Below are 55,518 nucleotides of genomic sequence, written 5' to 3'. Positions count from 1 at the left end.
CGTGCGTGCCATGGCTGAAGTTCATCCTAAAGGCGTTGCAGCCCGCCTTTACCATTGCGCTCATCATCTCTTCGCTGTCGCTTGCGGGTCCGATGGTCGCTAGGATTTTGGTTTTTTTAAGCATCTTTTCTCCTTTAAATTTAAAATTTTATCGCCGCATTGGGCGAAATTTTACGCAAAATTTTGAAATTTCTAAATTTTTAAAATTCGCTAGGCGAAGGAATTTTAAAATTTTATGGCGCGGGAGAATTTTAGAATTCTACGGCATGGTGAAATTTTAAAATTTCATAGCTTGCGGTGCAGGTTAAATTCTAAAAATTCGCGTTTGAATGGAATTTTTTAAAATCTCCTATATACGTAAAGCACGAGCAAAATTCTAAAATCCTCGCCGAAGTAAAATTTTAAAATTCTTGCCCGAGCGAAATCGAAAATTCCTCTTTATCGCATCATTTCCGCGTCAAATTTTGCATCATCAAAGCTCGCTCCTAAATATTCGCAAGCACTTTTTGCGTCGCGAAGTGCGTTGCCTAGGCAGCTCGTAGCACCTGGGCTTGGGGTCATATTAAAGATAATCCCTGGATTTTCGCCTATTCTAGCTTCGCCTAAAATCAGCTTTTTTTGCGAGTGTGAGATTACTTGTGGGCGCACGCCGCCAAAGCCCTTGGCGTAGTAAATATCCTCCTCGCGGATGCTAGGTATGATCTTGCGCGCATTTTTGACGAAAAGCTTTTTGCCTAAAATCGGTATCTCAAAGCCTATATTGCGGATTAAGAAATCCCTTACCTCGCTATCGCCAAAATTTTGCCAAATGACCTTGGCTACGTCCATGTCAAAATTTAATGATTGAAAAAATTCCGGCACCGAACGACAGCCCTTGTAGCGCTCGAGCTTTGGCATCGTAAGCGCGGTAGGGCCAAATCTCGTGCAGCCGCCTGCGAGCAAATCCGGATCGCCGTGAAGCGCGGCAAATGGAAGCTTTGGGTTTTGCATCATGTAAACCTTGCCATTTAGAAGCTTTTGCTTGGTTAGATAGAAGCTGCCCGCAATGCAGATTGTGCTAAGATCCTGCCCAAGCCCCATTTTGTGCGCGAGCCACAGCGAGTGAGCGCCCGCATCTACGACTACAAAATCAGCGCTTAGCGAGAGTCTATTTGCGGTGCGGATATAAAACTTATCGCCTACTTTAGTGATGTTTTGCACCTCGGTGTTGAGGTACAGATCGCAGGTTTTGCCATCCACGTTTTTAGCGTTTTGCACGAAGGAATTCGCCATCGCGCCATAATCGATCGTCGTGTAAACTCCCGATTGTACGCCCATCGCGATGATATCCTCCGCTCGCTCCTCGCCGCGTCCGTCAAAAACTAGCTTGGGCTCGATTTTTTTGAGCTCTTCCTTGTCGAAAAGCTGCAAATACGGATAAAGCTCTTTAAATTTCTCAAAGCGGTCTTTAATTAGCTCTACCTCACTTTCGCCCACGCCAAGAGCCATTTTCTGCCCCTGAAATAAAAATTTATTCTCATATCCGTGCTTTTGGCAATACTTCACGATCATATCCGCCTTGCGCTTGACTTCGGTCGCTTTTTGCAGGTCGTAGTTGGTCTCGATGTCGCCGCAATGAATCGTCTGGGAATTTGCACTGGCTTTAGAATTTAGCGTCGCAAGCCCTTCGTATTTTTCAAGTAGAGCGATATTTTTGATTCCGCTAAATTCTGCCAGCACGTACGCTAGCGCGCTGCCCGTGATACCGCCGCCTATGATGATTACTTCGTAATGTTTTTCTTGCATGCCCTTTCCTTATCGAATTTGGCTACAATTGTGCGAAAATTTCGCTTAAAAGCTAGTTATAAAAGCGTGAATTTAGATGATTTTATATAAAATTCGCACCATTTCATTTTGGGAGTAGTATATGAAAAAATCGATTCTTGTCGGATTAAGTTTGATTATAGCCACGTCGCTGTGGGGCGCGGATAAGAAAGTTTATCGCCTTAAGCTAGCTCAGACTTACGAGCTTAGTATGCCTATCGTAGGCGATGTCGCCAAGCGTATGGCAGATCTTGCAGATAGTATGTCTGATGGCAGGCTGAAAATCAGCATCGACGCGCCTAGCAAACATAAAGCACCTTTTGCGATCTATGATATGGTCAAAAACGGACAATACGATTTAGGCTATACTGCGAGCTACTATTATAAAGGCAAAAATAGCGCGAATATGCTGTTTACGACCGTGCCTTTTGGTATGACGAAAGATGAGCAACACGCTTGGTATTACTTCGGTGGAGGCAAGGAGCTAGCGGATAAATTCTATGCTAAAAGCAATCTAAAGGTCTTTAATATCCTAAATAGCGGTATGCAGATGGGTGGTTGGTTTAAAAAAGAGATTAATACGCTAGACGATTTAAAAGGGCTTAAATTTAGAATTCCAAGCTTTGGCGGGGAGGTTATGAGCCGCCTTGGCGTCGCAGTCGCTACGATACCGGTAGGTGAGCTATATATGGCGCTAGAGATGGGCACCATCGATGCGGTAGAGTGGGCAAGTCCTAGCTTTGATATACCTCTAGGCTTTCACAAGGTCGCAAATTACTATTATACGGGATGGCAAGAACCCGCTAGCGAGCAGCAGATAGTGATAAATCTACAAACTTGGCAGAAGCTTCCTAAGGATTTACAAAATATCCTAGAGGCTTCGATCGCAAAGGCGCGCGAATACGCAGAAAACGAGACGTTTTATAAAAACGTAATAATTTGGGACGAGATCAAAAAGAAATATCCGAACGTTCAGATTCGCTCTTTTTCGCCTGAAATTATGCGTGCGCTTCGCAAGGCGACGGATGAAATTTTAGCCGAAGAAAGCGAGAAAAATCCCGATTTCAAAGAGATTTGGGAGAGCCAAAAGGCGTTTTTAGCTAAAGCTAGAACGTGGACGAAGATGGGCGATTTTACATATATCGAAAAAACGGGCGACGTTGAAGCCGAGCAGAATTTTACCGCTTCGGTGAAAAAAATCTCTGTTCCTGAGCCCGTAAATAGCGCAGCCAGCGAGATAAATGCAAGCACTGCCGCACCAAAAAAAGAGGATAATCAGACGAAATAGTGCTTCATTTTTTAGCTGTATTTTTATGCCGCGCTAAACTAAGCGCCAGATAAAGGTGTATGCGGCTTAAATTTGATCGGCAATTTAGACAATTTAGGCGAGGCGCGGGTGATTAAAATGAGGCGATTTACTTATTTGCAGCTGCATAGTTTGGCAGTATCTTTAAAATTTTAATTTATGAAAGCGGTGATGAAATTTTATCGCCGCTTTAGCATTTAAGTTAAGGTGCGCAATTCGCATCACTGCGTTTAAGCCCAATTTAAAAGCCGCTCGGTCGCCGCCGCACAAAGCTAGAATTTTATCAAGCTCCAAGCCTCTTCTATTTTTGCTTTATTCTTTTATCTTTTGCGTTATTTAAGCTTGATATTTTGCCGTGCTCGCTTGCGGGCGACATCGCGCGGGGGAGAATTTAATCTTACTTTTTCATTTCGCGTAGTTAGCGGAGGAGCTTTGGCGAAGCGTGCCAATCTGAGATTTTAAATTAGTAGCGTTCATAAATTCCACATTTTAAAATTTTAATGTTTTTGTCTTGCCGATACCGCTTTTAAATGAAATTTGCTTCGGGTTTTCTTTCTATATAAAAGCGACAAACTTCAAATAAAATGCAAAATTTTAAAATTTATACGCTTAAACATCACAAGTGAGGAGAATTTAAAATTTTGTCTTTCGGAGATTAAGCACGAAGCATATTAGAAAAAATTTTGTAGGTCAAATTTCATTTTAAGCGATTGCAGATTTAAAGCTTGTATGCAAATACTTTTAAAGCCTGCTCTAGTTAGAATTTATCACTAAACTAGACAGGCTCAGCCTTGGAATTTCACCGCGCCAATTTTAAAATTTTGCGCGAGCTGGGCTTAAAATTTTAAAATTCGATTCTACCTGCGAAAACTCTTAAATTCCGCGGCTTAGAATTTTGATGGAGAATTTTGCTGCAACGCTACTTTTGGGCGCGCGATAAATTACACGGCTGCAAAGCCGCGTAGAATATTGAGCTAGGCTCGCTGCTGCAAGCCTAGCGAATGTCGTAAGCTAAAAAGGCGCTACTGCAAAGCGTAAAATTTTATTTCAAAGCCTTAAAAAGCTTGACGCTATCGAGCTGCTCCCACGGGTACTCGTCGTTTCCGACCTGTCCGCGTGCGGCGACGTCGGCGTAGAGAAAGCTTCCTTTGCCCGGGCGATCAAGGCCGAATTTATCGATGATCCAGCGCGGCGTGAGCGGAAATTTTTCAAGCACGAAAGCGGACAACTCATCGTCGCTTGCCGCGCCCAAATTCGTCCCCATGCAATCGACGCTGACGCTTACCGGTTTAGCTACGCCGATTGCGTAGCTGAGCTGGACGATGCATTTTTTCGCAAGCCCCGCCGCGACGATATTTTTGGCGATATAGCGCGCCGCATAAAGCCCGCTGCGATCGACCTTGGTGTAGTCCTTGCTGCTTTGAGCGCCACCGCCTATAGGGCTGTAGCCGCCGAAGCTATCGACGATTAGTTTGCGCCCCGTTAGGCCGCTGTCGTGAAGCGAGCTGTGATTTACGTAGCGGCCGGTCGGGTTGATGTAGATGATCGTTTTGCTTTTGTCGTAAAGCTCCTTCGGAAGCCCCGCCGAATCGATTAAATTTCCGATCAGATCTCGGACGCGCTCGATACTCATGCTCTCGACGCATGGCGCTGAAACCACGATCGTATGGATGCTTTGCGGCTTGCACTCCTCAAAATTGCTCTTCGTGCCGTAATCGACGGTAACCTGCGTTTTAATATCGACGCCAAGCTCGTTAGGATGGGATTTTGCGTAGGCATAGACGTGATCGCAAAGAAGCCTCGCGTAGGTAATCGCCGCCGGCATAAAATTTTTCGTTTCGCAGCTTGCGAAGCCGAACATTATGCCCTGGTCTCCCGCTCCGATCTCGCCGCCCTCTTGATCGACGCCTTGGTTGATGTCGGGGCTTTGCTGGTTTAAAAATACGTCTACTTGCAGATCCTGCGGATGCAGGCACTGTGCGCGCGTGAAATGAGGGTTGTCGTTGTAACCGATCTCGCTAAGCGCGCCCTTCACGATATGGCGGTAATCGTCGTGGGTAAAGTCGATCTTGGCATTTACTTCGCCGCCGATTACTACGTGTTTGCCCGCGATGAAAACCTCCGCCGCGACGCGTCCGTTTAGATCTTGTTTTAAAATTTCATCCACGATGCTGTCTGCGATGATATCGGCGCATTTATCGGGATGTCCGGGGCTTACGACCTCGCTGGTAAATAGATACATATCTGCTCCTAATTAAAATTTCGGGGCATTTTATCTAACGAGGTTTTAAGATTGACTAAAAATTACGAAATTTCGCCCAAATTTAAATGCGCTTAAATAAAATTTCGATATATTTCAAACGACGTTTTGATTGAAAGGTAAAAAATGAGTTCAATTCAAAAATTAGTAGCTAGCTACAAAGATAAAAATCTAGTTCTGCGCATAGTTACAGGCTTGATAATAGGCGCCATTTTGGGCTTTGCCGCACGTTCAGCGGCAGGCGATATTGCGGCAGAGCACACTTCGTTTTTAATAAACGTAGTAGCTTTTGCGGAAATTTTAGGAAATTTATTCGTAGGCGCCCTTAAAGCGGTAGCTCCGATTTTAGTTTTTATCTTGATTTTAAGCTCGATCGTAAATAAACAATACGGCAGCGCAAGCGGCTTAAAACGAGTGGTTGTTCTATATATCGTAGGCACCTTTTTAGCCTCGTGCGTGGGGGTAGCAGCCAGCTTTTTATTCCCGACGGAGCTTGCTCTAAGCAATGTTGGCGCGGCGGAAAATACCGCTCCTGCGAGCGTTTGGATCGTGCTAAAAGATCTACTTTTTAAGGTCGTAGATAATCCGCTAAACGCTATCGCGCACGGAAACTACGTAGGAATTTTAACCTGGGCGATAGGTCTTGGCGTCGCGCTTAAATTTTGTACCAACGAAACGAAAAAAATTTTTACCGATCTGGGCGAAGCGGTAACCAAGATCGTGCAGTTCGTAATCCAGCTCGCGCCGTTTGGAATTTTCGGCCTAGTAGCCTCTACCGTGTATCAAACCGGCGTCGATGCGCTGCTGGGATATGCGCGAATCGTAGTCGTACTCGTAGGCGCGATGGCGTTCGTAGCCCTCGTGGTAAATCCGCTCATCGTCTTTGCGGTGATTAAGAAAAATCCATATCCGCTCGTATTTACCTGCCTGCGCGAAAGCGGCCTCACAGCGTTTTTCACCCGTAGCTCGGCGGCGAATATCCCGGTAAATTTAAACTTATGCAAAAAGCTCGGCATCAGCGACGAGCTAAGCTCGATCTCGATCCCTTTGGGAGCTACGATAAATATGGCGGGCGCTGCGGTGGTAATCGCGATCTTAGCGCTTGCCGCAGCTCATACGCTCGGTGTGCGTCCCGATTTTTGGACGGCGCTACTGCTTTGCGTGGTCTCGGCGGTCGGTGCGTGCGGCGCTAGCGGCGTGCCTGGCGGCTCATTGATGCTGATACCGCTTGCGTGCTCGCTCTTTAATATCTCAAACGACATCGCGATGCAGGTCGTAGCGATTGGCTTTATCATCGGTGTGATCCAAGACTCGGTAGAAACCGCGATCAATAGCTCCACCGACGTGATTTTTACGGCGATCGCGTCGCAAAGTATGCAAAAATAACTCACCTTAAAATTTTACCGCGAATTCCGCTGAGACGGCGGATCTCGCGGTTTTAAAATTTTACTTATTCTTTTTTGATAAAATTATCCAAAAATTTTAAAAGGAAATCGATGAATTGGAATTTAGGCGAGCTGTTTGCAAACGAAGCGGAATTTAGCGCCGCGATAGATAGCGCGGCCGCGCAGGCTAGGGATTTTGAGCTTAAATTTAAAGATAAGTTGCGCGCTCTTAGCGCGGAGGAGTTTTTAGGCGCGCTTGAGCTTTATGAGGGCATCAGCGAGCAGATCGGCAAGATAATGAGCTTTGCGCATCTTAGCTTTGCGCGAGATACGAGTCTCGGGGCGCAGCAGGCTAAGACGGAGCAGGCTTGCAACGACATTTCGCAGAGCCTACTTTTTTTCGAGCTTGAGTTTAACGAGCTTGATGCCGCAAAACAGGACGAGTTTATCGCAGGAAGCGGGAGATTCGGATACTATTTGAGCCTACTTAAACGGCGCAAAGCCCACCAGCTAAGCCTGCCGCAAGAAAGCGTGCTTTTAAAAACTTCGCCTGTAAGCGGCGAGGCGTTTTCGCGACTTTTTGACGAGAGCATGGCGCGGATGAGCTTTGATTTTCGCGGGCAAAAGCTTGGCGAGGAGGAAATTTTAAGCCTGCTTCATAGCCCTGATCGCGAGGTGCGAAAGGACGCCGCAGCCTCGCTAAGTGCGGTGCTAGAGCAAAATTCCCACCTGCTTGGCTACATCTACAATATGATCAAAACCGATCTTAAAATCCGCTGCGAGCTGCGCGGCTACGATAAAGCCGAGGCGGTGATGCACGAGGAAAATCAGATAAACATCGCAAGCGTCGATGCGCTGATCGCAGAGACGGAGCGAAGCTTCGGTCTAGTCGGCAAATTTTACGCCAAAAAGCGCGAAATTTTAGGCTACGACGCGCTGTATGATTACGACAGATACGCGCCGCTCGGGGGCGATGAGAGCGAGTTTAGCTTCGAGCAGGCTAAGCAGATCGTGCTTGCGGCGTTTGAAAAATTTAGCCCGAAATTTAAGCAGATCGCGCTGATCGCGTTTGAGCAAAACTGGATCGACGCGATGCCCGCGCAAAATAAGCAAAGCGGCGCGTTTTCGCATTCCGGCTCGCGCGACACGCACCCCTTTGTGCTTTTAAATTTTACCCGCAAGCGCCGCGACGTATTTACCCTCGCGCACGAGCTGGGGCACGCGATACATCAGTATCTAAGCTACGGCGTGGGCTATTTTAACTCTTTTACGCCGCTAACGACGGCTGAGACTGCGTCAGTTTTCTGCGAGATGCTGGTGTTTGATTATATGCGCGAAAATTTTTCAAATTTAAACGGCTTGCTAAATTTTAAAAGCGCCGCCTCGGACGGTTCGCAAAATTTTAAACGCAGCGCTTCGCAAGAGGCCCAGGGCGGTGAAATTCCAAACGAGCGCGCCGTAAAAAACTCCGCTTCGCAAGACTCTGCGGGTTCGTGCGAGCTTGCCGCTCGCGATACGGGTATGCCCTCGCAGACTGCAAGCGATAAGACCGCGCTAAGAGCGATGCTCGCGGCAAAGATCGAGGATATCTTCGCGACGCTTTACCGCCAGATCGGATTTACGACCTTTGAGCGGCGCGTGCATGCGAGTGCGGATGAGCTAAGCGTTGAGCAGGTGGGTGAGCTTTGGATGGAGGAGTCGCGCAAGATGTTTGCGGGCGAGCTAATCTTACAGGATCATTACAAAAGCTGGTGGAGCTACATCCCGCACTTCATCCACTCGCCGTTTTACTGCTACTCCTACGCCTACGCACAGCTTTTGGTGCTCGCGCTTTACGGGCTGTATAAGAGTGGCAGGCTCGAAAATTTCGTTCAAATTTACACTGAGTTTTTAAGCTCGGGCGGCAGCGACGAGCCGCAAAAGCTGGTGGCGAAATTTGGGTTTGACATAAATAAAAGCGAGTTTTGGCGCATCGGCATAGAGCAGGTCGCGGCGCTTGTAGATGAGTTTGTAAGGGGTTAGGATGATAGATAAAATTTTAAAAGACGATAAATTTATCGCTGCGAGCAGCACACATATAGGCGCGGTTTTGGACTACGTTTTGGCTCTTGGATATGGATTTGGCATCGTTGCGAGGACGGATCAGATAAAATTTGACCCGCCGCTGCCGGAGGAAATTTTAAAAAGCTTCAAAATGCCCGCGATCTTTTTGCAGCTAGAGGAATACACGCTCTCTAGCGCGCATCTTAGCAAGGATGAGCTGGTTTTCGAGGCAGGATTTGGGCCGCAGGATTTTGCAAGCACGCTTAGCGTGCCGTTTTACGCGGTCTTGCAGATCGTCGTGGACGGCAAGCCCATCGCGGTAAATTTTTCCCAGCCCGAGTCCGAGTGGCTTAAGCGCGAAAAATCGCGTAAAATTTTTTCAAAATGAGCGATATTTTAGAAGGTCTTAATCCCGCTCAGCGCGAGGCTGCGAGCCACGTGGACGGAGCGATGCTAATCTTAGCGGGTGCTGGTAGCGGCAAAACCAAAACGATCACCGCACGCCTTGCCTACTTGCTCTCAAACGGCGTGCCTGCAGAAAATACTCTCACGCTTACGTTTACGAACAAAGCCGCCGCCGAGATGCGCTCGCGAGCGCTTAATCTGATAAGCGGGCTAAATTTAAGCAGCGTGCCGCTTTTGTGCACCTTTCATAAATTTGGACTTCTGTTTTTAAAAATTCATATTAGCGAGCTTGGACGCAGCGCAAACTTTCAAGTAATCGATACGGACGATAAGAAAAAGATCATCAAGGGCTTTGAGATAAATTTGCCCACGTCGCTATTAGCGGCCAAAATTTCAACCTACAAAAATTCCCTAATCGACCCTAAAGATATCAACGAGCTTCTAAAGGGCGAAGATGACGAGCTAAGCAGGATGTATAGCGGATTTTACGCGCATTGCGCTAGAGCATATAAGCGCTACGAAGTGTATTTGGCGGCGAATAATCTAGTAGATTTCGATGATCTGCTAATTTTGCCGTATAAAATTTTAAACGCCAATGAGCGGCTATGCGATGAAATTTCGCGCCGCTACGCCTATATCACGGTCGATGAGTATCAGGACACCAACGACATTCAATTCAAACTGCTGCAAAAGCTTTGTGCCGCGCACGAAAACCTCGCGGTAGTGGGCGATGACGATCAGAGTATCTACGGCTGGCGCGGTGCGCGGATAGAAAACATTTTAAATTTTAAAGATCAGTTCTCAAACGTAAAATTTATCAAACTCGAGCAAAATTACCGCTCCACGGATGAAATTTTAAATGCCGCCAACGAGCTTATCTCGCATAACAAAAACCGCCTCGGCAAGAGCCTTACTAGCATGAACGGCGGCGGCGAAAAGATCGGAATTTTGCGCTCGGACGAGGAGGGTATCGAGGCGGCAAAGATCGCAGAAGCTATCAAAAAGCTGCTTTCAAGCGGCGTAGCGCCCTCTGAAATCGCCGTGCTTTACCGCGTAAACGCTCTTTCGCGCGCACTGGAAGAGGGGCTAAATCGAGCCAAAATCCCGTACAAAATGGTAGGCGGCGTGAAATTTTACGAGCGAGCCGAGATCAAGGATACGATCGCCTATCTACGCTTGGTAAACGACGAGCACGACGATTTTTCGATGAGGCGGATCATAAACGTGCCCAAGCGCGGCATCGGCAAGGTCTCGCTGGCAAAGCTCGAGGAGCTTTCGCGCCTGCGGCTTATCAGCCTATTTGACGCCTTTAGCGAGCCGGATGCGGGGCTTAGCGCCAAGGCGGCGCAGGCTCTAGCGGAGCTTAAAAGCGGTATCGCTTCTATCTCCGCGCTAGCGGATACTATCAAAAAAATAGACGCGCTGGAGCCCGCTTTCGGGCTAAAGGCTTACTACGCCTCGCTTCCAGACGGCGCCGATCGGGTAGCGAACATCGACGAGTTTTTGGCTATGCTGAAGGACGAAGCGAGCAATAAGCCCGATTTTGATCTGGCGGAATTTTTAAACGAGCTAAGCCTTCTTAGCGATCAAGACGCCATCATGGGCGATGCGATAAACATAATGAGCGTGCACGCGAGCAAAGGGCTTGAGTTCGAGCATCTTTTCGTAATCGGGCTGGAGGAGGGCTTTTTCCCGCTTTTGGGTGACAGCAATGACATCGAGGAGGAGCGTAGGCTCGCATACGTAGCGATTACGCGCGCCAAACGCACTCTCACGCTTAGTTTTGCCGCTAGCCGCTTTTATCGCGGCAAGCGCGAGAGGCTCGATGCTAGCAGGTTTATAGCCGAGGCGGGTTTGGTAGCTAAAGAGCCGCCGCGCGAGCAAAGCAGTGGCTTTAGTAAGGGCGAGCTGATCAAACACAAACTATTTGGGATCGGACAGATCACGGCGGTAAACGGCGATCGGCTCACTATAAATTTCGGCGGAATTTCGCGCGTAATAATGTCAAATTTCGTAGAAAAGATCGGCACTTATGAATAGATTGTTTTTGGCGGACAAACCCGCGGGCATCGGCAGCAATAAATTTTTAAGCGCTCTTAAGCGCAAATACGGCGTGAAAAAGGCGGGCTTTAGCGGCACGCTCGATCCCTTCGCAACCGGCGCGCTGATCGTGGCATTTGGGCAATACGCGCGCTTTTTTAGGTTTTTGAAAAAGGAGCCAAAAGTTTATACCGCGACGCTGTGGCTGGGCGCGCAAAGCCCAAGCGGCGATAACGAAAATATAGGGCGCGTGGAGCAAATTCCGCCGCTTTCGCGCGAAATTTTAGACGCTGCGATGGCGCAAATGCGCGGCGAGATAAAATTTATCCCGCCCGCTTTCAGCGCCAAGAAAATTGACGGCGTGCGCGCATACAAGCTCGCTCGCGCGGGCGAAGAGGTGAGCTTGAAAGAGAGCTCGATGCGGGTTTTTGATGCTGAAATTTTAAGCTACGCTCACCCCTTCGTAAGCTTTCGCGTTGCGCTTAGCGAGGGCGGCTACGTGCGCTCTTTCGCGCAAATTTTAGCAGAAAAGCTAGGCGTTTGTGGCACGCTAAGCGCGCTTAGACGAGAAAGCGAGGGGGTTTTTGATTTGAAAGATCCGCGCTTTGCGGACGAGGCAGCGCTAAATCCGCTCGAGTTTTTGGACCTCGCGCCGAACTTTTACGACGGCGACGCGCGCGACGTGATCTTGGGTAAGAAGCTTGCCGCAAAGGATCTGGCGAGCCGCGCGGACGGCCGCTATCTGCTTATCTGCGGCGATTTTTACTCGATCATCGAGATAAGCTCGGGCGAGGTGCGCTATCTTTGGAACGACGTTCCGATCGCAGGCGGCGTGTTTTAATCAGTGGCTCTAGCCTGCGGCGGAATTTTGATCGGGCGGCCCTGGCTTGAAATTTGAGCGGTTATAAATACGGTGCGTTTTAAATTTGCTCGCATAGCGCGCTGCCCCGCGCGGTTAAATTTTATCGTGCGAAGCAGTGGGCGATCACGCTTTTTTTGTTGCGCACAGATAGCAAATCGGCCTCAGGCGGCGTAAATTTAAACGTGCGACTAGGCAGGCGACGCTCTCTCGAAAGGCATAAATCCGTGGGGGCTAAATTTAAACGCGGCGGATCCGGCGGAGCGGCGTTTCGATTTGCTTTTCGGTGCGCGATTACAACGCGCCGCGAGATTAAAATTTCGCGATTTACAAAGCGCGCAGGTCGGGGCTTATTGCGGCGCAGCAAGCGGCCTGTGTCGAATGAAATTCTAGCTCGCGACGGTGCGTAGTCTGCGCCGACGGGTTTGATTTTGCAGCGGGCGGCGTATCGCTAAACTAAATTTATGACCTAGTGCGGCGTGCAGCGGTGCGGCTAGAATTTTGCTGGCTCGGAATTTTAATCGCGCCGGATGAGCTTGCTGCGGGTTAAATTTAACGCAAGCACGCCAAAGCGCAGAAGGAGTAAAATTTTGAAAGCCTATGCAAAGATCAATGTTTTTTTAAAAGTCGTCGGCACGCGCGGCGGCTACCACGAGATCGCCTCGCGCTTCGTGCTGCGCAGGGAGCTGTTTGATGAGATAAGCTTCGAGCGCGCGAGCGGCTTTGCGCTTGAATGCGACGCCGCGCAGATCGCGGATAACATAATTTTAAAAGCCAAGGCGGCGCTTGAGCAGGCGGGCTTTGCGCGCGAGCTTGCGGAGTTTTTCAGCTCGCACAAGATCGTGCTTAAAAAACGTATTCCGATCGGTGCGGGTCTTGGGGGCGGCAGTAGCGATGCGGCGGCATTTTTGCGGCTTGCGAACGAGGAGTTAGGCTTAAAAATTTCACGCGAGCGGCTTACCAAAATCGCGCAAAATATCGGCGCGGACGTTGCGTTTTTTGTTAGCGGGCTTGAGGCCGCAAACGTGCGCGGTATCGGCGAGATCATCGAGCCTTTCGAGGACCGCCTACCTGCGATCGAAATTTTAACGCCCGCGATCTTTTGCTCCACCGGCGCGGTTTATAATGAGTTTCGCGCAAGCTTTATGCAAAATATAAACGCCGCGCAGGCGCAAGAGATGTTGCGTTTAAGCAGCGAGCAACTGCTGGCGCGATACGACGGCCCCCTGCTAAACGATCTTTTCGCGCCGTGCATAAAGCTATATCCGCAGATGAGCAGGTATCGCGATATGTTTCTAAGCGGTAGCGGCAGCAGCGTGTTTTTCTTAAAATAAGAATTCCAAGGCGCGCAGTTAAAATTTAAAAGCTAAATTTAAAGATAAAATTTAAAATTCGCTCGCCCGCTTTTAAATTTAAGCAAAAACGGGCTAAGCTTAGGACTAAATTTAGAAGGAAAAAGATGAAAGAACTGAGTAAAAATCGCAAGGCATTTCACGATTTTACGATACTTGAAAGCTTTGAAGCGGGCATCGTGCTAAAGGGTAGCGAGGTCAAAGCTTTGCGCGCGGGCAGGGGCAATCTCAAAGATAGCTTCTGTCGCGTGATCCGCGGCGAGCTGTTTTTGCTAAATGCGCATATCAGCTATCTTGAAAGCACAAACGCGCATTTTCGTCCCGATGAGGGGGCGGCGCGAAAGCTTTTAATGCATCGTAAGCAGATCGACAAACTGCTTGGCGCGGTTAGCAAAGAGGGCCTTACCATCGTGGTTTTGTCGTTGTATCTCAATGATAAAAACCGCGTAAAGGCGCGTATCGCTTTGGCTAGTGGCAAAAATCTGCACGACAAGCGCGAATCGCTAAAGCGCAAGGAAGCCGATCGTGAAGCGCAAAGCGCGATGAAGCGATACGACAAGCATTCATTTTAAATTCACAAAACTTTGGTTAAAATGCGGGCTTAAATTTAAACCCGAAGGAAATGCAATGAAGAAATTTTTACTATTATGTTTAGCGATTTTTGTCTTAAGTGGCTGCGGAGATGATTCGCAGAAAAAGACGGGCTCTGCTGGCGAGAATCCTGCCGCGAGCGAGAATCAGATGGCAAAAAATTCCGCTCAAGATAAAAATGGCGAGCGTATTGGTGGAGAAAGTGGCGAGGAGGTAGCTTTTACGCCGTTTAAAACGGGCGAGCGCCTTACGCTTAAAAGCGTCGTAGGCGGCGAGGTAACGATTGAGCGGACAGAAAAGGGCTTTAAGCTCGCGGACAGCGATAAAATTTTAATGTTTGATATTTTCGGTACGTACTGCCAGCCGTGCCGCATCGAAGCGCCGCATCTGATGGACTTTCAGCTAAAAAACTCCGCGGATTTTCTGATGGTCGGGCTAATCTATTTCGAGGACATTACCGATGCGCAGGTGATCGAAAATTTTACGAAAAAGTTCAACGCGTATTATTTCATCTCCAATTCAAAACAAAACGAGCGCATAGTGGGTCAAATTTTAAGCGACATCGGTTATCGCCACGCGCTTTCGATCCCTTTTAAGGTGGTGCTTAAAGATGGAAAATATCAAAGACTTACCGACATTAACGAGGGCGATGAGCGGGGCAAGCCGTATTACTTAGGCATGGTCGATACTGATGTGATAAAAAGCGATATCGCCAGGATAAAAAATGGCAACTAAAACCGGTGTGCAGATTCACACTCGCGCCAAAACAAAATCTTTTGTGCCTCGTCCGTATAAAGTAATTTTGCTAAACGACGACGTGACGACGATGGATTTCGTGGTTTATATTTTGATGGAGATTTTCGCCAAAAACTTTAACGACGCCGTAGATTTAATGATGAAAGTTCATAAGCAGGGTCGCGCGGTTTGCGGCGCGTATCCTAAAGAGATAGCCGAGTGCAAGCAACAAGCGGTTTTACAAGCGGCAAAGGCCGCAGGATTCCCTCTTAGATGTGAGATCGAAGAGGATTAAATTTAAAGGAAAGCAATGATAGGATTTTTTTTAAACAAACATTTTGAACAAGCAATCAGCGTCGCAAACGACGGCGAGGACGAATACATCACCACTTCGCACGTAGTTTATGCGATTTTTAAATACAATAAGCCCTTTCATGGGCTAATCGCCAAAGAAATTCCGGATATTAACTACCTAAATATCTTGGATAATCTGGGCGGGCTTTTGGATATGATGCCTAAATCAAGCGGCAAGGCTCCGGCGCAGACGATAGAATTTAAGCAGTTCTATACTGAATTAAATAACGCTAAAGAGCCTAAAAACGAGCTCGATTTTATGCTTAAAATTTTAAATGATAAGGAAAACGACTGCACTAAAATTTTAAATCACTACGGTATCAATGCCGCGATTTTTGAGCTTATCGTGCGAAAGTACAAATCTGCTTTCGATCACCGCGACGAGGTCGTTTCTCGCGATGAAGCCGCAGCGATTAAGCTAAACTCATACGATATCGATGATATCACGCATGCGATGAATTACGACGAAAGCCGCAGGCAGTGGCAGAATACGGAATTTGAGCCTGCGTTTGAGGGCGAAAAGGACGCCATAAACGAGCGCGATATTAAAAAGGACTCGCCTAGCTCACTTTATACAGCAAACCTCAATAAAATTGCGCTTGAGGGCAAGATCGATCCACTCATCGGACGCGAAAAAGAGATCGAAAAGACGCTACAAACCCTCTGTCGCCGCAAGAAAAATAATCCGATCTTAGTGGGCGAAGCAGGAGTTGGTAAAACCGCGATCATCGAGGGTATCGCACTAAAAATCGTCCGTGGCGAAGTGCCAGAAAAGCTAAAAAATAAGGTGATTTACGCCCTTGATGCTGGCGCGCTGATCGCAGGCACTACGTTGCGCGGGGAGTTTGAGGAAAGGCTAAAAGACCTTATAGACGAGTTTAGCGCCAATCAAAATGCGATTTTATTTATCGATGAAATTCACACGATCGTTGGCGCAGGTACGGGCAATCGCAACGAACTTGATATGTCAAACATCCTAAAACCTTCGCTTGCAAGCGGCGAGCTATCGGTCATCGGCGCTACTACATACGGCGAATACCGCTCGTTTTCGCAGGATAAAGCGCTTAGCCGCAGGTTTTGTAAGATCAATGTAAGCGAGCCTAGCATTGACGATAGCGTCGAAATTTTAAAAGGCGTAGCCAAAAAATATGAGGAATTTCACGGCGTAAAATTTAGCGACGAAATTTTGCGTGATAGCGTAACGCTTGCTAAAAAGTATCAAAACGATAAATTCCTTCCCGACAGCGCCATTGATCTCATCGACGAGGTGGGCGCGAGCTTTGCGTTTAAGCCGCACGAAGCTCCGCTTGAAATCAGTAAGGATGATTTAGTAAATACACTTTCGATTAGCGCGAATATTGCAAATTTAAGTAGTAGCGTCGATAATAAACAGGTACTAAAAAATCTGGAAGCCAATATCAAGCGTGAAATTTTCGGTCAAGACGAAGCGGTTAGCAGTCTTTGTAAGGCGCTTCTACGCTCTTACGCCGGGCTTGGAGGCGCAAGCTCTCCAATCGGCGTATTTTTATTTGCAGGTAGTAGCGGCGTGGGCAAAAGTGAGCTAGCCAAGGTCTTAGCCGCGCAGCTTGGAGTGCATTTTGAGCGCTATGATATGAGCGAATATATGGAAGCTCACAGCGTCTCTAGGCTCATCGGCGCACCTCCCGGATACGTGGGCTTTGAAAATGGCGGAATTTTAACTAACAACATCAAAAAGCACCCCTACAGCGTCATTTTATTTGATGAGGTAGAAAAAGCTCATCCTAGCATGACGAATATTTTTTTAGGCATTTTCGATAACGCAAGTCTTACCGATAACAACGGCATTACGACCGATTTTAAAAATACGATCATAATAATGACGTCGAATTTAGGCACGAAAGAAGCGCCGCAAGTTGGATTTACAAAAGATGAGAGCTATAAAGTAGATAGTGCCATAAAAAGCTTTTTTGCGCCAGAATTTCGCAATCGTATCGATAAAATCATAAATTTTAACCGCTTAAGCGGCGAAATTTTAGAAAAGATCGTGGATAAAACTATCGGCGAGCTAGAGTCGCAGCTAAAAAACGTAAAGATTAGTCTAAACAAGGAAGCAAAAGATTTGATTATCTCGCGCGGCTATTCGGACGAGTTTGGCGCGCGAAATTTAAAGCGCGAAATCAGCTCGCAGATAAGCGATCATATAAGCGGTGAGCTGCTTTTTGGCGCGCTGCAGGAGGGCGGCTTAGTTAGCGTGAGCGTAAAAGATGGCGAGCTAAGCTTTAGCTTTGCTTCTACGCCTTTGCCGCAGATAGAAAAAAAGCAACCCGCACTAGCTCAAAGCAGTGTCGTTAAATAATGGCTCGGTTTTACGATTTTCCAGATCCTATGGATGCGCCCGATTTTGCGCCGCTTGCAAGTGGCGGCGATCTGAGCGAGGATTGTTTGCTTAGCGCTTATAGCGCAGGGATATTTCCGTGGTTTAGCGAGGATGAGCCGATTTTATGGTGGTCGCCCAATCCGCGCGCAGTGCTTGATCCGCGTGAAGTGCGTGTGCAAAAGTCCATTAAGCCCTATCTTAAGCGATATGACGTTAAATTTGACGCAAATTTCAAGGGCTTCATCGAGCGATGCAAAGACGTACGAAAAAAAGAGAGCGACGGCACGTGGATCAGCGAGCAGATCGTGCAGGCTTACTCGCGTTTGGCAGCAGACGGCTACGCTCACAGCGTCGAGGCATACGAAGATGGCGAGCTCGTAGGTGGGCTATACGGGCTAATTTTTGGGCGTGTGTTTTGCGGCGAGAGTATGCTGAGCCTAAAGAGCAATGCTTCGAAAGTCGCGCTGATTAGGCTTTGTGAGGTGCTTGCAAATTTCGGCTTTCTAATCGACTGCCAGATTATGAACGAGCATCTGAAATTTATGGGTGCTAAAGAGATGCCGCGAGCGGAATTCCTCGCTCTATTTGCTGAGCTTAGTGCGCAAGATAGAGGCTTTGAGCGCTTTGCGGATCTTAAAGTTCCACGCGGAGCGCAGCATTGAGTCAAAGCTTGAGATGCAGCAGCGTAAAAAATGCGCGGAATTTAGAATTTTAAAGAAATAAGATGTGGCAAAGAGATAAAAGCTCCTCGGTCGGTATGATTATTGTGATGTTTATATTCGTGCCGGCGGCGCTTTTCATATTTTTGGCGATTTTATATTTTTGGGGCAGCACTGAGCGCAAGCTACCGCGCCTGGATGTCAATGAAACCAACAGCGCGATCCGTGGCGCGATAATCGCAAAAGATAATTATGTCGCGGCAAATTCCGTCAAACTCTACAAAGTTAGCGTCGACGCACGCAGTATCGATAAAAACAAGCTTGATCTTTTCGTGCGTCTATACTGCATCTACACGGGCGATAGCGAAAAGCGTGTCAAAAGCGCGATCGAGGGCTCTGGCGGCACGACCGTGCTATCGTATAAGATCGACGCCAAAACCGCCGTGCATCTAAAAGAGCTTGCGTATAAGCTAAATTTAAAAAAGGTCTTCGTTAGCTTCATAGGCTCAAACGGCAGGCTAAATCCGCCTATCCGCATGAGCGTGAGCGAAAGCGGCGAAAAGCGCAGCTACAATGTCGGCGATTCGCTCACTCCGTTAATCGGCTATATCAATAAAAAAGAGGTTGATGGTATCACCAAGGTTAGCGGAATTAAGGGGATCGAGAAGTACTATGAGTATTATCTAGCGCCGGTTAGAGATGAGTTTATCGTGGGCCCGCGCGATATCGGCGGCAACATCATCCTAGAGCGCAGCAGCAAAAAAACGGGCAGGATCGACGGCTACAATGTCCGTCTAAGCGTGCCACTAACGCTGCAAAGAAAGATAGAGCGCCTAAGCGATGAGGGCGCTGATAATTACGATGCGCGAGAAATCGTTGTGGGCATTATGAACTCTAAAACGGGCAAAATTTTATCCCTCGCGACCAACGCCCGCTATGACCCCTCAAACATCACGAAAAACGATCTTAAGAATTTAAATTTTACCGCGAGCGAATACGCCTACGAAGTGGGCTCGATTATGAAGCCGATAATTTTCGCAATCGCCTACGATGCCAAAGCTGTCAAACCGGGCGAGATCATCAATACCTATAACGGCAGCTATAAGCTTGGTACTCGCACGATCCGCGACACGCACCCGGCTAAGCAGATGAGCGGCGAGGAGATCATCATCCACAGCTCAAACATAGGAATGATTAAAATTTCAGAGCGGCTGGAGGGGCAGGCTATTTATGACGGGCTGATGAACTTCGGTATGTCGCAAAAAACGGGTATCGATCTGCCGTATGAGCAAAGTGGAAATATCCCAAGCATCAAAAGCCTGAATAATAAAATTTACAAAGCCACGATCAGCTACGGCTACGGCGCGCAGATGACATTCCTTCAGATGCTCAATGCCTATACCGTCTTTAACAACGGCGGCGTGATGATTAGCCCGCGCCTAGTGGAAAATTTAGAAAATAACGGTAAAACTTACACCGTTAACGAAAGCGAAACCCGCCAGGTAATCTCTAAACCTACCGCCGACGTGATTAAAGGAATTTTAATCAAAACGGTTGAGAGCGGTACGGGGCGCAAGGGTCGAGTGGCGGGGCTGCAAATCGGCGGCAAGACGGGCACTGCGCGTATCGCTAAGGGGGGCGGCTATTCGAGTGCCTATAATAGCTCGTTTTTTGGCTTTGCCAACGACGCGGACACCAGCTACACGATCGGCGTTTTGGTGCGTGAGCCTAAAAGGGGCAGCTACTACGCCGCTCAAAATGCGCTGCCGATCTTTAAGCGGGCGGTAGGAATTTTGATAGAAGAGGGCTATCTAAAGCCCGCAGCCGACGCAAACACCACGCAAAAGGTCGAGATCAAGGATGAGACAGTTGAAATTAAAGATTAAATTTGCTAAATTTCGCGAGGTTTTTTTGAAATTTTACAGCGTTTAAATTTCGCGGAATTCGGTGCGGCTTCGTAAGGCTTGGCGACGTTTAAATTCTACGGCGCGGAATTTTGGCGGCATAGAATTTCGCGGCGTAAATTTTAACGGCACGGCGATGGAATTTTATCGTAACGCGGGATTTTGGCGCGGTAGTAAAATTTCATATCAAGGCAAAATTTTAAATTTGCCGTCGCGCAAGTAACGCAAGCAAAATGGCGAGCAAGCTTAATTGCTTTAAATTTTTAAGACGCAGCGCTATAAATTCGTGCTGTATGTCTGCGCGGATATGAAATTTAGCGAGTTTGGCTGCGAAATTTAACGATGAAATTTAACGCAAAGAAAAGAGGAAAATATGAAAGCAAATGAGAGAAAAATGAAAATAGCGATAATCGGGCTTGGCTACGTGGGGCTTCCTTTGGCGGCGGCGTTTGCCGCGAAACACGAGGTCGTGGGCTTTGACGTAGCTCAGGACCGCATAGACGAGCTGCGCGGCGGGCACGATCGCACGCTGGAGCTTAGCGACGAGGAGCTTGCTGCGGCGATTCAAAACGGGCTTAAATTTAGCGCAAAGTTAGATGATATGAGGCAGAGTAATTTTTACATCGTATGTGTGCCGACGCCCGTAGATAGGCTAAATCGCCCAGATCTTACGCCGCTAATCAAGGCCAGCGAAAGCGTCGGAGCCGTGCTTAAAAAGGGCGACATCGTCGTGTATGAAAGCACCGTCTATCCAGGCGCTACGGAGGAGGACTGCGTACCGGTGTTGCAGCGCGTAAGCGGGCTAAAATTTAACCGCGATTTTTTCTGCGGATATTCGCCCGAGCGGATCAATCCTGGCGATAAAATTCACACCGTCACTAAGATCAAAAAGATCGTCTCGGCAAGCACTGAGGAGGCTTTAGACGTCGTAGATAGCGTCTATCTTAGTATCCTGCAAAACGGCACCTTTCGCGCTAGCAGCATCAAGGTCGCCGAGGCCGCAAAGGTGATCGAAAACACCCAGCGCGACATCAATATCGGCTTTATAAACGAGCTTGCGATCCTGTTTGGCAAGCTCGGTATCAACACCAACGACGTCATCGACGCGGCGGCTACGAAGTGGAATTTCTTAAGCTTCCGTCCGGGCCTCGTGGGCGGACACTGCATCGGCATCGATCCGTATTATCTGGCGCAGAAGGCGACCGAGGTGGGCTATCACCCCGAAATCATCCTCTCAAGCCGCCGCATCAACGACAATATGGGAAGCTACGTCGCTACGGAGGTCATTAAGATGATGATAAAATACGATGAAAAGGTCAAGGGCGCGAAGGTCTTGATCTTGGGGCTGACGTTTAAAGAAAACTGCCCCGACACCCGCAATACGCGCGTCGTGGATATGATAAACGAGCTTAAAAATTTCGGCTGCGAGGTAAGCGTCTATGATCCTTGGGCGAGCGCCGCCGACGCCAAGAGATACTACGATATCGATCTGCTGAAAAAGCCCGACTTGCGCAAATTTGACTGCGTTGTAATCGCCGTGGCGCATAAGCAGTTTTTCGAGCTTGATTACGCAGGCTCGCTGGTTTACGACGTGAAAAATGTCTATAAAGACGCGCAAGGAAAGCTCTGAAATTTAGCTTGGGGTTTAAATTTAGACTTCTAAATAGGCAGTTTAGCGGGGATAAGGATGAACGAGGCAAGGCTCGAAGAGCTAAAGAAAATTCTAAACGAACGACGTCAAAATTTAGAGCGAGGCTCACAGGAAAATTCTGACGCTCAAAATTCCAATGCCTTAATTTTAATAAAGGAGATATAGATGAGTAGAGGAAGTGTTGATAAAAGGTGTACTTATTACAGGTGGTTTTAAATCGCTACAAGAATATTCTGATTTGCCAAAAGCTACTAAAGGAATACAATGAAAAACCCGCTTTACTACGTAGATTATTGGTATGATTTGATTAAATTCGGCTTTGATCGGAAGCATACTTTTATAACGCTAATCGTTGTTTGCGTTTCATTTATCGCACCGATGCTTCTTTTGATAGCATATCAAAGCGCACCTAGTAGAAAAAATATAGAAGATCCTTTTGTTTTTGTTGGAACTATAAGCGAATTTCATAAATATGATAGCTATCGTGGCGGAACCGGCTGCAATATATCCGTGCGAGGAAGCGGTAAAATTTTTGATCTGCATATCGGAAATAGCAAGACAGATTATGAACAATTCGGTATGCAATTTTGTGATTTAATTTACAAAAACTATATAGATCAAATTTGCGTAAAAATTAAAATGTCGGAAAGATTTTTAAATGAATACGGGTATTGCGATGGAACAAAAATACATACCTCAAATGCAGAGGATTGGGATAATTTATATTTTCAAAGAAATATACTAACCTTAACTAGTATATTGCTATTTTTATCCGCATTGTATTCAATCCTCAAGCTTCATAAAGAATATAAAAAATCCAAACTAAAAGATTAAATTTTAATCTCTAAATTTACAGCGCCTGCGCGAGTATAAATTTCGCAAAATCCTCGCGGGAATTCGGGCATTTGCACACTTCGTAGTATTCGTAATCCAGCTCGCGCGCCCGAGCTCGATAAAAAATATCCAGCTCAAAATCGGTCTCGGAATTATCTACGCAAAACGCGATCGGAAATATCAGCGCTTTTTTGCTCTGCAGATCCCGCAAAACGTCCGCGATATTGGGCTCTAGCCACTTCACGGGGCCAAGGCGCGATTGATACGCCAAGATAATCTCTTTAAATTTAATCCCGCGCGCAGCCAGCAGATTTTTTAAAATTTCCACGTGCTCCCCTACCTGTGCCTCGTAAGGATCACCCGCGGTGATCATTTTTACCGGCAGCGAATGCGCAGAAAATATGAGCGAAATTTGCGAAATTTCATCCGCGCTAAATTTTGCGACGCAGCTTGCGATTAAATTTAGTAAAATTTCGTTGTAAGCGGCGTTGTCGTAGAAAATATCAATGGTTTTATAATTTTTTATACCGAGCCGTTTAAGCGCCGCTTCGGCAGAGCACAGGCTCGATTGCACCGTAGTTTTCGAGAAGTGCGGATACAAAGGCATCAAAATTATCTCGTCAAAATCCGCATATTTTTTAAACACATCCTCCGCAAATGGCGGCGTGTAATTCATCGCATAATCGCAAATTAGCTCGTCTATCGGTTTTTCATCCTGCGGCGCCTCGTTTTGTGTCTGTGCCTCTTGCGACGGCTTGCTCTGCGATGAAACGTCTTGCGACGGCTCATTTGCAGCGCTTACACTCGCCGCATTTTCAAATTTTAACTCCGCGCCGAATTTTGCTCGCGCTAGTTCATTTACCCGCTCGCAAAGCGCTTCGGTGATGGAGCATATCGGCGAGCGCCCGCCCAGTTTTTCGTAGTTGCTGCGCGCCGATGCGGTTCTGCTTTTTACGATGAGAGAGGCCAAAACGCTGCGCCAAAAATCACTCTTAACGCCCAAAATAAAAGGGTCGTTAAACATATTTTTTAAAAAAACTTCAACCTCACTCAGATTGTTCGGACCGCCCATATTCAGCAGGATCAGGGCTTTTTTCATGAGATGATTTCTCGTATTTTTATCGCGTCCTCTACGCTTGCAAGTCCCGCGTCGACGCTGCTGTCGCACATCGCGCAAAACGCTTCGTGTTCACGCCGTAGCGAAAAGTCATCGCGATCGACGCGCAGATTTACGCGCCCGTCAGGCGTAATTTTAAAAAGAGTTATTGAGATTAGATCGCCGAAATACACGCCGCTGTCGGTGCAAATTTCGATACCGTGGCGCCTGATCGGATAGAGATTGGACTGCATTAGCGTGCAATAGCAGCCGCTTTTTGTGTGAAGCGTCGCGCATGCGGCTAGAGTGCGCTCTTTAGAGATATTTTTGCTAAGTTCTATGCAAGCTATCTCGCTGTGAGAAAGCAGCCGCACAAGATCGATATCTCTAAAAAGGGCATTGGCGACAATATCTGCTCTATCATCGTTTGCAAAACCGCTTACAAAGCTCATCGAAAAAATTTTATCCCCCTTGGCAAGCTCGCGTAGCAAGGATACGATTACTGGATTGTAGCGGTCGGAGTAGCCTACGGCTAGGCGCGTACCGTTAGTGGTGACTGCGTAATTTATCTCTCTGGCTTCGGCTAGGCTTTGTGCGAGCGGAGATTCTACGAAGATATTTTTGGTAAACGGCAGGCATTTTAAAATCAGCTCTTTATGCGATGGCGGGGGAGCCGTGATGACTACGGCGTCGGGCTTAGCGACGTTAAAAAGATCGGTTAGATTATCAAAGATCGGATAGCGCGGGCCGAAATTTTCACTGCTGCCCTTATGATAAAGCGCTACAAGCTCGAAATAATCGCTCCTTCTTAGCTCGCTGAAGTGCTTTTGACCAAGCTCGCCCATACCTATGATCGCTATCTTTTTTTTCATCGTTATGCCCTAAATTTAATCTTTCGCGCCATTATAACTAAGAATGGTTAAAATTTTATAGTTTTTAAAATCTAATTTGGCTAAAATGCGCCTTTAAAATTTAACTTGAAATAGGACAAATCATGGATATTAGAAGCGAATATTTAAATTTCTTTGCAAGCAAGGGCCATCAGATCATCCCCAGCGCGCCGCTGGTGCCAGATGATGACAGCTTACTGTTTACAAATGCGGGCATGGTGCCCTTTAAAAGTATATTTACAGGAGCCGTTCCGCGTCCGATCCCGCCTATCCGCACGAGCTGTCAGACCTGCATCCGTGCCGGCGGCAAACACAACGACCTAGACAACGTCGGCTACACCGCGCGCCACCATACGTTTTTTGAGATGCTTGGAAATTTCAGCTTCGGCGAGTATTTCAAAGAGCAGGCGATCGTCTATGCGTGGGAGTTCGTAACCGAAATTTTAAAGCTTCCCAAAGAAAAACTCTACGTCACCGTGCACGAGAAAGACGACGAGGCGTTTGGGTTCTGGGCGCAGCACATAGCGCAGGAGCGCATCTACCGTTTCGGCGATCACGATAACTTTTGGGCGATGGGCGATACCGGCCCGTGCGGTCCGTGCAGCGAAATTTTTTACGATCAGGGCGAGGAGCATTTTCACGGAAGTGAGGATTATATGGGCGGCGACGGCGACCGCTTTTTAGAGATTTGGAATTTAGTTTTTATGCAGTACGAGCGTAGCAAAGACGGCAAGCTTAGCCCGCTTCCAAAGCCTAGCATCGACACGGGTATGGGACTTGAGCGCGTCACGGCGATTAAGGAGGGCAAGTTTAGCAACTACGACAGCTCGCTTTTTATGCCGCTAATTGATGAGGTTGCAAAGCTTTGCGGCAAACCTTACGTTTATGAAAGCGGCGCGAGCTACCGCGTCATCGCCGATCATATCCGCTCGGTTACGTTTTTGCTAGCGCAGGGAACAAATTTTAATCGCGAGGGCAGGGGGTACGTTTTGCGTAGAATTCTGCGCCGCGCCGTTCGCCACGGCTATCTGCTCGGTATAAAAGAGCCCTTTATGTATCACCTTGTGGATAAAGTATGCGAGCTGATGGGCGGACACTACGCCTATTTGAATGAGAAAAAGCAAGCCGTAAAGGAGCAGATCAAGCTCGAAGAGGAGCGGTTTTTCGCCACTTTGGCAAACGGCATCGAGCTTTTTAACGAGGAGCTTGCGCGCACTAAAGAAATTTTTAGCGGCGAGGTCGCGTTTAAGTTATATGATACCTACGGCTTTCCGCTCGATCTGACCGCTGATATGCTGCGCGAGAAAAATTTGCGCGTGGATGAAGCTAAATTTGACGCGCTTATGAGCGAGCAAAGGCAGATAGCTAAAGCCGCATGGAAGGGCAGTGGCGATAAAAACGTCCGTGGCGATTTTAAGGCGCTGCTAGAGAAATTTGGTGAGAATAAATTTAGCGGTTACGAAGAGCTTAGCCGCACGAGCAAGGTTTTAGCGCTACTTAACGAGGATTTTGCGGAAGTGGATGAGCTCAAAGCTGGCGATATCGGCTGGGCGATGTTTGATATCACTCCGTTTTATGCACAAAGTGGCGGTCAGACGGGCGATAGCGGCGAAGTGGAGTCCATAGCCGATGTGTTTGATACGCAGAAATTTTATGGGCTAAATTTATCCCACTTGCGCCTTAATCGTAACATGAAAATCGGCGATATCGTCGGGCTCAAGGTTTCTGAGGAGCGTGAGCAGATTGCACGTCATCACAGCGCGACGCATCTTTTGCATGCGGCGCTTCGTGCGGTGTTAGGGGCTCATATCGCTCAAGCAGGAAGCTTGGTTGAAGCGGACCGCTTAAGATTTGACTTCTCGCATCCTAAGGCACTTAGCGACGAGGAGCTAGCTAAAATCGAGGAATTTGTAAATAACGCCGTTTGCAAGGGCTGTGCGGCAAAAACTGAGATTATGGATATAGATGACGCTAAAAACAGCGGTGCAATCGCGCTTTTTGGCGAAAAATATGGCTCAAAAGTGCGCGTTGTGAGCTTCGGAGAGATTAGTAAGGAGCTTTGCGGCGGAATTCACGTGCGTAATTTAAGCGAAATAGGGTCGTTTTTTATCGTCAAAGAAAGCGGCGTAAGTGCGGGCGTCAGGCGTATCGAGGCAGTTTGTTCGCGCGCGGCTTTAAATTTAGCGCTTCAAAATCGCGCTAAGCTTGCTGAAATTTCTGCGGAGCTAAAGGGGATTGAGCCTCTCCGCGCTATTGAGAAATTAAAAGATGAGATCAGATCGCTAAAAGATCAGATCAAGCATGCAAGCAGTTCTCATGCACTGGCTTTTCTAAATGTCGGTGATACTAAACTTTGCGTAGCCTCAGTCGAAAGCGGTGATATAAAAACTATGATAGATGAGTTTAAAAATAGCCACGAAAAGGCGGCGATAATGCTGATGCAAGTAGGCACCGACGGCAAAATTTCAATCGCAGCAGGTGTTAAAAACGCGCCGATCAAAGCTGGCGAGTGGGTTAAGCTCGCGGCGCAAATTTTAGGCGGCGGCGGCGGCGGACGCGATGATTTTGCGACCGCGGGCGGCAGGGACGTGCTAAAAATCGAAGAAGCGATTAAAGAAGCGATCGCCTACGCAAAAGGTAAAATTTGAACGAGATCGATTCGAGCTTCATCAAAGCCTCGCAAATTTTGCCGCTGATTCACATTTTAAGCGTGATTTTTTTGGTCTGCGCGCAGATCTGTGTATTTTTGATCGCGCGAATTTTTATGAATTTAAGCAGTAAAAACCAAGCGGATGCGAAGGATGTAAAATTTACAGAAATTTTGCGATATATGAAACGCTATGAGCAGTTCTTTGCGCTATTTTTGGTGATCGTTTGCGTAAGTGGATTTTTTCTTGCGGACGGCGGAAGTTTTAAATTTTCAGATCCTATGGTAAAAGGCGCGATTGCGACGCTATGGGCTGGCGCCGGCTTTATACTACTAAATTTTATCTACATGCATTATAAAATTTTATCTTTGAAGCGAGCTTTGGATGCGGGCGATGAGCTTGAGGCGAATGAGCATTTAATCATCGTCGTTAAATATTTCATCCCGCTAAATATCGTAGTCACGCTGATTTGCGTTTATCTAGGCGTGACGGTGGGCGAGTTTTGATGATTTATTTAGCTTCCAGTTCGCCTACTAGAGCACAAATTCTAAAGGATAACGGCGTAGAATTTACGCAAATTCCTTTTAATTTCGACGAAAGCGGCATTAGCAAGGACGATGCACGCACCTATGCTTACCGCGTTGCCGTAGCCAAGAAAGTGCAGTTTTTTAAAATTTATAAAAATTATGATAGGGTGCTGTTTGCCGATAGCTCCGTACTTGCCGGCGGCGAAATTTTAGGCAAGGCGCGGGATGAAGCGGACGCGTTAAGGATGCTGCGGGCTCAAAGCGGTGCTAGCTGCGCTGTTTATACTGCGATGATTTTTTGCAGTAAGGCGCTAGAACTTTCGGCACTTAGCGTCGCAAGCTTTGAATTTGCGGAATTTAATGAAGCGGATTTAAAAGGCTATATCGCTAGCAGTGATTGGCGCGGCAAGGCGGGTGCGATGAGTATCGAAGGCTTTAACGAAAAATATATCAAAAGCTCGCGTGGGTCAAAATTCACGGCGATGGGGCTTGATCTGGAAAATTTAAAGAGGTTTGTATGGTAAGAGTTTTATTTAGTTTTATTACGGTTTGTGCGTTTGCCGCAGGCGGAATTTTTTTGTATTTTTACTCGCAAATCCGCTTGGAATCGGACTCGATCATCGATTATCATCCCGAGCTTACGACTAAAATTTATGACCGCAACGGTAATTTGATAGCCAATGTTTTTAATGAACAAAATAGAATTTACGTAAAATTCGACGAGATTCCAGGCCGCGTAATCGAGGCGCTCGTAGCTATCGAGGATACGGCGTTTTTCGAACACGGCGGCGTGAATGTCGAGGCGATTTTTAGGGCGATTATTAAGGATGTCAAAGCGATGAAATTCGTCGAAGGGGCTTCTACGATTACGCAGCAGATCACGCGAAATTTAGTTCTTTCTAGCGAAAAGAAGCTTGATCGCAAGATTAAAGAAGCAATCCTATCGCTTAAGATAGAAAACGCCCTAAGCAAGGAACAAATTCTAGAGCGTTACTTCAACGAAGTGTATTTTGGACACGGATATTACGGCATTCGCACGGCGGCTTTGGGATATTTCAAAAAAGATTTGCAAGATTTAAGCCTTAAAGAGATCGCGATTTTAGTGGGTTTGCCGAAAGCTCCTAGCAGCTTTGATCCTACTAAGCACCTGGATTTGTCGCTTTCGCGCGCCAATAATGTGATTTATAGGATGCATGAGCTCGGCTGGATAAATAAGACCGAATATGAGCTTGCTATGAACGAACAGCCTACGATTTATAATGAAACGCTCACGCAAAACGTAGCGCCATATGCCGTAGATGAGATCATAAAAGAAGCCGAAAAAATTCTACCGGACGTCCGCACGGGCGGATACCGCATAGATACAAGCCTTGATCTAAAGGCGCAAGCGATGGCGCAAGAGGCATTAGTTTTCGGCTACAATGAAATTTTAAAGCGCAACAAAGACGCTAATGCAAGCAACGTAAACGGCGCTATGGTCGTCACGCATCCGCAAAACGGCGAAATTTTAGCCTTAGTAGGTGGCGTGGATTACGCGAAATCAAATTTCAATCGCGCCAGCCAATCCCAGCGCCAAACTGGCTCCAGCTTTAAGCCTTTCGTCTATCAAATCGCCCTTGATATGGGCTACTCGACGATGACCGAAGTTCCCGATATAGCTAGAGAATTCGACGACGGCAGCGATAAAACGTGGAAGCCGAAAAATTACGACAAGACTTACAGCGGCTACATCACGATCAAAGAAGCTTTAACACGCTCGCGTAACCTTGCCTCGATAAATCTAATGCAATCTATCGGCGTTGATCGCGCGGTAAAAAAGCTTGGCGAGTTCGGCTTCAAAAACGTCCCGCCCGCCCTGTCGGTGGCTATCGGCAGCTATGGAATTTCGCCGCTTGAATACTCCACTATGTATTCGATGTTCCCCGGGCTCGGTATCACGGCGAAGTCAAAATTTATCGTTTCGATTACCGATAAGGACGGCAAAACTCGCTTTATCGAGCCTGAGCGCCGCCGCGTGCTGCGCCCTGAACAGGCATATCTGATGACTACGCTACTAAAAAATATCGTGCAGCGCGGCACCGGTACTCGCGCACGCGTACAGGGCATCGACATAGCGGGCAAAACAGGCACCTCAAACGATAGCATAGATGCGTGGTTTTGCGGCTTTACGCCGGATTTGCAGATCATCATCTGGTACGGCAACGACGATTATAAACCTATGCGAAAGGTCGAGGGCGGCGGTCGCACTGCAGCACCGGTATTTGCAAAATTTTTAGATGCCTACTTAAAAGAATATCCGCAAACCAAGCGCAACTTCACCGTCCCAGACGGCGTCTTTAGCAGCTCATACAACGGCAAAGAGGAGTATTACACTAAAATTTCGCCGCTTCCTAAACCCCGCGAAAGTAGCAGTGACGGATCATTTTAAATTTAGAGCAAATCCAAATTTGATCCACTTTCGGAAGCCCTTGCATAAATTGCGTTTGTTACACAAACTATAAATATGCTAATTTATAGTTTTGTGTAAGGTTGTAGGCGCTAAAATGCGTAATCATTTTATTCAGGGGTCAAGACTGCAGGATTTAGAATTTGAAAGCAAAAAGATAAGAATAGAAAATACTCGTGTAAAATTCGGCAAATTTTTTACGAAATTATGTTTTATATATTTTTTATATTCTCTTAGCGCCTTTATAATTCCTAAAAATATTTTAGATATTTCTCCTGTGTGCTTAAATTTCGTAAATTTTATGAAAAGTTATTTTCCAAATATCGAAATTATCGGTAGTATTAGCCCATACACCCAACTTTCGGAATTTTACGTTAGTATTATGTTGGATATACGGGATTATTATTTTTGCGGTTTCTAGCTTATATTCATTGGTTTATTATATTTACTTTTGCAGATATGATGATGATTTTATATTGCTTTCAAAAAAGAAGCGGGAAAACGATTTTCCGTTTTTGTTGCTTCCGTTTATGTTTGGTCTTGGTATTTTTATGTTTGAGGTTTATTATACCGGATATTTTGCAAGCAGCGGTATAAGCATAAGAACAAGCCATTTTATGCCAGAATTTCAAAGTAGATTTTCAATTTTTGGATATATCATTTTCTTTCAATCCGGTTTTTCTCTTTCGGGTTCCGTAATATTAATGTCTGCATTTGAATTTATTTACAAAATATATTTCTATTTAAGAGAAGCTAAGCGCATTGGATAAAATCAATTAAATAGAACCCGTATATGAGACGCCCAAAGTTTTGCTCTAAGATGAGCGACTCTTTAGTTGAAAGTGTATATGTGTAAATTCGCTCATCTTATGGGGATAAAATATTAAATTATAAATTCAAATTCTACTTATAAAAAATGCTAAAGCAACTGCGGACGAATCAAAAGCGTACTAAATTTAAAATTTACGCCTCAATTCGTAATCGCCTCTACGGTGCTAGCAGTAGCATAAATCAATCCGCCTACGGTGATAAAAACTACGGTACCTACGATTAATACCGGTAGCGCTATGATAACGCCAAGAGGGTTTGGTCCGTCGCTTTCCCTACTGCCGGGTAGAATTTCGAGATCTGCTTTTATAGGCATCTTTAATCTATCGCTAGGCTTCATTATTTCGTTTAAATTTTTTATATCCACTACTTGCGCATCAAAGTTAAAAACAACCTCGATCTCGCCTTTTTTCTCATCTATTTCGATGCGATTTGCCAGAGCCTTGATTTTGGCTACATCTGCGCCTGCGGCGGAATTTAAAAATGCGCTAAATTCGCCGCGCGCCCGCCCGGTATCGGCATCCGTCACGACTATTTTAACAAGCTCGCGCTTAAGCCCCTTGGCATAACCCTCGTCGTAGAAGCGCGATATGTTTTTAAGCGAAGAGCCGTGCGTTAGCACGTAGCTAAATTTTTCGCCGACGATATACTCTTTGCCGTCATTTACAAAAAACGCCTTTATGCTCTCGCTCGTCTGTTGTTTGGCCGTCACGGAGCCCTGTTTGCATTGGCACCCGACTAGCACTACGGCTAATAAAATCGCGATAAATTTTTTCATACTTTCTCCTTGTTTCAACAACTGCCATCGACCGATTATTGCTTGATTTTATATCTTCAATTTTACTATCTCGGGACTTAAATTAGTATATTAAAATCTCACTTTAAGTGATCTTTCTTTGTAAAATTTAGATAAATTCCAGCTTAAGCAGATAAAATTTATCTTTTTATTGACGAGCCTCAATGCTTATAGAAATTTAAATAGGTAAAATTCACTCCTAATTTCAGTTAAAGGAGTGAAAATGGCAGAATTTAAAAAGCTCTGGATGGCGCTCGTAGTGGTGCTCATCGTGGGCTTTAGTTTCTTGGGTTTTTACGGCGGCGAGGTGTATAGGCAGTCTCCGCCGGTGGTAAAATTTACCGATTCTAGCGGCAACGAGTTGATCGGCACCGAGCGCATTTACCGCGGACAGGAGGCCTGGCAGAGCATCGGCGGTATGCAGGTGGGCTCGATCTGGGGTCACGGAGCGTATCAGGCGCCCGATTGGAGCGCAGATTGGCTGCATAAGGAGCTGGTTACGTTTATGGATATCAAGGCGCAGGAGCGCTTCGGAGCGAAATTTGACGCTTTGAGCGACGAGCAAAAGGCGCAGATTAAGGCGCTTACAAAGGCCGAGTACCGCACCAACACCGTAAAAGACGGCGCCGTTAAGCTAAGCGACGATCGCTTAAAGGCTATGGCGGTCGTAAAAGACGAATACATGGGCATTTTCGGAAACGATCCGCGCTTTAAGAAGCTTCGCGAGGATTACGCGATGAAGGAAAACACGCTCGCAAACGAGCAACACCGCGCCGAGCTCGTGGATTTCATCTTTTGGACTGCGTGGGCGGTTTCTACGGATCGTCCGAGCGGAGAGGCGACCTATACCAATAACTGGCCGCACGAGCCGCTAATAGACAATGTCCCTACCACGGAAAACGTCGTTTGGACGATTGCAAGCCTCGTTATTTTGCTTACCGGCATCGGCTTGTTGGTTTGGTTCGGAAATTTCTACGGCAAGAAGGACGAGGATTTCGAGGCTCCTGCGAAGCTTAGCGCCGATCCGATCGCCGCTTTGGCGCTTACGCCGTCGCAAAAGGCGCTTGGCAAGTACCTTTTCGTAGCGGTTGCATTGTTTGCATTTCAGGCCTTCATCGGCGGCTTTGTTGCGCACTATACGATCGAGGGTCAGTCCTTTTTCGGGCTTGATATTTCGCAGTATATCCCTTACTCGCTAGCGCGCACCTGGCACGTGCAGGCATCCATTTTCTGGATCGCTACGGGCTTTTTGGCGGCGGGATTGTTTCTGGCTCCGATCATCAACGGCGGCAAGGATCCGAAATTTCAAAAGCTCGGCGTGGATGTGCTTTTCTACGCGCTTCTTTTCTTGGTCGTCGGCAGCTTCGCGGGCGAATACATGGCGATTGCGGGCAAGATGGATCCAAGCAGCAGCTTCTGGATCGGACATCAAGGATACGAGTATTTAGACCTAGGTAGAATTTGGCAGCTAATATTGTTCGTGGGCCTTGTGATCTGGATGGTGCTCGTGCTTCGCGGCTTTATCGCGGGCTTTAGAGCCGAGGGTGATAAGAATTTATTGGCGATCTTTACCGCTTCGGTTATCGCCGTGGGGCTTTTTTACGGCGCGGGACTATTCTACGGACAGCGCTCGCCGATCCCTGTGATGGAGTACTGGCGCTGGTGGGTCGTGCACCTTTGGGTCGAAGGATTTTTCGAGGTTTTCGCGACGGCGTCTTTGGCGTTCGTATTCGCGTCCTTAGGCTTAGTAAGTAAGAAATTTGCCACCTACACCTCGATTGCTAGCGCATCGATTTTCCTAATAGGCGGAATTCCGGGCACCTTCCACCACCTCTATTTTGCGGGTACCACTACGCCGATAATGGCTGTGGGTGCGAGCTTTTCGGCGCTTGAGGTCGTTCCTTTGGTGCTTCTGGGTTCGGAGGCGTTTCACTATTACAAGCTTCAATTTGCGCAGGATTGGGCTAAGCGTCTAAAATGGCCGCTTTACTGCTTCATCGCCGTGGCGTTTTGGAATATGCTAGGCGCGGGCGTTTTCGGCTTTTTAATCAATCCGCCGCTTGCGCTATTTTACATCCAGGGCTTAAACACCACTGCGGTACACGCTCATACGGCGCTATTTGGTGTATACGGCTTTTTGGCTCTTGGCTTCGTGTGGCTCGTGGCGCTATATATTTACAAAGACAAAAACTTTGACGATACACTGATGAAGATCGGCTTTTGGGCGCTTAACGCGGGTCTGCTTCTGATGGTGCTAATATCACTTCTTCCGGTTGGAATTTTGCAGGCGTTTGCGGCGATCGACGTGGGTATGTGGTATGCAAGAAGCGCGGAATTTTTGCAAAAAGATAGCCTCTACGGGCTCCGCTGGGCGCGCATCATCGGCGATACGATCTTTTTGGTTGGAAGCGTGTGCTTCTTGCTGCAAATCGTGCGAATGATATTCTCACGCGCTAAATAGAGCCTTCGCGGGCTTTAATTACTCGCTTTGCCTCGCAGGAATTTTATATTCTTGCGGGGCTTTTTAAATTTAGCGCACTTTGCGCATGCCCCATTCGCGCAAGTTTTTGCGTGGATATTTTTACTTAAATTCCACTCGTGCAGGCTTTTGCCGAAAAGGGTAGCCGTGTAAGCTTTAAGCTTAGCCGCAAATCGCGCTAAATCTTTAAAATTTTAAAATTTTATCCTCTTAAATTTACCCGAGCCAAATTTTAAATTTGCTAAAATTACCGCCGAAATTTCAATCTCAAGGAGTGGAAAATGGGTGTGCGAGAGCAAATTTTAGAAGACATTAAAACGGCGATGAAGAGCGGCGATCACTTCCGCAGAGACAGCCTGCGGATGCTTAACGCCGCGCTTAAGCAGGTCGAGGTGGACGAGCGCATCAGCCTTAGCGACGAGCGCGTCTTTAGCATACTTCAAAGCGAGATCAAGCGCCGAAACGACTCTGTGGAGCAGTATCGCGCGGGCGGTCGCGACGATCTGGTGCAAAAAGAGCAGGGCGAGATCGAGATCATCGCGTCCTATCTGCCCGCGCAGCTAAGCGATGTCGAGCTTGCCGCTGCGGTTGGCTCGCTAATCGCGCAGCTCGGTGCGAGCGGTGCAAAGGATATGGGGCGCGTGATGAAAGCCGCCAAAGAAGCGCTTGGCTCAAGAGTGGACGGCAAGCGCCTAAGCGAGGCGGTCAAAGAGGCACTGAAGTAGAGCCGGGAATTTAAAAGCCGTGGCTTTGCTTCTCGGCGGAGTTTTGCGGAACGCAGAATTCCGTATCGAAATTCCGCACCCAAAATTCTGCGTCGGGATTTTATAGCGCGGAATTTTGCACTGAAATTCCGAGCGTGAAATTTAAGGCGTAAAATTTCGCTGCTGAAATTTTTTGAGATAGAGCTTTGGCTGCGGAATTCATACGCTAATTTAAAATTTTAAAGGATCATCATGAAAAAATTTATCGCGGTTTTACTAGCTGTCCTGCTTGTGGGATGCCAGTGCAAACAAAACGTAGTGCCCGGAGCGAATGAAACGCCCGAAAAGATTACGGCATTTTTCATAAACGATGGCAAGGAATACATCGTAGGCGAGAAACTCAGCTATGTCCTAACGAACGGCTCGTCGCTTAAGAATATCTCGGAATTTTACGATGGCGGGTACGCCAAGGGGCTTAAGCGCGAGTTTGTGCAAATCGAAGTAACCGATGCTAAAAACGGCGAGGCGCGCGGTAGCTTCAGTGCTTTTTTAAACTCTGCCGCAGGAGCAGATGTCGCCAAAATCAAAGCTCTAGCGAACCGCATCGAAATCGATGAGGAAAAAGGCGAGATCGAGGTTATTTTTAACTTTGATGCGCGAGTAGTGCAGATCAAAAATCTTAGCGAAATAATGAAGCCAAGCGATAGGCTGCGCTCTCCGATCCCGGCAAACATCGAGGTTAAACCTGAACGCTGCGAGGGCAACGCCCTGTTGGATACGCTAGGCATCATCGTGGCTATACCAGTGGTAATCGTGGGCGTAGTGCTATTTCTGCCCGTCGGGGCGATGGAGGCACTGGCGATGCAGCATAGCTCGCGATAATAAAAACCGTGAAATTGCGTATCTTGCAGCGAAACTTACAATGTAATGATCGATGAAGCTCGGCGAAATTTGGTATAACTTAGATCGCAAGTTCGATCTATTTATGATCGCATTTTATTTGGCGGCGATGTGGTACGGATTTCTTTTTAGCTTGAATCCTAAAAGCTTAGATGATCTGAAAATCGCGAATGGAATAATCATGGATGTCGGAAGTGATGATGGGCGCGAATATATGCAGATTTTTACGGATGAGCGCAAATTTATCAAAGTCTTTTTAAATGGCGATACGGATAACCTAACCTCCTTTTATAAAAATAAAATTTTGCTCAATGCAGCAATTGCTGAAGCTAATTTTAAGCGCTCAGGAGCGGACGAGTGGCAAGGTATAAATATCAAGCCTTCTATCTCGCTAATCGCATACGAATGGCTGGAAGGCAAGCGAGTTAAAGCTTGGTATCAAAGCCGTCCGTTTCCGTTTCGGGGTCGCGGTACGGCATATCAGGTCTTATTTTTGGATTATAATGCGAGCGTCGATTCGCCGCAGCGCGAGTATCTGATGAAATTCAGATATGATAAATACGCTACGACGGATGATAAATTTACGGCTACGATATTTGGAGCTTTGACGCTCATTTTTCTTGCGATAATGGCGGGCAAATTTTATCAAGCATGGCGCCAACTGCAATAAACGTTGCGCCGCGAAATTTTAAGTAGCATCGGATAGGCTGAAAACACGGCGCTCAGTATTGATACGAAGCACTTTAAAAGACGCTAGGTTCGGGGCATAAAATTTTATCGCGGGTAGCGGCGGCGAGTAGGATAAGCTTACGGCGATAAATTTAAATCGTCATCAAAAACAGACCGAAACGAGATTTAAAATTTTGATAAATAGCGTGCGCCGAGTTTTGAAATTTTGCGGCTCTAGCTGCGCCAGCTAGCGCTAAATTTTAAAATTTAAACTGCTCGAGGTTTTAAAATTTTAAAATTTTAAATTTCGCGCTCGTTTAGCAGCATCCATAAATTCCAAACGTCAAATGGGGGCGGATGGGCTAAAATAGCCCATTTATCAGCCCTTTAATCGCGTCAGATTTTTCCTTTTTCGCGTCGTTTTTGCTGCTGTTATCGTCCTTTTTTACGCCGAAAAGTTTGTCGATACCCTTGCCGATCTGCTTGTCGAGCTTGCCCTTTAGATAATCCGATTGGATATTGTATTTCGGCTCTTTGATCGTGCCGGTGATGTTTATTTCAAGATCGGTTTTTTCGATGTTTGCCTTAACGGGCACCGAAATCGCGCCTGTTTTGCTGTCCAGCGTGCCGCCCGTGACGTTTAGCTTGCTTTTTTGCGCGCTCATATCGGCGTTGAAATTGATTAAATTCTGCTTGATCGTGCCGTTTACTTTGGCGTCGTTATAGACCTCGCCGCCTAGATCGCGGCCTAAAATTTTACCGATTTTATCGATCAATCCGCCGCTAGGAAGGCGGCCGTTATTGATGATCGCGTCGAATTTGCCGCTGTGCGAGTTTGTATTATACGTAAGATTTGCGTTACCAGTGCCGTCGTAAACGTGATCGATATTTAGAAGCGTCGTAAGCTCTTTGACGATGAAATTTTGGATTTTAAAGTTCGCTTCATCGCCCGCGATCTGTCCGTTCAGCTCACCGCCCGCGACCTTAGAATTTATGGTCGCAAACAGGCTCTTGCCGTCATGCGAAAGCTCGCCCGTCGCAGCAATTTTGCCGTTTAGTCTGCGATTTAAGAAAAACTCCAGTCGCTGCAGGCTCGGGATCAGCAGCGCGTAATTTGCTTTAAGCGCTTTGTTTTTAAACTCGTAGGTGCCGTTTAAGCTCTGAAGCTGCGCCAGATCGGAGTTTGCGCTTACGCTAAAGGTCGCGACTGAGTTTTTGATATTTGTCTGCGCCTGCGCGTCCGCTTTTAGATCATTCGGGAAGTTCTTGCCCGTCGCGCCGTCTAAAAATTTCTTAAAAATCACGCCGTTAGCGAGCGAAATTTGCGCCGTGCCGTTGATACCGTCCTTTAAGCTTAACTTCGCATCGCCGTTTATCGTGCCGTTTCCGATCGCGCTGCCGTAAAACAGAGCCGAAAGCACGGCCAGATTTAGATTGCTCGCCTTAAGCTTTAGATCGCTTAAATTTCCGCTCGCATTCAGGTTGCCGCCCATCGCGTTTAGATTTAAGCTTAGATTTTTAAGCTCATTTTGCGCTAGAGCCGCGCTAAGCTCGCCGTTTGCTTTGCCTTGCAGCTTCACTCCCAGGACGTTTTGCAGCGCGGCTAGATCGTTTGCGTTTAGCTTTGCGCTAAGCTCGCCGTTTTTGTTTTTCAGGTCAAATTTAGCCTCCGCATCCGCTTTAAGCGCGTCTTTAAATGCTGAAATTTGCGAGTTTGAAAGCTCAAGCGTAGAAAAATCGGTCTTTAAATTTCCGTTTGCTTTAACGTCGCCTGAAATTTTGCGCCCGATAAGGCTTTCGAGCTTTGCTAAATCGGGCAAGCTTAGATTAAAATCGGAGTTTAAAGTTTTGTTTTTCAGATCAAATTCCGACTTTTCGGCGCTGATTTTGCCTAGAGTCGAATCGATCTTGCTTGCTGCTCGCAGGACGTCATTTTGCGCCGTGATGTCCGAGTTTAGCGTGATCTGCACGCCCTTTGGGATGGAAATATTCATATCTTTAAACGCAGATTCGTTTAGGATCAAATTTGAGCTCTTGATGCTTGCGTTGCCCTCTGCGCCGCCGCCTCCAGCTTTGATGTCCGAGAGCACGTCGATATTTCCTTTTGCGTAGATCGGCAGAGAGGCCACGGCAAGGGCTTTTTCGACGTTTAGGCCCTTAGCGTCGATTTGTAGATCAAGCGGACTAAGGTCTTTTAAATTTGCTAAAAATTTTACGTTACTATCAAAAATCCGCCCGCTGCCGTTGATACCGAATTTGTCAAGATCGCCTAAAATTTGCCCCTTAAGGCTTAGCCCTTCGCTCGTTTTTATGCCGAGCTTGGCTAGATCGTGCGCGTTTGCGTCGTAGTTAAGATCGAAAGAGCGCGCAAAAAGCGAGTATTTACCCTTTACGTTTACGTTTGCAGCGTCATTTACGTTGGCGCTGATGTCCAGATCGCCGAAATTTAGATCGAATTTCTCAAGCTTCACGTCAAGGCCGCTTTTTTCTTTGATCAAATTTTCTACGTAAGGCTTAGTAAGATTGTTGCCAAAATCGCTGAAAAATAGGCAGCCGGTGCCTACGATAAGCAGGATTAAAATTCCTGTGATTATGCCGAAAATTTTCATTTCGTCCCCTTAAAATTTAAAATTTGAGGGTATTATAGCCCTTAAAATTTAACGTTTGAAATCTTAATACTTGAGTTAAAATCACTAAAGTTTTATAAAAATTTTTCATAAACTATTGACAAGATTTTAAATTTTGCATATAATCTTAGCACTCAAACACATTGAGTGCCAATTTTAGAAATCACAAATCAAAGAAAGGACTGAAATGAAATTTCAACCACTTGGCAAGCGCGTTCTAATAGAGCGCGAGGAGGAAACCAAAAAGACCGCTTCGGGCATCATCATCCCCGACAATGCTTCAAAGGAGAAGCCTTCGACCGGCAAAATCGTAGCCGTCGGCAGCGAATGTGAAGGCGTCAAAAATGGCGATACCGTAGCGTTTGCAAAATACGCAGGCAGCGAGATTAGCTTAGATGATAAGAAATTTCTTATCTTAAATTTAGAAGATGTTTTAGGCATAATTAAATAAAAAGGATTGAAAATGGCAAAAGAGATTATTTTTTCAGACGACGCAAGAAACAAGCTTTACGCGGGCGTTAGAAAGCTAAACGACGCAGTTAAAGTTACGATGGGACCTCGCGGTCGCAATGTCTTAATCCAAAAAAGCTTCGGCGCTCCGGCGATCACAAAAGACGGCGTAACCGTCGCTAAAGAGATTGAGCTAAAAGATACGCTAGAGAATATGGGCGCTTCCTTGGTGCGCGAAGTAGCGAGCAAAACTAACGATCAAGCAGGCGACGGCACTACGACTGCGACCGTACTAGCTCACGCGATCTTTAAAGAGGGTCTACGCAACGTAACTGCGGGCGCAAATCCGATCGAAGTTAAGCGCGGTATGGATAAATTTAGCGCTGCGGTTATTGAGGAGCTAAAAAAATCATCCAAAAAAGTAAGTGGCAAAAAAGAGATCGCTCAGGTCGCTACGATCTCTGCCAATAACGACAGCGCGGTGGGCGATCTGATCGCAGACGCTATGGAAAGAGTCGGCAAGGACGGCGTCATCACCGTTGAAGAGGCGAAATCTATCAACGATGAGTTAAACGTAGTCGAGGGAATGCAGTTTGACCGCGGCTATCTAAGCCCATATTTCATTACAAATGCCGAGAAGATGCTAGTCGAGCTAGCTTCTCCACTAGTGCTTCTATTTGACAAAAAAATTACAAATTTAAAAGATCTACTTCCGGTTTTGGAGCAGGTTCAAAAAAGCGGCAAACCGCTTCTAATCATCGCCGAGGATATCGAGGGCGAGGCACTTGCGACTTTAGTCGTAAATAAACTTCGCGGCGTGCTAAATATATCCGCGGTCAAAGCCCCTGGATTTGGCGATCGCAGAAAGGCGATGCTTGAAGATATCGCGATTTTAACGGGCGGCACCGTCATCAGCGAGGAGCTTGGAAGAACGCTGGAAAGCGCTTCTATGGCCGATCTCGGACAAGCCGAGCGCATCGTGATCGACAAAGACAACACCACTATCGTAGGCGGCGCGGGCAAGAAAAAAGATATTGACGCGCGCGTTTCGCAGATCAAAGCTCAAATCGCCGAAACTACGAGCGATTACGACAAAGAGAAGCTTCAAGAGCGCATGGCTAAGCTTAGCGGCGGCGTTGCGGTCATCAAGGTGGGCGCTGCGACCGAAACCGAGATGAAAGAGAAAAAAGATCGCGTGGACGACGCTCTAAATGCAACCAAAGCGGCCGTAGACGAGGGTATCGTAATCGGTGGCGGCGCTGCTCTAATCAGAGCTGGACTTAGCGTAAAACTAGCTCTAAGCGGCGACGAGCTTATCGGCGCAGACATCGTTAAGCGCGCGCTTTTCGCTCCGCTTCGCCAGATCGCCGAGAATGCGGGATTTGACGCGGGCGTCGTAGCAAACGCCGTCGAGCAGAACAAAGACAAAAAATTCGGCTTCAACGCCGCAAATGGCGAGTACGTCAATATGTTTGACGCAGGTATCATCGATCCGGTCAAAGTCGAGCGTATCGCGCTTCAAAATGCGGTCTCCGTCGCAAGCCTGCTTCTAACGACCGAAGCGACCGTAAGCGAGATCAAAGAGGAGAAACCTGCAATGCCTCCAATACCTGATATGGGCGGAATGGGTGGCATGGGTGGAATGATGTAGTCCCATAGGAGCGTCATTCGGCGCTCCTATGCCATTGCAACGGCGTGGTGAGATTTTACGGTGCCCCCGCAATGCCTTTGCGGCGATGCTTTTGCTATGCGCCGTAAAATGAGATGTGCCGCGTTTTGGATATGTCTAAGGCGCGGCGATTTATTATGAATTAGCGATTAAGCGGTGTGATTTTTAGTCACTGCATGATCTTATAAATTTCGTATCTCACCGCAAATTTACAGTTTTGCCGCATTATCCTTTAAATTTAAAAACTTTATTTAAGCTTGCTTTTTACCTTAAATTCTGACTTGCCGCTCAAAATTTAAGCGCAGAATTCTAAAACTTTAAAATTTTCAGCTATCCCACCTAAACACTTACAAGATAAAATTTTTTCGTGGCATCATATTTTTGTTGTGATAAAATTTTATTGCCAAACAGAATCCTAGCTACGGAATTTTTAAAGTTTAGCCTTTATCAATGTTTTGTTTAGCGATACGGCTTGGAATTAGAGCTGAAATTCCATAGCCTTACTTATTAAATTTAACGCGGCTTAATCTAAGCTTTGCTAAATTTCGCCTAAAATCCATGGAAAGGAAAACGATGAAAAATTTAGCTCGTATCTTTTTAATCGCGTTCATTTTGACGAGCTTTTCTGGCGCTTTTGCCGCGCAGCAAAGCCACAAATCTACCGCCGCGCAGCAAAACCATAAATATAAAATTTCATCTCAAAATCTGCGAGCCAAAGATCATCCGAGTAAAAATACCTCGGCAAAATTCTCTGCCGAGCCACATGCTAAAAAATCTGCAAATGCTAAAAGCCTTTCAAATTCCAAGTTCACAAAAAATATGCGTGCATCTGGGAATTCAGCTAAAAATTCCACGCAAAAAAGTACGAAAAATTTTACTAAAAATCCCGGGCAAAATTCCGCATCGCATTCTGCGAGAAATAAAGCACCTAGGCGCCCGGCTAGTCAATCAGGCAGTCAGAATGGAGCTAGCAAGAGCCTAGTCGCGACGCTGATGCGTTTGCCAAAGACCCGTATTGATGAGGATGAGGTGCCAAACGCCCGCGATACGGAGCAAACTTACAGAGGTGCAGATATGCGGAGAAATGCAAGCGCGCAAACTCACGGAGGCGCAGATGAGCAGACCGGCAGAACCGTAGACGCACAAGCTCGAAAATTAACGACGACTCGAATTGCACAACCGCAAGCTCGCTATGGCTATAGTGCAACTCGTTCTGGCGCTATGGGGCATACAGCTGCAGCTCATTCGAGCGCCACGAAGTATACGGCTCGTCAAAATGCTCGCGCGCCCTATCTTCCCACATCTGCTCGCTTTAACCGTGCGATAGGGCGCTCTGGCGGTAGCGCGCTTGGTAGGATGCCGTCGCCAGAGCGAAGTAATGCGCTAGGGCAAGGTGCTGCGATGCGTTATGATGAGCGTTGGGCGAAGCCCGCTCCACAGCCGTATGAGCCTGCGCCTGAGACCGAGAAAAAGCGCGGGCTGATATTTTCGTCGCAGTGGGGTCCTGCCGCGCCGAAAAGTAAGTGGCAGCAGCACGAAGCCCCGACGGATGACGCTTCGTCGCGCAATGAGTCGGTGATGGATATGCTGCAGGACAAGATGAGCAGGGTCAAGGTGAATATGGAGCTGGTGCGCTAGCCTAGGCGGCGCGCCAGCGCAATTTATATGCGTAGGCGGTTTAAATTTTGCTGCCTCTATAAGATCGCGATACTGGCGCGGTGTGCAAACACGAACGGCTGACGTTTTTTCGGCTTTGCCGCCGTGCGAAACAATGCCCTAATGCTGCAATTAAAGATAGAATTTTTATATTTCATCCACTTGCTTTGAAATTTCACGACTGCATGCCGCGCTGCTAGGATAAACCATACTGCACTCGTTTTGCGCGAGTGAGCGCTGCGACGATACTGTGGGTAAAATTTCGCCAAAATTTAAAAAGCTTAATTTTGTAATTTTACGTCGCAGGACTTCGCTTGCCTGCCAAGTTTGCGGAATTTTGCTTAGCTGCGTGGTTTATTAAATTTCGCTTGCCATCAAATTTTGTAGAGTTTCATTTGTTGTCGGAATTTTTAGAATTTTATTAGATGGCGGAATTTTATAGAACTCTATTTGCTAAAATTTCACGGCGAAATAAAATTTTCCGCAAGTGCGAAAGCAAAATTTAGCGAGTGAAATTATACGGCGGGTGGCGAGTGCGAATTATTAAATTTTAACCCCGTTTTGAATAAAATAGCGCAAAAAATTCTAAAGGCTTAAATTTGAAAAATCGCTATCCGACCCGCCAAATCTCCGTCGGCTCCGTCAAAATCGGCGGCGGCGCGCCCATCTCCGTGCAGTCGATGAGCTTTTCTAAAACCAAAGATGTGGAGGGCACGCTAGAGCAGATAAACCGCCTGTATTTCGCGGGCTGCGACATCGTGCGCTGCGCCGTGCTTGATAAGCAGGACGCTGACGCGCTCGCGCGGATAAAAAAAAGCTCGCCGCTTCCTATCGTAGCGGACATTCATTTTAATTTTCGCTTGGCGCTGCAGGTCGCGGAGTTTGTCGATGCTATCCGCATCAATCCGGGCAATATCGGCGGCAAGGAGCGTATCAAAGAGGTCGTGCGCGCGTGCAAAGCTCGCAGCCTGCCTATCCGCATCGGCGTAAATTTGGGCTCACTCGAGGAGCAGTTTGAGCAAAAATACGGCCGCAGCGTGGAGGCGATGGTGCAAAGCGCGCTGTATAACGCCGCGCTGCTTGAGGATGAGGACTTTAGCGACATTGCGATCTCGCTTAAGACTTCGGATGCGCCGAGCACGGTGGCCGCATATCGCGCGCTACGCCCGCTATGCGAGTATCCTTTTCATCTGGGCGTGACCGAGGCGGGGACGAAATTTCATGCAAGCATCAAGAGCGCAATCGCGCTGGGAGCACTTCTGATGGAGGGGATCGGCGATACGATGCGCGTGAGCATCACGGGCGAGCTTGAGGAGGAGATCCGCGTCGCGCGCGCGATCCTGCAGGATGCGGGCGTGCAAAAAAGCGGCGTCAATATCATCTCGTGCCCTACTTGCGGGCGTTTGCAAAGCGATCTGCTAAGCGCGATCAAAATCGTCGAAGAAAAAACCGCGCACATCAAAACGCCGCTAAATATCAGCGTCATGGGCTGCGTCGTAAATGCGATCGGCGAGGCGAAGGGCGCGGATGTGGCGATCGCGTTCGGCAACGGGCGCGGTATCGTGATGCGCCACGGCGAAGTGGTTGCCAAACTCGATGAGAGCAAGCTCGTGGAGCGGTTTTTGCAAGAGGTCGAGGACGAGGTGCGGGTTCGCGAAGGGGCGTGATAGCTGCGGAGCACCCGGTTTGCTAAAGTCTTTATTGCGCGCGGCTCAGCCGCGCGGATCGGCGTTTGGGCGCGTTGGGTTCACTGCGGTTCGTTTAGGCTCATCAACACAGCGTGTCTGAGGCGTAAAATTTTAAAATTTAATTCCGAGGCGACGCTTTTAAATTTGAGCTTTTGGGAATGCGGCTTGGAATTTTAGTTTGGAATTTCAGGTTTAAAATTTTAGCTCTAGGATTTCGTTTTGGAATTTTGGGTTTGAAATTTTAACTTTGCAATTCGCCGTGAAATTTTATTTTAAAATTTGAGCCTCGCGATTCGGTGCTAAATTTGCGGCGTGAAATTTCGATACGTAAAATTTTAAACCATAGAGCTCAGCGGCGTAAAATTTCAAGGCACGACATTGAAGTTTAGCCGCGTTAAATTTAGTGCGATTTATTGCGACAGACACACTGTTTTGCGAAACAGAGGGCGAGCGTTAAATTTAAATGCCGCGGCATTTGGCTCATTGTTTAATGCGTTTGAAAAATTTCAGATCGCGACATTTCGGTTTAAATTTAGCAAAGTTCGCTTGCCGCAGCTTGGGCGCAAAATTTAATGCCCGAGCCGGGGGCGCTAAATTTTAATATACGGGCTTAAAATTTTTAAAGAATTCTAAGCCCTAGTGAAATTTCAAGCTCTATGAAATTTCAAAATTTTAAATCCGCCGCGGCTGCCTTTAGGCGCAGCTTTAAATAGCCGCGGTGTGTGCGGCATAAGAGCGCAGCGGCTTAAAATCGCGTGGCTTTTGGAAGCGCGAAATTTTCAAAGCTGCGATAGTTCTAAGGTCTCGCGACGAGCGTTCAAAGCCGCATCGGTTTTCAAAAGCGCTGGACCGGGGGCTGCGGATTAAAATTTACGATTTTATAGAGCTTAAAATTTAGACGCGCAAAAGCGCGCGAAACGAGGGGAAGCGATGGTAACGAAGCAGAATGTGCCTGCAAATTTATACGATCTGGATATGGAGCGCGCGATTTTAAGCTCGCTTTTGCAAAACGAGGACGCATACGGCGAGCTGAGCGAGATAATCTCGGTCGGCGATTTTTTCTATAAGCCGCACGCCGACATCTACGAGGCGATCGTCAAGTGCTCCTCGCACAACGAGCCGATCGCGCCGAGCTTCGTTAAAAAATGGCTAGCCGAGCGCTACGACGATGGCGCATTTACCGAGGTTGTAGCCACCAGCGGCGTGGTCGATGCCCCAAAATACGCGCTCGAGCTGCGCGAAAAATCGATCAAGCGCTCGCTAATCAAGGTCGCGCACGAGATCCCTTCGATGGTAAACGAAGCCGTGCGCAGCAAAGACACCGCCGATAAAATCAGCTCTAAAATTTACGAGCTCGTCGATGAGGAGCGCCACGGCGGCATCAAAAAATCGCACGAGATCATCGCCGACGTAGTAGAGGAGCTGAAGCGCCAAAAGGCGCTCGCAGGCTCGGAGCTCGTGGGGCTAGATACGGGCTTTCGCTTCCTAAACGACTGCACGAAGGGGTTGAAACCGGGTGAGCTCATCATAATCGCCGCCCGCCCCGGTATGGGAAAGACCGCTTTTGCGCTAAATTTGATGATGAAAACTCTGCAAAGCGGCAAGGGCGTCGTATTTTTCTCGCTCGAGATGCCCTCCGTGCAGCTGATGTATCGCATACTAAGCGCGCTTAGCTCGATCCCGCTAAGCGACATAATGAGCGCCAAGCTCAGCGACGACGACTGGACGCGCTTCAACGACGCCTGCGACGCGGTGCTGAATATGCCGCTTTTCGTCTATGACAGCGGCTATGTAAACATCCACCAAGTCCGCACCCAGCTGCGCAAACTCAAATCCGCAGACGCCAATATCAAGCTTTGCGTGATCGATTACATCGGACTTATGACGAGCACGAGCAACTACTCCGAACGCCACCTGCAAATCGCCGAAATTTCGCGCGGGCTCAAGCTCTTAGCGCGCGAGCTCAACATCCCAATCATCGCGCTGTCGCAGCTAAACCGCTCGCTTGAGGCGCGCTCTAACAAACGCCCGATGCTAAGCGATCTGCGCGAAAGCGGCGCTATCGAGCAGGACGCCGACATTATACTTTTCGTCTATCGCGATGAGGTTTATAAAGAGCAGATGGAGCGCGAGCGCATTTCGCGGCTGGAGGCCGAGGGCAAGGACGCGGGCGAGCCCGTGTTTAGGCGCAACGACTATCAGGAAAAGGCCGAAATTATCGTCGGCAAAAACCGCTCGGGCGAGGCGGGCAGGACGATCGAGGTGGGCTTTCAGGGCAGATTTACCCGCTTTGTCGATACGAGCTTCGGCGGCGAGCCCAGCGAGAGTGCGATCTTTAATGAAAACGACAATCTCGACTACGTCTCGCAGCTGCAAGATCAGGGCTTTGAGGAGCCCGCTGCGGCGCGCTTCGATATGCCGAATCCCGATGCGGCTCAGAATTTGCAGCAAAATTTAACGCAGAATTTTAATGAAGCCCAAAATTTTAACGAAGCTCAAAATAGCGGCGTAAGTTTAAACGAAAGCTCTGCTGGTGCTCGAAATTCCGGGGTAAATATCGATTTTGACGAGATGCCTAGCTTCGGTCAAAGCGATGCGCAGGTCGGCGAGGAGATAGACGGCGAGTCTAAATTTAGCGCAGAGCAGGGCTTAGCAGAGGTACAGCGCGCGGCACAGGACGCACCGCAAAAGCAAGAATTTGAGGGTCAACATTTAGATGATGTAATAGCGGGCGGTATCTCGCCCGAAACAGAGGGCGTGCATAAAAATTTAGCGGACACTCTGCAAGGCGCAAAAGACACATCGCAAGGCGCAAATAACACTCAGCAAGAGGGCACTACGTATTTTGAAAGAGATGATGAGCCGCCTTTTGAAGCGCAAGAGGATGAGGCGAAATTTAAACCCGCGCCGCCTTTAAATATCGAAGAAATGGGCATTCCAAAGATCAATGAGGCAAACAGGCTCGATGACGACGACGCGCCGCTGGATCTGTGAAATAGCGCTTAGGCTAGCGCTGATCGTTAGCGTTTTTTGCTTCGCGCTTTACGCGCAGGATTTCAGTGACGCGGGCTTTTGCGCGCTGGCGGCGTTTTGGGCTTACGCGCTATTTCGGGTGCTATTTACCTTTTTTTACGAGGCAAAGCAGCGCGCCAATGCGGCGCTATTTCGCAGCGGCGGGACTTTGATTAAAATTTTTAGAGGCAGGCTCATAAGCGGGGTTTTTGCCTGCGCGGGCGCGATCCTCTTAAGCGTCACTTTGGCGCTAGGCCTAGCGGATCTGCGCGGCGCGGAGCTATTCGTGACGCTCGCGGCGCTGCCTGCAGCTCTTGCTCTGATGCGCCTAGCGGTGCTTAAGCTTAGCCTAAAAGAGATTAAAAACCCTAGAATTTTATCGCTGAAGCTTAGCATTTTGCTGCTCGCCGTGCTTGCCGTAGCGGTAAATTTCGCCATAAATTTAGCCTATTTGCAGCTTGCGGACGCTACGGATTCAGCTGAGCACTCTTTAAATTCCGCGATAAATTTTACTCCGCTTACCCGCACCGCTTCATCCGCCGAAGACTTCGTGAGGAATAACGCTTCGGCACCCGTCGGAAATTTTGCAACATATAATGCCGCTAAATCCGTTAAAAATTTCGCGGCGAATAACGCTGCCATAGTTATTAGAAATTCCGAGACCGATAATGCTGTCAAGTCCGCACCGGACGCCGTCAAAAATCCTACCGCTTCGCCCGCAAATTTTAAAGCAGGCTCCGTCAGAGCGGTGCACGCCTCGGCTGAAAATTCAAAGGCAAATACCGCAGCCGCGCCGCAGACCTTCGCTAAAAATTCTACGACTAGCCCCGCCGCAGCGAAAAATTTAGCCCAAAATCCCGCCGCACCGAGTATGGCTGCCGACAATTCCGCCAAAAATTCCGCGACAAGCCCCGCATCGGTAGCCGAAATTTTTGAAATTTTAAAATCTACCGTGCCGCAAGCGCACTTCAGATCCGCCCTGCTAAATGAAATTTACGCTTTGAAATTTTACAAAAACGCGCTGTTCGAGCTGGCGCTGTCGCAGAGCCCTAGCGCGCTAAAAATCGCTCTTTTGTTTCTGATCTGCGCGGGAGATTTCCTCTTTTACTGCGCGATCTTGCATCTTTGCGCCTTCGTGCTTTTTATGCCGCGAGCAGCAGCCGCGCCCAAAATAGGGCGCTTTAGCGGCACGATCTTTGCGCTTGCTTACGTCACGCTGTGTTTGATCTGCGCCGCGCAGACGCGCACGGCAGGCAGCGGAGCGGAGGGCGCACATCCTAAAAGCGCAGTCGAGACGAGCGTGCAGATCGTACTGCAAAGCGGCGAGCGGCTGATCTTAAGCGCGCGCGAGGCGGACGCGCTAAGAGGCGAGCTAAACGCTACGCGCTTCGCCGCGGAAGTAAACGCCGCGTCCGCGCTAAATAGCTACATCGACGCCGTTTATGACGAGGGCGCGAGGCTTAGCGCGCAGAAAATGGCGGATTTCAATTACTCGTTTTTGAGCGATTATCTGGTGCTGTGGCACGGCGTGTGGGACGATGACGCGGGTGCGTATCTGAATGAGAAATTTGCGGGCTTCGTGAGCGAGAGCTTCCCGAAAGATTTTGGCGAAAACATCGCTAAAATCGCTGCGGCGAACGTCAAAGATTATGAGAGCTCGCTAAATTTTACGCTCAAAAAATACGGCGCGAAAGTTGATCTCAACGTCACGCAGAGCTTCAGCCTAAAAAGCAAGGCGTATCGCGCGAGCGGGACGGGGCTAGGGGCGCTGGGCGGCGTGCTGGGCGCAAAGCTGATAAGCAAGAGCCTCGCTAAAACTGCGGCCAAGACGGGCGCGAAGACCCTTACCAAAGCGGGCGCCAGCGCAACAAGCGGTAGTGCGGGGCTCGTGTGCGGTCCGGGCGCGGTGGTGTGCGTGCCCGCGTTTGCCGTGGCTACGTGGTTCGGGCTGGATTTCGCGTTTGCCAAGGGCGACGAGGCGCTGAACCGAGAGGAGTTTGAAGCTGCGATCGTGCGCGATATGATGGCGGCGAAAGAGGAGCTAAAGCGCGCGCTGGCGCAGGATTTCAACGCGACGATAGATGAAATTTCGAGTGAAATTTTAAATTTAGATGGGAAGTAGGGCAGCGGATTATGGAGCTTTCGTGTGTAGCGGGCACTGGGCGGCGTGCATCAAAATGAGCAGTTCGGTAGGCAGTTCGGCAGGTACGAAACGGTAGCGAAACTGGCGGCGACAAAATAGGCGGTGCAAAACAAGTAGCGCAGCGGGTGTGCAATAAACAGCGCCTCGGGTTTTTGAATTTATAAAATTTTATCCTGCTTTGCTTACTTTGCCGCACCTGCGCGATTTAAATCGGTTACGAGTAAAATTTGGCGGCGGATTGCGGAATTTACGTGCGCGAGGCTTGTGCGACAGCGGCGAAATTTTAAAATTTGATCTAAGCGCAGGCGGGTGGGATTACGGCGCATTTATCGCGCCGCCGAGCTCCTTAAATTTAAGAGCTAACTAAAAATTTTTAAATATAATCGCCGCTTAAAATAAGGAGTGCTAATGAAAAAATTCTATCTTAAAATTTTGCTATTTGCGTTTATAACGGCATTCGCGGCGATCCCCGCTACGGCAAAATCGCATTTGACAAGCTTGATAAAGTTAGAGGATTTTAATAACGAAGAGCAAAGGATGCTTTTTAAATCCTGCGATTACGGTGACGGAAAATATGGATCGTGCAATAAACTCGTTGAAATTTTATCTAAAGAGTGCGAGGATGGTGATATGCGCTCATGTACTATACAGAGTGATTTTTTACAATCTTTGTTTAGAGAAGAGGAAGCTATGAAATATCTGATTAAGCTGTGTGATGCTAACCTTATCGAATATTGCATGGGGCTAGGTTGGGAAGATATAGAATTTAACGGCAATATACAAAGGGCAATTAGGAGTTTTGAAAAAGTATGCGATAGCAAGCTGAAGAATAGTGAGCTTTTTTGTAGAATGAATGAGGAATTAAAGAGCTGTTTAAAAGATAAAGAATGCAATCCGATAATAAAGGGCAAGGCTCTTTTAAAAAGAACTGTAGAGGAGCTGAAATGAGAAGTATTGGCGTTTTATTCTTATTGATTATGATATTGTCGTGTCCGTTATCTGCCAAATCTACGGCAGAGGAACAAAATCTTTATAACGAATGCAATAAAGGAAACGGCAAATATAGCTCATGCACTAAACTAATAGAAATTTTATCTAAAAAATGCGATAGCGGTAATATGGAAAAATGCAATGATTTGGGCTATGTTATGGGTTTAGAGCTCGGTATGCGTGAAGCGGCTTTTGTGCCCTTAGAAAAATCTTGCAAGGCAGGTATTGCAGCATCTTGTTTTAACCTCGGTATACATGATATTGCGATAAGAGGCAATGTCAAAAGAGCGGCACATAACTACGCTATAGCTTGCGAAAAATATTCAGAGCATCTAGAAAAAGAAAGAATATTTAAACTAAAATCTTGCGAGCTGAAGGTGGCTTTAGAAAACTGCTTACGAGATGAGGAGGAACACGATCCCGTAAAGTGCGCGAAAAAAGTCTTTTGGGAAATAAGCGATAAATACGACGCGAATTCAACCAAGGAGTAAAAGATGGCAAATCCAAAGAAGGGCAAAGAGCAATAATGAAAGAATTTTATCCCGTAATTTTGGCATCTTTAATAACGCAAGCCGCGGCAGAAATCAACCAAAGCGTAGCCGCTAGTAAAAGATAAAATTTACGTCGCCTGCCGATCTAAATTTAAATTTATATCATTCGTAAGGATTAAAATGAAAGCGCTATGTTTATACTCGCAATAAAACAAGCGTGCAAATAGGTACTAGGTATGAGCGAGGAGGAGGAAGAGCAAATTTTATATTTGAGGCGGTATTTAAAGCTGGGCTGCAAAGACGGCGACGCGCAAATGTGTAAGGATTTAGGAAAAACAGGGAATTAGGGCAGAATTTTAAATACTAAATTGCCCCACTTGCAAGCTCACAAAATTCGGACTTTAAAATTTAATCTTAATTGGGCTATAATCTTAGAATTAATATTCAAAAAGGAGTTTTTATGCAAACACAAAATAATTTTATAAACCGCGAGCTAAGCTGGCTACGCTTCAATACCCGCGTGCTGGAACAATGCAAAAAGGATATCCCGCTAATTGAAAAATTAAAATTTCTAGCGATTTACAGCACGAATTTAGACGAGTTCTATATGATCCGCGTGGCGGGTCTGAAGCAGCTTTTCACAGCCGGCGTTATAACCAGCGGCGATGACGAGATGACGCCTCTTGAGCAGCTGCGCGCGATCCGCTCCTATCTAAGAAACGAACAAACCGAGCTTGAGCAGCAGTATTTCGGCATCCAAAAGGAGCTTTGCAAAAACGGGCTTTTTATCAAAAGCTACGACGAGCTACAGCCCGAGCTAAAGCCTGCGGCGGACGAGTTTTTTTTCTCGCAGATAATGCCCGTCATCGTCCCGATCGCAGTCGATGCAACCCATCCGTTCCCGCATCTAAACAATCTCAGCTTCTCCCTTGCGGTCAAGCTCTGCGATGAGGGCGCGCCCGAGTCGGTGCATTTTGGGATGATTAGAATTCCGCGTGTGATCCCGCGCTTCGTGCAGGTCGCGCAAAACACCTACGTGCCGATCGGCACTATCGTAAAGCGCCACGCGGAGGAAATTTTCCCCGGCTACAAGCTTCTTAGCTCCGCAGCTTTCCGCGTCACGCGAAACGCCGACATCGTGATCGAAGAGGAGGAAGCCGATGATTTTATGATGATCTTAGAAGCGGGGCTTAAGCTGCGCCGTAAAGGGGCTTTCGTGCGGCTTCAGATCGAAAAGGATGCCGATGCCGAATTATTAGAATTTCTAAATTCCCATCTTAAAATTTTTTACAAAGATATATATGAATGCGCTGTGCCGCTTACGCTGGACGGGCTTTGGGAGATCGCTTCCAATAAGGATTTTTCCTTTCTAGCCCATCCTCAGTATCTGCCAAAGACCCTGCCCCCCTTTAACGAAAACACCTCCGTTATGAGCGCGATGGAGAAGGAAGATATCCTGCTGATCCATCCTTACGAGAGCTTCGATCCCGTCCAAAAGCTCATTAAAGAAGCCGCAAAAGATCCAAAGGTTATCTCGATCCGCATGACGCTGTATCGCGTGGAGAAAAACTCCCCGATCGTCCAGAGCCTGATCGAAGCCGCAAGCGACGGCAAGCAGGTGACGGTGATGGTAGAACTTAAGGCGAGGTTTGATGAGGAAAACAATCTGCACTGGGCGAAGGCGCTCGAAGACGCCGGCGCGCACGTCATCTACGGTATCACGGGCTTTAAAGTCCACGCCAAGGTAACTCAGATCATCAAAAAAGAGGACGGCAAGCTTAAATTTTATATCCACCTAGGCACGGGCAACTACAACGGTTCGAGCGCTAAAATTTACACCGACGTGAGCTTTTTTACTTGCGGCGATCGCTTCGATAAGGACACGACGAATTTCTTCCACATCCTCTCGGGCTACAATAAAAACCGCAAGCTAGGCAACCTCTCTATGTCGCCGATGCAGATCAAAGAGCGGCTCTTAGCGATGATAAAAAACGAGGAGAAAAAAGGCTCTGCCGGTAGGATCATCGCTAAGATGAACGCTCTTGTCGACGGCGATATGATCAAGGCGTTATATAAGGCAAGCGCTGCGGGCGTAAAGATCGATCTCATCGTGCGCGGCATCTGCTGCTTGCGCCCGGCGCTTAAGGGCGTCAGCGAAAATATCCGCGTGATCTCGATCGTCGGCAAATACCTAGAGCACGCTAGAATTTTTTACTTCGCGCACGCGCAGCCTAGCCTATACATCGCGAGTGCGGATTGGATGCCGCGAAATTTAGAGCGCAGACTGGAGCTGATGAGCCCGATTTACAACGAAAATCTGCAAAACAAGCTAAAAGAAATTTTAAAGCTTCAGCTAAGCGATAACGAGCTTGCATTCGAGCTGCAAAGCAGCGGCGAATACCAAAAGATAGAGCCTAAAAAAGGTGAAGAGAGGATCGACGATCAGGAATTTTTAGAAGCTTATTTTAGTAAAATTTATAAAAACATCCGCAAGCATGATGAAAGCGGCACGGCGCTAACTAAGCTTTTGAAAGAGAGCTAGGCGCCTAGAAATTTTGCGTCGTTTGGGCTAGCTATTCGCTAAGCCCGCGCGCAGACCGAGATCATAAAATATTAGATGCAGAATTTTGCGCCGTGAACGCGCGAGTAGATTTACAGAAATTTCAAAGGGATTAAATGAAAAGATATCTTTATCTAGCCGTTATAGCTATGTTTTGCATGGGTGGAGTCTTTGAAGACGCGGACAAGCTCTATGAGGACGGCGATTATTCTAAAGCGATAAAAATGTGGCAGCGCAGCTGTGACGGCGGAGATACGCGAAGCTGCTATAGGCTCGGGGGTTTATATAAATTCGGCATCAACACCACGCAGAGCTATCAAAAGGCAGCGGAGGTTTATAAAAAAACTTGCGATGGTGGGGATATGACCGGCTGCTATGAGCTTGCAGGACTATACTTCGAAGGCTATGGTGTTAGACAAGATTATCAAAAGGCGGCGAGCCTGCATCAAAAGGCTTGTGACGGCGGCAATATGCTTTCGTGCAATTTGCTTGCAATTTTATACGAATCCGGTATCGGCGCCCCAAGAGACAAGCACAAGGCTATGGTTTTGCGTCAAATGATTTGCGATAACGGTGATGCAGATATGTGCAATAACCTTGCATATTTATATAAAAACGGCGACAAGGTCGAGCAGGACTTGCAAAAGGCAGAGATTCTATATAAAAAAGCGGCTGTTTTGTACCAAAAGAAAGCTCAAATAAATCAAAAGAAATGCGATGAAGGCGACTTATACGAGTGTCAGCGCCTAGCGGATCTATATATAGACGGCAGGGGCGTAGAGAAGGATTTCAAAAAGGCTGCGGATTTATACCAGAAGGCTTGTGACGGCGGCATGGCGGCGTCGTGCTTGATTCTGGGAGACTTATACAAAGCAGGCAATTACCAAAAAGCGGCAAGCCTATATCAAAGCGGGCTAAATTTGCTTAAAAATACTTGCGAGAGCGGGGACGCGGACTCGTGTAATTATCTCGGAGATTTATATAAAAATGGATGGCACATTAAACAAGATAGATCCTTGGCAAAAGAATTTTACGGGAAAGCATGCGATTTAGCAGAGCAGATCGGCTGCGACGAATACAAGCAATTAAACGAAGCGGAACTCATCGAGGATAAACACGGTATCGCACCGAGCGCGCCTTAATCCGTGAAGTTTGCATGCTTGCGCGCAAACAAGGCTACGCAATCAGCGAGCTATCAAATTTTAGAATTTTAAAATTCTAAATTTTATAAATTATCTTAGGCGCAGCTTCCTAGAAATACTAATTTGCCATGATACTAGCTATATACTACGCGTAAATAAAATTCCACTCACTTATGATAAAATTTTAAAATTTCTGAAGTTAAAATTTGAAAATTTACTCACTGTCTCATCGCATGCATTTCATGAAAATACTTTTAAATTTAAAGTAAAAATTTGTAATTTTAAAAAATATATTTCTACTGTATTCAGTTGTGATATGTGTTGTTACATTAGGAAATTTTTTCTTATATTCACTTAAAATTTGAGGAAGGTTATATTGTGAATAATTTATTGAAATTCCAGCTCTTAATGTTCCTGAAATGGTTGTATTTCCTTCTTTTAAATCTTCTCTCATAAGCTCTAATAATTTTTTTGCTTCTTGACTATAATATAAAACTTTTTCTCCCTCTGATGTAAAATGTATTCCCTGTCTTGAACGAATCATAAGGGTTACTCCAAGTTCTTCTT

Annotated in this window: 43 protein-coding genes; 35 read left to right on the top strand and 8 right to left on the bottom strand. The window is 47.2% G+C overall.

Annotated features, from left to right (window positions below; all coding sequences use genetic code 11):
• On the bottom strand, nucleotides 1-124 hold a 124-nt coding region (locus Q0117_RS09985; RefSeq protein ID WP_297926212.1), incomplete at its 3' end, for a pyruvate kinase.
• 314 nt (nucleotides 125-438) lie between these two features.
• Entirely contained in the window at nucleotides 439-1,785 is a 1,347-nt protein-coding gene (locus tag Q0117_RS09980) for an FAD-dependent oxidoreductase (protein WP_297926208.1), read from the bottom strand.
• 121 nt (nucleotides 1,786-1,906) lie between these two features.
• On the opposite strand from Q0117_RS09980, the gene dctP reads away from it, so the two are divergent.
• Complete coding sequence (dctP, locus tag Q0117_RS09975; RefSeq protein ID WP_297926198.1) at nucleotides 1,907-3,091, top strand: TRAP transporter substrate-binding protein DctP; 1,185 nt, start codon at nucleotides 1,907-1,909, stop codon at nucleotides 3,089-3,091.
• Between the two features lie 1,060 nt (nucleotides 3,092-4,151).
• On the opposite strand, the gene metK is transcribed toward dctP, so the two are convergent.
• Nucleotides 4,152-5,351 carry a methionine adenosyltransferase gene (gene metK / locus Q0117_RS09970; RefSeq protein WP_297926184.1) on the bottom strand — a complete coding sequence of 400 codons (1,200 nt, stop codon included), beginning with the start codon at nucleotides 5,349-5,351 and terminating at the stop codon, nucleotides 4,152-4,154.
• A gap of 144 nt (nucleotides 5,352-5,495) precedes the next feature.
• Between metK and sstT the strand changes: the two genes are divergently transcribed.
• The 16 genes from sstT (at nucleotide 5,496) to Q0117_RS09890 (ending at nucleotide 22,540) form a co-directional block, all read left to right on the top strand.
• Nucleotides 5,496-6,755 (top strand): serine/threonine transporter SstT, encoded by a 1,260-nt coding sequence (sstT, locus tag Q0117_RS09965; RefSeq protein WP_297926176.1) that lies wholly within the window; start codon nucleotides 5,496-5,498, stop codon nucleotides 6,753-6,755.
• Nucleotides 6,756-6,865: 110 nt separating this feature from the next.
• Nucleotides 6,866-8,776 (top strand): M3 family oligoendopeptidase, encoded by a 1,911-nt coding sequence (locus tag Q0117_RS09960; protein WP_297926164.1) that lies wholly within the window; start codon nucleotides 6,866-6,868, stop codon nucleotides 8,774-8,776.
• Nucleotide 8,777: 1 nt separating this feature from the next.
• Complete coding sequence (locus Q0117_RS09955; protein WP_297895831.1) at nucleotides 8,778-9,185, top strand: hypothetical protein; 408 nt, start codon at nucleotides 8,778-8,780, stop codon at nucleotides 9,183-9,185.
• Complete coding sequence (locus Q0117_RS09950; RefSeq protein WP_297926152.1) at nucleotides 9,182-11,242, top strand: ATP-dependent helicase; 2,061 nt, start codon at nucleotides 9,182-9,184, stop codon at nucleotides 11,240-11,242. Before Q0117_RS09955 ends, Q0117_RS09950 begins: the two co-directional genes overlap by 4 nt.
• Entirely contained in the window at nucleotides 11,235-12,083 is an 849-nt protein-coding gene (truB, locus tag Q0117_RS09945) for a tRNA pseudouridine(55) synthase TruB (protein WP_297926146.1), read from the top strand. Before Q0117_RS09950 ends, truB begins: the two co-directional genes overlap by 8 nt.
• A 608-nt stretch (nucleotides 12,084-12,691) precedes the next feature.
• Nucleotides 12,692-13,435, top strand: a complete 744-nt coding sequence (locus Q0117_RS09940; protein WP_297926136.1) for a 4-(cytidine 5'-diphospho)-2-C-methyl-D-erythritol kinase — start codon at nucleotides 12,692-12,694, stop codon at nucleotides 13,433-13,435.
• A gap of 125 nt (nucleotides 13,436-13,560) precedes the next feature.
• Nucleotides 13,561-14,025, top strand: a complete 465-nt coding sequence (gene smpB / locus Q0117_RS09935; protein ID WP_177386608.1) for an SsrA-binding protein SmpB — start codon at nucleotides 13,561-13,563, stop codon at nucleotides 14,023-14,025.
• Between the two features lie 55 nt (nucleotides 14,026-14,080).
• Nucleotides 14,081-14,779 (top strand): TlpA family protein disulfide reductase, encoded by a 699-nt coding sequence (locus Q0117_RS09930; protein ID WP_177386609.1) that lies wholly within the window; start codon nucleotides 14,081-14,083, stop codon nucleotides 14,777-14,779.
• The gene (locus tag Q0117_RS09925; RefSeq protein WP_291936640.1) at nucleotides 14,769-15,074 is read left to right on the top strand and encodes an ATP-dependent Clp protease adaptor ClpS; all 306 of its coding nucleotides are present in this window, start codon (nucleotides 14,769-14,771) and stop codon (nucleotides 15,072-15,074) included. The genes Q0117_RS09930 and Q0117_RS09925 overlap by 11 nt, the downstream gene beginning before the upstream one ends.
• A gap of 15 nt (nucleotides 15,075-15,089) precedes the next feature.
• Nucleotides 15,090-17,471 carry an AAA family ATPase gene (locus tag Q0117_RS09920; RefSeq protein WP_297926111.1) on the top strand — a complete coding sequence of 794 codons (2,382 nt, stop codon included), beginning with the start codon at nucleotides 15,090-15,092 and terminating at the stop codon, nucleotides 17,469-17,471.
• Nucleotides 17,471-18,154, top strand: coding sequence for a leucyl/phenylalanyl-tRNA--protein transferase (gene aat / locus Q0117_RS09915; protein WP_297926102.1), 684 nt, complete (start codon nucleotides 17,471-17,473; stop codon nucleotides 18,152-18,154). The genes Q0117_RS09920 and aat overlap by 1 nt, the downstream gene beginning before the upstream one ends.
• A gap of 62 nt (nucleotides 18,155-18,216) precedes the next feature.
• Nucleotides 18,217-20,037 carry a penicillin-binding protein 2 gene (locus tag Q0117_RS09910; RefSeq protein WP_297926084.1) on the top strand — a complete coding sequence of 607 codons (1,821 nt, stop codon included), beginning with the start codon at nucleotides 18,217-18,219 and terminating at the stop codon, nucleotides 20,035-20,037.
• A 61-nt stretch (nucleotides 20,038-20,098) separates the two neighbouring features.
• Entirely contained in the window at nucleotides 20,099-20,278 is a 180-nt protein-coding gene (locus tag Q0117_RS09905; RefSeq protein WP_297926072.1) for a hypothetical protein, read from the top strand.
• Nucleotides 20,279-20,449: 171 nt separating this feature from the next.
• Nucleotides 20,450-21,685, top strand: a complete 1,236-nt coding sequence (locus Q0117_RS09900) for a nucleotide sugar dehydrogenase (protein ID WP_297926067.1) — start codon at nucleotides 20,450-20,452, stop codon at nucleotides 21,683-21,685.
• Nucleotides 21,686-21,742: 57 nt separating this feature from the next.
• A complete protein-coding gene (locus Q0117_RS09895; RefSeq protein WP_297882610.1) occupies nucleotides 21,743-21,871 on the top strand; it encodes a hypothetical protein in 129 nt (42 codons plus the stop codon).
• A gap of 99 nt (nucleotides 21,872-21,970) precedes the next feature.
• Complete coding sequence (locus Q0117_RS09890) at nucleotides 21,971-22,540, top strand: hypothetical protein (RefSeq protein WP_297926039.1); 570 nt, start codon at nucleotides 21,971-21,973, stop codon at nucleotides 22,538-22,540.
• Between the two features lie 16 nt (nucleotides 22,541-22,556).
• On the opposite strand, the gene hemH is transcribed toward Q0117_RS09890, so the two are convergent.
• The gene (hemH, locus tag Q0117_RS09885; RefSeq protein WP_297926033.1) at nucleotides 22,557-23,639 is read right to left on the bottom strand and encodes a ferrochelatase; all 1,083 of its coding nucleotides are present in this window, start codon (nucleotides 23,637-23,639) and stop codon (nucleotides 22,557-22,559) included.
• Entirely contained in the window at nucleotides 23,636-24,508 is an 873-nt protein-coding gene (locus tag Q0117_RS09880) for a Gfo/Idh/MocA family oxidoreductase (RefSeq protein ID WP_297926025.1), read from the bottom strand. Before Q0117_RS09880 ends, hemH begins: the two co-directional genes overlap by 4 nt.
• Before the next feature lie 122 nt (nucleotides 24,509-24,630).
• Between Q0117_RS09880 and alaS the strand changes: the two genes are divergently transcribed.
• Genes alaS through Q0117_RS09860 form a run of 4 tightly spaced genes read left to right on the top strand, consistent with a single transcriptional unit; the run spans nucleotide 24,631 to nucleotide 30,129 of the window.
• Entirely contained in the window at nucleotides 24,631-27,174 is a 2,544-nt protein-coding gene (gene alaS / locus Q0117_RS09875) for an alanine--tRNA ligase (RefSeq protein WP_297926014.1), read from the top strand.
• Entirely contained in the window at nucleotides 27,171-27,680 is a 510-nt protein-coding gene (locus tag Q0117_RS09870) for a hypothetical protein (protein ID WP_297926001.1), read from the top strand. Before alaS ends, Q0117_RS09870 begins: the two co-directional genes overlap by 4 nt.
• Nucleotides 27,680-28,225 carry a septum formation inhibitor Maf gene (maf, locus tag Q0117_RS09865; protein WP_297925993.1) on the top strand — a complete coding sequence of 182 codons (546 nt, stop codon included), beginning with the start codon at nucleotides 27,680-27,682 and terminating at the stop codon, nucleotides 28,223-28,225. The genes Q0117_RS09870 and maf overlap by 1 nt, the downstream gene beginning before the upstream one ends.
• Complete coding sequence (locus tag Q0117_RS09860; protein ID WP_297925987.1) at nucleotides 28,219-30,129, top strand: transglycosylase domain-containing protein; 1,911 nt, start codon at nucleotides 28,219-28,221, stop codon at nucleotides 30,127-30,129. The genes maf and Q0117_RS09860 overlap by 7 nt, the downstream gene beginning before the upstream one ends.
• A 988-nt stretch (nucleotides 30,130-31,117) precedes the next feature.
• On the opposite strand, the gene Q0117_RS09855 is transcribed toward Q0117_RS09860, so the two are convergent.
• Entirely contained in the window at nucleotides 31,118-31,753 is a 636-nt protein-coding gene (locus Q0117_RS09855; RefSeq protein WP_297925981.1) for a hypothetical protein, read from the bottom strand.
• 241 nt (nucleotides 31,754-31,994) lie between these two features.
• Between Q0117_RS09855 and Q0117_RS09850 the strand changes: the two genes are divergently transcribed.
• From Q0117_RS09850 to Q0117_RS09835, 4 genes are all read left to right on the top strand, one after another.
• Entirely contained in the window at nucleotides 31,995-34,232 is a 2,238-nt protein-coding gene (locus tag Q0117_RS09850) for a nitric-oxide reductase large subunit (RefSeq protein WP_297925972.1), read from the top strand.
• Nucleotides 34,233-34,531: 299 nt separating this feature from the next.
• Nucleotides 34,532-34,975 (top strand): GatB/YqeY domain-containing protein, encoded by a 444-nt coding sequence (locus Q0117_RS09845; protein WP_297925966.1) that lies wholly within the window; start codon nucleotides 34,532-34,534, stop codon nucleotides 34,973-34,975.
• Nucleotides 34,976-35,206: 231 nt separating this feature from the next.
• Nucleotides 35,207-35,836: a hypothetical protein gene (locus Q0117_RS09840; protein WP_297925953.1), complete on the top strand. Its 630-nt coding sequence runs from the start codon at nucleotides 35,207-35,209 to the stop codon at nucleotides 35,834-35,836.
• 52 nt (nucleotides 35,837-35,888) lie between these two features.
• Nucleotides 35,889-36,524, top strand: a complete 636-nt coding sequence (locus Q0117_RS09835) for a hypothetical protein (RefSeq protein WP_297925942.1) — start codon at nucleotides 35,889-35,891, stop codon at nucleotides 36,522-36,524.
• Between the two features lie 361 nt (nucleotides 36,525-36,885).
• Here Q0117_RS09835 and Q0117_RS09830 read toward each other — a convergent pair whose 3' ends face one another.
• On the bottom strand, nucleotides 36,886-39,132 hold the full coding sequence (locus Q0117_RS09830; protein ID WP_297925930.1) for a hypothetical protein: 2,247 nt from the start codon (nucleotides 39,130-39,132) through the stop codon (nucleotides 36,886-36,888).
• Between the two features lie 205 nt (nucleotides 39,133-39,337).
• Here Q0117_RS09830 and groES point away from each other — a divergent pair, with 205 nt between their 5' ends.
• The 10 genes from groES to Q0117_RS09780 all read left to right on the top strand — a co-directional run bounded on the left by groES (nucleotide 39,338) and on the right by Q0117_RS09780 (nucleotide 54,951).
• Nucleotides 39,338-39,601, top strand: coding sequence for a co-chaperone GroES (groES, locus tag Q0117_RS09825; protein WP_295151472.1), 264 nt, complete (start codon nucleotides 39,338-39,340; stop codon nucleotides 39,599-39,601).
• Nucleotides 39,602-39,613: 12 nt separating this feature from the next.
• A complete protein-coding gene (gene groL, locus Q0117_RS09820) occupies nucleotides 39,614-41,251 on the top strand; it encodes a chaperonin GroEL (RefSeq protein ID WP_297925910.1) in 1,638 nt (545 codons plus the stop codon).
• 591 nt (nucleotides 41,252-41,842) lie between these two features.
• Nucleotides 41,843-42,907, top strand: a complete 1,065-nt coding sequence (locus Q0117_RS09815; protein ID WP_297925902.1) for a hypothetical protein — start codon at nucleotides 41,843-41,845, stop codon at nucleotides 42,905-42,907.
• 617 nt (nucleotides 42,908-43,524) lie between these two features.
• Nucleotides 43,525-44,592 (top strand): flavodoxin-dependent (E)-4-hydroxy-3-methylbut-2-enyl-diphosphate synthase, encoded by a 1,068-nt coding sequence (gene ispG / locus Q0117_RS09810; RefSeq protein ID WP_297925889.1) that lies wholly within the window; start codon nucleotides 43,525-43,527, stop codon nucleotides 44,590-44,592.
• 951 nt (nucleotides 44,593-45,543) lie between these two features.
• Nucleotides 45,544-47,607, top strand: a complete 2,064-nt coding sequence (locus Q0117_RS09805) for a replicative DNA helicase (RefSeq protein WP_297925874.1) — start codon at nucleotides 45,544-45,546, stop codon at nucleotides 47,605-47,607.
• Entirely contained in the window at nucleotides 47,561-49,747 is a 2,187-nt protein-coding gene (locus Q0117_RS09800) for a hypothetical protein (protein ID WP_297925867.1), read from the top strand. The genes Q0117_RS09805 and Q0117_RS09800 overlap by 47 nt, the downstream gene beginning before the upstream one ends.
• 429 nt (nucleotides 49,748-50,176) lie before the next feature.
• The gene (locus Q0117_RS09795; RefSeq protein ID WP_297925853.1) at nucleotides 50,177-50,716 is read left to right on the top strand and encodes a hypothetical protein; all 540 of its coding nucleotides are present in this window, start codon (nucleotides 50,177-50,179) and stop codon (nucleotides 50,714-50,716) included.
• Nucleotides 50,713-51,249: a hypothetical protein gene (locus Q0117_RS09790; RefSeq protein WP_297925841.1), complete on the top strand. Its 537-nt coding sequence runs from the start codon at nucleotides 50,713-50,715 to the stop codon at nucleotides 51,247-51,249. Before Q0117_RS09795 ends, Q0117_RS09790 begins: the two co-directional genes overlap by 4 nt.
• 460 nt (nucleotides 51,250-51,709) lie before the next feature.
• The gene (locus tag Q0117_RS09785; RefSeq protein WP_297925834.1) at nucleotides 51,710-53,791 is read left to right on the top strand and encodes an RNA degradosome polyphosphate kinase; all 2,082 of its coding nucleotides are present in this window, start codon (nucleotides 51,710-51,712) and stop codon (nucleotides 53,789-53,791) included.
• 134 nt (nucleotides 53,792-53,925) lie between these two features.
• Complete coding sequence (locus Q0117_RS09780) at nucleotides 53,926-54,951, top strand: SEL1-like repeat protein (RefSeq protein ID WP_297925827.1); 1,026 nt, start codon at nucleotides 53,926-53,928, stop codon at nucleotides 54,949-54,951.
• Nucleotides 54,952-55,177: 226 nt separating this feature from the next.
• Here the strand turns inward: Q0117_RS09780 and Q0117_RS09775 are convergent.
• On the bottom strand, nucleotides 55,178-55,518 hold a 341-nt coding region (locus Q0117_RS09775; RefSeq protein ID WP_297925820.1), incomplete at its 5' end, for a LysR family transcriptional regulator.

The organism is uncultured Campylobacter sp., assembly GCF_937997535.1.
Classification (GTDB): Bacteria; Campylobacterota; Campylobacteria; order Campylobacterales; family Campylobacteraceae; genus Campylobacter_B.
Note: the sequence above shows the minus strand (reverse complement) of the source record. Positions and strands in the feature narration are given on the sequence as shown.

What these genes read in the sequence shown, in the direction of transcription:
- Q0117_RS09980 (WP_297926208.1), bottom strand. Translation starts at nt 1,785, where the DNA reads ATGCAAGAAAAACATTACGAAGTAATCATCATAGGCGGCGGTATCACG.
- dctP (WP_297926198.1), top strand. Translation starts at nt 1,907, where the DNA reads ATGAAAAAATCGATTCTTGTCGGATTAAGTTTGATTATAGCCACGTCG.
- metK (WP_297926184.1), bottom strand. Translation starts at nt 5,351, where the DNA reads ATGTATCTATTTACCAGCGAGGTCGTAAGCCCCGGACATCCCGATAAA.
- sstT (WP_297926176.1), top strand. Translation starts at nt 5,496, where the DNA reads ATGAGTTCAATTCAAAAATTAGTAGCTAGCTACAAAGATAAAAATCTA.
- Q0117_RS09960 (WP_297926164.1), top strand. Translation starts at nt 6,866, where the DNA reads ATGAATTGGAATTTAGGCGAGCTGTTTGCAAACGAAGCGGAATTTAGC.
- Q0117_RS09955 (WP_297895831.1), top strand. Translation starts at nt 8,778, where the DNA reads ATGATAGATAAAATTTTAAAAGACGATAAATTTATCGCTGCGAGCAGC.
- Q0117_RS09950 (WP_297926152.1), top strand. Translation starts at nt 9,182, where the DNA reads ATGAGCGATATTTTAGAAGGTCTTAATCCCGCTCAGCGCGAGGCTGCG.
- truB (WP_297926146.1), top strand. Translation starts at nt 11,235, where the DNA reads ATGAATAGATTGTTTTTGGCGGACAAACCCGCGGGCATCGGCAGCAAT.
- smpB (WP_177386608.1), top strand. Translation starts at nt 13,561, where the DNA reads ATGAAAGAACTGAGTAAAAATCGCAAGGCATTTCACGATTTTACGATA.
- Q0117_RS09930 (WP_177386609.1), top strand. Translation starts at nt 14,081, where the DNA reads ATGAAGAAATTTTTACTATTATGTTTAGCGATTTTTGTCTTAAGTGGC.
- Q0117_RS09925 (WP_291936640.1), top strand. Translation starts at nt 14,769, where the DNA reads ATGGCAACTAAAACCGGTGTGCAGATTCACACTCGCGCCAAAACAAAA.
- Q0117_RS09920 (WP_297926111.1), top strand. Translation starts at nt 15,090, where the DNA reads ATGATAGGATTTTTTTTAAACAAACATTTTGAACAAGCAATCAGCGTC.
- aat (WP_297926102.1), top strand. Translation starts at nt 17,471, where the DNA reads ATGGCTCGGTTTTACGATTTTCCAGATCCTATGGATGCGCCCGATTTT.
- Q0117_RS09910 (WP_297926084.1), top strand. Translation starts at nt 18,217, where the DNA reads ATGTGGCAAAGAGATAAAAGCTCCTCGGTCGGTATGATTATTGTGATG.
- Q0117_RS09900 (WP_297926067.1), top strand. Translation starts at nt 20,450, where the DNA reads ATGAAAATAGCGATAATCGGGCTTGGCTACGTGGGGCTTCCTTTGGCG.
- Q0117_RS09895 (WP_297882610.1), top strand. Translation starts at nt 21,743, where the DNA reads ATGAACGAGGCAAGGCTCGAAGAGCTAAAGAAAATTCTAAACGAACGA.
- Q0117_RS09890 (WP_297926039.1), top strand. Translation starts at nt 21,971, where the DNA reads ATGAAAAACCCGCTTTACTACGTAGATTATTGGTATGATTTGATTAAA.
- hemH (WP_297926033.1), bottom strand. Translation starts at nt 23,639, where the DNA reads ATGAAAAAAGCCCTGATCCTGCTGAATATGGGCGGTCCGAACAATCTG.
- Q0117_RS09880 (WP_297926025.1), bottom strand. Translation starts at nt 24,508, where the DNA reads ATGAAAAAAAAGATAGCGATCATAGGTATGGGCGAGCTTGGTCAAAAG.
- alaS (WP_297926014.1), top strand. Translation starts at nt 24,631, where the DNA reads ATGGATATTAGAAGCGAATATTTAAATTTCTTTGCAAGCAAGGGCCAT.
- maf (WP_297925993.1), top strand. Translation starts at nt 27,680, where the DNA reads ATGATTTATTTAGCTTCCAGTTCGCCTACTAGAGCACAAATTCTAAAG.
- Q0117_RS09860 (WP_297925987.1), top strand. Translation starts at nt 28,219, where the DNA reads ATGGTAAGAGTTTTATTTAGTTTTATTACGGTTTGTGCGTTTGCCGCA.
- Q0117_RS09855 (WP_297925981.1), bottom strand. Translation starts at nt 31,753, where the DNA reads ATGAAAAAATTTATCGCGATTTTATTAGCCGTAGTGCTAGTCGGGTGC.
- Q0117_RS09850 (WP_297925972.1), top strand. Translation starts at nt 31,995, where the DNA reads ATGGCAGAATTTAAAAAGCTCTGGATGGCGCTCGTAGTGGTGCTCATC.
- Q0117_RS09845 (WP_297925966.1), top strand. Translation starts at nt 34,532, where the DNA reads ATGGGTGTGCGAGAGCAAATTTTAGAAGACATTAAAACGGCGATGAAG.
- Q0117_RS09840 (WP_297925953.1), top strand. Translation starts at nt 35,207, where the DNA reads ATGAAAAAATTTATCGCGGTTTTACTAGCTGTCCTGCTTGTGGGATGC.
- Q0117_RS09835 (WP_297925942.1), top strand. Translation starts at nt 35,889, where the DNA reads ATGAAGCTCGGCGAAATTTGGTATAACTTAGATCGCAAGTTCGATCTA.
- Q0117_RS09830 (WP_297925930.1), bottom strand. Translation starts at nt 39,132, where the DNA reads ATGAAAATTTTCGGCATAATCACAGGAATTTTAATCCTGCTTATCGTA.
- groES (WP_295151472.1), top strand. Translation starts at nt 39,338, where the DNA reads ATGAAATTTCAACCACTTGGCAAGCGCGTTCTAATAGAGCGCGAGGAG.
- groL (WP_297925910.1), top strand. Translation starts at nt 39,614, where the DNA reads ATGGCAAAAGAGATTATTTTTTCAGACGACGCAAGAAACAAGCTTTAC.
- Q0117_RS09815 (WP_297925902.1), top strand. Translation starts at nt 41,843, where the DNA reads ATGAAAAATTTAGCTCGTATCTTTTTAATCGCGTTCATTTTGACGAGC.
- Q0117_RS09805 (WP_297925874.1), top strand. Translation starts at nt 45,544, where the DNA reads ATGGTAACGAAGCAGAATGTGCCTGCAAATTTATACGATCTGGATATG.
- Q0117_RS09800 (WP_297925867.1), top strand. Translation starts at nt 47,561, where the DNA reads ATGAGGCAAACAGGCTCGATGACGACGACGCGCCGCTGGATCTGTGAA.
- Q0117_RS09795 (WP_297925853.1), top strand. Translation starts at nt 50,177, where the DNA reads ATGAAAAAATTCTATCTTAAAATTTTGCTATTTGCGTTTATAACGGCA.
- Q0117_RS09790 (WP_297925841.1), top strand. Translation starts at nt 50,713, where the DNA reads ATGAGAAGTATTGGCGTTTTATTCTTATTGATTATGATATTGTCGTGT.
- Q0117_RS09785 (WP_297925834.1), top strand. Translation starts at nt 51,710, where the DNA reads ATGCAAACACAAAATAATTTTATAAACCGCGAGCTAAGCTGGCTACGC.
- Q0117_RS09780 (WP_297925827.1), top strand. Translation starts at nt 53,926, where the DNA reads ATGAAAAGATATCTTTATCTAGCCGTTATAGCTATGTTTTGCATGGGT.